Raw genomic sequence first — 56,416 nt, forward strand, 5'->3', positions numbered from 1 at the left:
ACGCGCCATAGGCGCGTCCAACTTCACGGCCGACCGTATGCGCATGGCCGAACAGGTAAGCCACATCAATAACTTTGCCCGTTACGAAACCTTGCAACCCGAGTATAACCTGTACGACCGTGAAGGCTACGAAAAAGAGCTGGAACTATTTTGCACAGAAAACCATGTAGGCGTAATAACCTATTACTCGCTGGCCAGCGGTTTCCTCACCGGCAAATACCGCAGCGAGGATGACCTGAAGAAAAGTGCACGCGGCGGCGGCGTTAAAAAATACCTGGACGACCGTGGCTATCGTATTTTAGCCGCGTTAGATGAAGTTGCCGCGCAATACAAAAGCACACCGGCTGCCGTTGCCGTAGCCTGGGTAATTGCCCGCCCCGGTATTACCGCACCTATAGCCAGTGCAACATCAGTTGAGCAGCTTAAACAAATAACACAGGCTGTTGATTTAAATTTGGATAAAGAAACGGTGGAGATGCTGAATAAGGCAAGTGAATATTAAAAATATAAACGTTAGTCATCCTTAACTACGCTTAGGATGACAGCTTATTTCCTCATAAAACAACAAAGCCACCCAAGCGGTGGCTTTATTGCATAATATATGATGGGGGAAATTGCGCTTATCTGCCGCGGCCGAATGAACCCGGGCCGTTGTTGCTGGCAAAACGGGTTTCGCCAACATTGCTTCTGCCACGGTCATCACCTCTGCCGCCTCTGTTATCATCCCGGCCTTTACGGTCATCGTTGCCGCGTCCGTTGCGGTCTTGCTGCCAGTTGCGGTCGTTGTCACGGCCGTTATATCCTCTGTCCATGTGTTCGCTGCCGCGTGGGTTGTAGCCGCGGTTATCGTTACGGTTATCATTGCGGCCGTAAGCACGGTTATCAAATCTAGGTTCAGGGCGTGAGCGGTCTACCCTAACATCATAACGGCGGGCCATTTGGTTACGTTCGTAGCGTCCCCAGTCAAAAGCGGCACCTCTGTATCTTTCGCGGTATACGCGGGCATTTAAGTATGGGCGGTAAGCATGTACTTCAACCCTACGCACATTGCGCCAGTTATAGTTGCGGTAAGCACCCGGTAAATACGGGGCAGCAACCCAGGTTATGCCATCATTGTAGTAATATTCCTCGTCGGCTCTGCTATAATAAGCGTCAACCTCGGGCAAATAATAATAGTCATCCGCATAACTTACTGCGGCAACCGGTGCAGCTACTGATGCCTGAACAACCGGCCTCATGCCGCCGCCAAACTGTACACCTATTTGAAATACCTGCGCTTTTGCACTATTGATAAATAAGCCACTTAACGCTATTGCTGATAATAAAGCTATCTTTTTCATATTCATAAATTTTATACACTTATGACTATCAAAAAACAGCAGGGTTTAATCAATCGCTACAAAAATACTTTGTATATACATGCAGATGTAAAATATAATTTTAATTAATATATAATAAACAGAATTATATTTCGTTAAAAACGTTTTAGCAGAGTGCGGAAATAGCTCCCGCACCCGTTTTATGCTAATAAATAATTGTACTTTGCAAGTTGCTGTTGCTTGGCTTTTACGCGTGCAATGTTCTCTTCAATATCATCAACCTCAATTTTGTTAGTGGCATCCAATAAAGCATGCTGATAGTTTACCAGGGCGTCATCCCAGCGCTTACGCTTCTCGGCAAACAAGCCAAGCAAATCATATATCGCTGCAGTATTAACACCCGGCGTAGCTAAAGCTTGCTGGGCAACATTGTTAACCAATTTGTGCATGTTTAAAAACACAATGAGTTTAAGATAATGCACATAAACATCCGGAAACGATGGTTCAATATCAATACACAATTTAAAGTGATAACCTGCGGTTTGATAATCTTCCATATTATAATAGTATACAAGGCCAAGCTGGTAATGCGCGCGGGCGTAACCATTATCGTTTGCTACAATTTCGTTCAGTAATCGTAACGCTTTAGGGGTCTCGCCATAGCTCAATTCATCAACTGCCTGTAAATACTTCTCTTCGACAGTGTAAAAAGTGTCCATAAAAAATTATAAAAATTAGCCTCAATAAACGAGGGCCTGTATTAAAAAAATAAAAATTAATGTGTAAGCGGTACTCGCTATACGAAGTGCGGGAGAGTTAGTGCCAGGGCACGACCATCCTGCTGCGGCGCAATAGGCCCCATTTGGTGTTTGCAGTATGATCTTTTAAATAGCATTGTTATATTTTTTTACAAAGATGCAAAAAAATATAACAATGTAAAAATGAGCGGGTATTAAGCCTGCGTTAAGCAGCTTTCCTGTCAATAGCTACAACGGCTATCATAAAGTTATTTTTCAGTTCTGTTTCAGATACGGCCACGCTAAAATCATCATAGCGTACACCGTTATCTGTAGGGTAAAGCGTATATGCGCGCTTAGTAGCATCATAATCGCCCAATTCAAATATCTCGTCTTGCTTTTTGCCCTTGATCTTTGCACCACTAACCAGTTGGTACGCATCAAATATATTTTGGAAATTGTTGTTCATCATAGTGCTTTGATGAATACAAGAATGGGGCCAAAATTTTGTTTAGATGGAATGAGTGATTGAGTAAAGGATATATTCTTTGCCGCTATAGCTATAGGGCTAATAAATTATTGATTGGCGTGATAGCCTGCCGTCGTTGTTGTTGTATTGCGTGTAGAAAAAAGAAGGGTGTCACCCTGAGCCCCGTCGAAGGGTGAGCGTAAAGGCCTTTGCACTCATGCTTGGCCCCGATAGTTGATTAGTTGTGTGTGCGTGTGTACTGTCGTTAATTGTTCGTTTATAAGAATGTAATAAATGTTACTACGAAGGTTTAACAGGTAATGATTGAATAGTAAAACAGGAAAGAAACTAACCTATAATCTCTAATCACTTTTATGGCGTTGCCTTCGGCCCGTGCTATCCAGGGCTCCGCTATCGCTTCGGCCCCTCCTTCGTCGGGGCTAAACCCTTCCTATCACTAACGCAAATCCACTCTCTCACTCACTTATTACCTATCACCCAAACCATTCAAACAGGTCATTCTGCTTTAGCGCTTCTTTTCCTTTTGCATCGTGGTCTTTAATAATAGTGCCTTCGACCATTTGAATTATTCGGGAACCATAAGTATGCGCATCTTTCAGGTTATGTGTTACCAGTATAGTGGTAAGCTTAAACTGTTCAGTAAGTTGATTAGCAGTACGCATTACCACATCAGCCGAGCGTGGGTCGAGGGCGGCGGTAGGTTCATCCAACAACAGTATTTTACAATCATCCATCACACTCATCAACAAGGTAAGCGCCTGCCTTTGTCCGCCCGAAAGCGTGCCCATAGGCTGTTCTATCTTATTTTCGAGACCCATGCCCAACGTAGCTATTTTATTGCGTACCTGCTGCTTAAAAGCCTCGTTAACGCCAATAGTTAAACCCTTGTCCTTGGTGCGTATAGCCGCCAGGCGAAAGTTATCCAGTATACTTAACTCCGACGCCGTACCACTCATGGGGTTTTGAAACACGCGGGCAATCCATTTACTGCGGTCATGATCGGCCAGTTTGCTTACATCCGTATTATAAATACTGATACTACCCGAGCTTGGCAACACACTGCCCGAAATCAGGTTCAGCAACGTTGTTTTTCCCGAACCGTTTGAACCTACAATTACCACAAACTCTCCCGCGTTGATACTGAGGTTTACACCATTTACAGCATTTACCTGGTTAGGTTTGCCGGCATTAAAGGTTTTGTGGATGTTGTTTATTTGTATAGCAGCACTCATATCACCAGCCAATATAAACAAAAATAGCGATGGGTTTAAAACCCATCACTACCTGTATAATGATATAACACTAAACCTTATGCAACATGTTTGCCCGCTTTTGATTTATCGTTGAATAACAAAATAAACAACACCATTACCGCAACGGCTATACCGGCAGGTATTAACCATATGGTATGCCAGTCATGGCCGGCAGGGCTGTTGTACGCGTCAGATATTAAACCGGCTATGTAAAAACCAATTAACATACCAACCCCATAAGTTGCCAGGGTTATCATACCCTGAGCTGCGCTTTTGTATTGTGGACCAGCTTTCGAGTCGGTATAGATCTGGCCGGCCACGAAGAAGAAATCATAGCAAACACCGTGCATAGCAATACCTAATATCAGCATAAAGCTTAACTCGCCGCCGTTACCGTAGGCAAACAATAAATAACGCAGGGCCCAGCCTAACATACCCACCAGGATAGTCCATTTAATACCAAACCGTTTAAAGAATAGTGGTAAAGCAAGTATAAATGCTGCTTCGGAGAACTGACCGATGGTCATTTTTAATAAAGGCTGTTCAACTTTCAGGTCTATCAGGTAGTTACTCGCGTTTGAGTAGTAGAACGCCAGTGGGATACAGATTAAAATAGACGAAATAAAGAACACGAAGAAGTTCCAGTCTTTCAACAATTTCAAAGCATCTAAACCCAATAACTGCGATATCGTAACTTTTTGGCCCTTTAATTTTGGTGGCGTAGTTGGCAAAGCAAAGCTGAATAAACCTAACAGCAATGACGAAGCACCGGCCATCAGGAAAGTATTTTTCAGTAGCCCCTGGTCAACTGATTCAGGAGAATCCCAACGCAGGATGAAGCTTATTAAAATGTTGGCTACTATCCAGCCTATGGTGCCCCATACCCTAACACTCGAAAACTGCTTCTCAGGATCAACCATCTGGTTAAACGATACCGAGTTTACCAGTGCCAGAGTTGGCATGTATAATATCATGTAAGCCAAAACATAAGGGTAAAATGCGTCGACACTTGTGGCATTATACATTTGGTACATTAATACGGCACCAACTACATGTAATATGGCCAGTATCTTTTCTGCATTAAAATATTTATCAGCAATTAAGCCAACAATGAACGGAGCGATGATAGCTCCCCATGATTGAGTAGAGAAAACAGCACCTATCTCGGCACCGGAAGCGCTAAGGTTTTTTGCTAAAAATGGACCTAGAGCCACAAACCACGCTCCCCACACAAAAAACTGCAGGAACATCATTAATGACAATTTAATTTTAGTAGTAGTATTCATTTATATTAGTTTAAAATTGGTTTAAAAACACAGGGGCTAAAAATAGCAATATCCCGTTAGGATTAGCCTCGTGTAACGAATATTTAACCCTTATGTGCATAAAAAAAGGCGATAAGTTTATCCTTATCGCCTTTTTTTATGTTTTTAAGCTAAAATACTACAGCTGCACGGCAGCTGCATCCTTTTTGGCTTTGCCTTTCATGTATATAACCAGGCCGGCAAAAGCCACGATCAATATACATGGAATGATCAGTGTCGCGTTCAAAACCTCACGCCCCGCGAAGGTATTGTCGCCATTGGCTTCCTTAACAATGCGGTCGTAAAAATCGCCCATAAATATGGTATAAACAGATACCGCGAACATGCCTGCGCCACCCATCAGGTTCATACCTAATGCACCGCTGGCCGGTATGTTGGTATTAACAAAGCCCAGCATAGTTGGCCAGAAAAAGCATACGCCCATACCAAATATCACGGCTGCCGCAAAAATAGTAGCACCCGAGGTATGGCTCAGCATATATAAACCCGTTGCGGCTAATATGGCCGATATCAACAACACTGTTTGTGGGGTGAACAATTTAAGCACCGGTTTGGCAAAGGCGCGACCCAATACCATAACACCTGTTTCCAGGGTTAATAATAACAACGCGTTCTCTGATACGTTTTTCAATAACACGTCTATCCACTGGCCGGTAAACAGCTCGGTAATAGCAGTACCAAACATGCAAATAAACATAAATATAAACAGCGGACTAGCCACAGCTTTATACATACCCGCAGTAGTTACCCCCGAGGCCACACGTTCGGTAACCGGGAAATCCAGTTTGGAGAACAGGTAACCGTAAATAACAGTCGGGATAAGCATCATGCCTACCTGTATCTGCCAGCTCAGGCCAAATTGGTTAAAGAACGTAACGATCAGCGTACCTATCACAATCCCCCCCGGGAACCACAGGTGAAAGTGGTTAAGCTTGGTGGTTTTCTCATCAGTATACAAACTGGCAACCAGTGGGTTACAGGCCGCTTCAACTGTACCGTTGGCCAAACCAACCAGCAAGGTAGATATGTACAACGTCCAGAAGCCCCCGGCAAATATGGTTAATAAAATGCCGGCCAGGTGGAATATAAAAGCCAGCACCAGCAAGCGTTTCATGCCAATAACATCAACAATAAAACCGCCTACAACAACGGCTATCGGGAAGCCATAAAATGCGGTAGCGGTGATAGATGCCAGTTGGGCCTTATCTAACTGAAAATCTTCGCCAAGCTTGCCCAAAATACCCGCACGGATACCAAAGGACAATGACGTAACTAACAGCGACAAGCAACTTGCCCTGAATAGTTGGGTACGATTAATTTGCATTGTGTTTTTTTAGTTTAGTTTATAAAATGGTTGGCTAAATATAAACTAATGCTTTAATAAGTTGAAAAACAAAGTGGTTATATTTTTAAACAATGCGCCTACAATGTTTAAAAATATAACCACCTGAATATCGGCCAATCAGCATTGACCGGCAGCGCAAAAAATTAATCTAAGCCTAATAATTTACGGTTAAACGCTTCGTCTGATCCTGCGGCAGCGAAATCATCAAACGCTTTCTCAGTCACGCGAATGATATGATCTTTGATGAAAACCGCGCCTTCTTTGGCGCCATCTTCCGGATGTTTAAGGGCACACTCCCACTCCATTACGGCCCAGCCACTAAAGTTATACTGCGCCATTTTACTGAATATGGATTTAAAATCAACCTGCCCATCACCTAATGAACGGAAACGGCCCGCACGGTCAACCCAATTCTGGTAACCGCCGTATACACCCTGCCTGCCGGTTGGGTTAAACTCCGCATCCTTAACGTGGAACATTTTGATACGCTCGTGATAGATATCGATGTACTCCAGATAATCCAGGCACTGCAACACAAAGTGCGACGGGTCATACAATAAGTTACAACGCTTGTGGTTGTTCACCTTCTCCAAAAACATCTCGAAAGTTATACCGTCATGCAGGTCCTCGCCGGCGTGTACTTCGTAGCAAAGGTCTATGCCGTGTTCTTCGTAAACGTCAAGGATAGGTAACCAACGTTTAGCCAGTTCGGTAAAACCTGTCTCTACCAAACCTGCAGGGCGTTGCGGCCACGGGTAAACGGTTGGCCATAGCAGGGCACCGCTAAAGGTAGCCGCAGCGTTCAATCCTAAATTTTGCGAAGCTTTAGCCGCATATTTTAATTGTTGCACTGCCCATTCCTGGCGTGCTTTGGGGTTTTTCTTTACTGCATCGGGTGCAAAGGCGTCAAACAGGTCATCATAAGCAGGGTTTACAGCTACCAGTTGGCCTTGCAGGTGGGTTGATAGTTCGGTGATCTCAAGGCCGTGGCTGTTTACCAGGCCTTTGATCTCGTCGGCGTAGGTTTTGCTTTCGGCGGCTTTTTGCAGGTCGAAGTAGCTGGTTGCCCAGCTTGGTATCTGCACGCCTTTAAAGCCTAAGCCGGCCGACCACTTGCAGATCTCTTCTAAAGTATTGAACGGCGCAGTATCGCCTAAAAATTGGGCTAAAAAAATTCCGGGGCCTTTTATTGTTTTCATAATTGGTTTTTATACGTTAAATGGTGTCCACTTTAAATCTGATTTACCTGAGGCAATTACATTTTCAATAAATGCCATACCGCGCACGCCTTCCCCAATGCCCGGATAATCCAAAGCTTCGGGTGTTGCTTCTTTGCCTTCAATTTGTGCCTGCACACTCAGCGCGAAATTGTGGTACAAGTTAGCAAATGCTTCCAAATATCCTTCGGGGTGCCCGGCAGGTGTACGGGTGTTATGCGTAGCAAATGAAGATACATATTTACCGCCGGTGCGATAGACCTCCCATGGCTTACTATCCATTTTAACCAGCAAGGTGTTCGCGTCCCATTGCTGCCACTCCAGGCTACCCGTTTCACCATACACGCGGATGCGCACATTGTTCTCTTCGCCGGTGGCTACCTGGGTTGCCGTTAGTACCGCGCTTGCGCCGTTATTTAGTTTAATGAGTACCGCGCCATCGTCGTCCAATTGGCGGCCTTCAACCACTACGTTAATATCGGCACAAAGCTGTGTAACCTGCAAACCGGTTACATATTCCATCAGGTTAAAGGCATGTGTACCAATGTCGCCCATGGCACCAGCAATACCGCTTTTACCCGGATCTGTACGCCATGTGGCTTGCTTATTATCTCCCCCTTCCACAAAATTGCTCAACCAGCCTTGCGGATATTCTACATACACCTTGCGCACTTTGCCAATTTTACCGGCTTTAACCAGCTGTTTGGCTTCTTTTATCATAGGGTAGCCCGTGTAGGTATGAGTTAAGCAAAATAATCTATCGCTGGTATTAACCACTTTCTCCAATTCTTTAGCCTCGGCTAGCGAAAACGTCATCGGCTTATCAAGCACCACGTGGAAGCCGTTTTGGAGCGCCATTTTGGTTGGCCCAAAGTGCACATGGTTTGGCGTTACTATGCTTATTACCTGTACCCGCTGGTCTTCGGGTAATTGTTTCTCTTTTTCTATAAGTTCTTCGTACGATGCGTAGGCCCTATCGGCAGCAACACCCAGCTCAATACCACTTGCTCTTGACTTTTCGGCATCGCTGCTAAACGCGCCGCATACCAGTTCATAATCTCCATCAATACGGGCCGCTATACGGTGTACGGCACCAATAAAAGCACCCTGGCCGCCGCCAATCATTCCTAATCTTAACTTCATAAGGTATTTTACCTACCTGCAAAATCCGGGAAGAACTAACAGGCAGTTTGTTATCGTTGTCTCTATGTACTAAATCGGTTGATCCTGTTCAGAATCCGGGGGCATTAAACCCCAATGCAGCTTTTTCAGTGCGCCCAAACTTAGTAAACTTATTCATAAAATTATCCATACATATAAATTAGTTACTAAGCATTTTTGAATACGACTTCCCGGGACTAAAACAAAACAGGCCCGACAATAGCCGGGCCTGTTTTCTTATTCAAAAAAAATCTTCTACATAGACTTCACCACAAGCAAAGCCTCTTCCAGATCGTGCACTTTTACAACCTCGGGTTTGGCAGCTTCAATGCCGCTTATGTGCGGATCATAATATTCCGCGTAAAACTGCGCTTTATTATCACGATAAGAGCTTACGGCGCCTATCATACTCATAAATTTAATGTAGTACCAGGCACCATCAACCTGCCAAGGCTTAAAGCCCGAACGGGCGCTGTTTGGATACAGGTGGTGGTTGTTATGCCATTCGCCGGCTACAATACCCGGCCAAACCTGGTTTATTGACATATCCTCGCGGTTAAAATCAATACCGTGGCGGCGTTTATCTTCGCCCTTGCCGTGGCCCTCGTAATTAAAGGTACGTACACCTACGCCCCAAAATCCGGCTGCGCCAAATACCGCGAACGCCAAACCAAAACCACCCAACAGGTAACATACCACAAACCAAAAACCCCAGTTTAAAGCAACGCCCATCAGCGTGTGGAAAGGATTAGCCAGCGTACCCCATTTTTGGTACTGGGTATATGTGTTCACTTTAACACCGGTGTGCTTCATTAGCTTCACGCAGCAGTTATAGTCCTTCTCGCTCAGGTTGCGGGCTATGGGCTGGTGGTTCACATCCGCCAGGAAACAATATAAAAAGCCGCCCGAAGCGTTATATGGGTCGCCCGGTTTGTCTGACAGCGCGTGGTGCACGTGGTGCGATACAGCGTAGATCTCTTCGGGGATCATTTTTAGCGTAAGGTTTTGTGTAAAGAAACGCCAGAAAGCATTTTTAAACTGGTAAGCACCATGCGTGCAATACCTATGGTGCCAAATTGTACCATGCGTACCCATAATGATCATGCTATACACAAAGGCAACTATCAATAATTTAATGGTGAAATATTTGAAGAAGAACAATAATAGCATGGGTGTTAGCACCACTATCATCATCCAGCTCATAAAGCTGAGCCAGTTTTTTTTATCCCGGAAGACATTCAGCCTCGAAAAAAACTCTTTGAAAATTTGTTTAGGGGTTGGTTTTGCCAGTTCACCGTTCTCGTCCGTCCATCCATAAGCAGGTGGTTCCAGCACATTGTTTAAAAATGCCATTCAGTATTTTTTGGGATTAAATCTTCGTTTAAATCAAGTTTGTAATTGGATTGTAATATATGAATAAAATACTTGTTACAGTTTTTTATTTTTTATAAAAAGCACAACCATTTGTGATTAAACGTTAATTATTGATTAAAATTACCCGTTCTCCAATTAATAAATTTTCGCATTCATCAAAGCCATCCGGTACGGTAATATTACCCACTTCCTGTTTATAAGTTTGCTTGATCTCTTTTCGGCGTTTGGCCTCCACAAAGCGGCGCACCTGATCGCGTGTTTCCAGTATCAGTCCCGGTATAAGCGCCGGTTTATTATCATCATCCTTGGCTACCATAGTAAAGTAGCTGGTATTGGTGTGTTTTACAGTATTGGTTTTGATGTTTTCGGATACAACGCGAATACCCACAACTAAGGAAGTTTTACCCACATAGTTTACCGACGCGATGAAGGATACCAGTTCGCCAACTTCTACCGGCTGCAAAAAATCAACCGTATCAATTGATGCCGTAACACAATAATTGCCTGCATGCTTGGCTGCGCAAACATAGGCCACTTTATCCATCAGCGACAGCAAAATACCGCCATGTATTTTACCACCAAAGTTGGAGTATGATGGGATCATCAATTCGGTTATGGTAGTTTCGGAAAAACGGACGGATTTAAAAGGTTGTTCGGTAGGTGTTGAGGCAGACATTGTTTTTGTGTTTTGGTGATGTACAAGTTTAAGCATCTAAGCGCTACAATTACAACGCGTATGTAATATTTTACAGCCAACACATTACAGCAACGCAAAAAGCCGTTATTAAAAATTGAAGATTACGGCTATATTGCCCATCAATACAAAATAAACCCGTGAATAAATTACTAATCCTATTATTTAGCCTGCTTTACGCCGGCAATACCCTGGCCCAAAAAGTTATTGAGCGTAAAAGTAACCTTACCGGCATGGTGCAGGAGCGCTATCAAACCATTATTGAAACCGACAAACAAATAAAACAAGGCCAGTATAGAGCTTTGTTTAACGGTAATGTAGCTGTGGCTACCGGCAATTTTAAAAATGATGCAAAAACCGGCGTATGGCGCTTCTTTGGCACAGATCAAAAGTTATTACAGGTATTTAATTACGATGATAATACACTGGTGTTTGAAGAGCGGGAAGGCGCGCGGTCAAACTTTAGTTATTTTGTTGACCGCGAACTGCGGGATAGCGACAGATCGACCAAACCGGTACGTATAGGCGGGCGCTATTATGGCTATTTGCCTTACCTGCGTTTGTTTAGGGTGCCCAAAGGTTTACAGATAGTTGATGCCGGCGAAGTTAGTGTAGTGATGGAAATACTGGTGAGCCCTTTAGGTCGCCTGGCCGATTTTAAGATACACATGCTGTTTGATGGCGAAGAAACCATACAAAACGTAGGCACCGAACCTTTTACCGAAGAGGACAAGAAATTTTTGCCCGCCACCCTTAACGGCGAACCCATAATGAGCCGCATCATGGTGCAATGTTATATTAATGCTAAGGGTGAAGCGGATATATAATAATCTAAAAGCGTCATTGCGAGCAATAGCGTGGCAATCCCCGACATGATAAGCATAAAGTATATCTGCTACTCGGGGATTGCCACGCTCGTTCCTCGCTCGCAATGACGCTTTCTGTTTATTTATAGAGTTTTAGTGCGCGTGATGACCATCAGCACCATGTGCGTGGCCATGCGACAATTCCTCGGCGTTAGCCGGGCGAACGTTCAATATTTCACCTTTAAAGTGTAACGACTGGCCAGCCATTGGGTGGTTAAGGTCAACAATTACCGAATCTTCGGTAACCGATACTACCTGGCCCTGGAAACGGTTGCCATTGTTATCCTGCAACGGCAAAATCTCGCCTACGGCCGGCATTTGTTCGGCACCCTGGAACATTTCTTTCGGCAGGTTAGCTACGGCTTCATCATCATATTCGCCATAACCTTCTTCGGCAGATAAAGTAAAATCATAATTATCGCCGGTTGATAGGGTGCTCAGGTGCTCTTCAAATTTTGGTAGCATCTGGCCTACGCCATATAAAAAAGTTAATGGCTGTTCTTGCGTAGCGCTTTCTACCAATTGCTCGGTACCATCCTGGTCAACATACAGGTCGTAAGTTAATGACACTACGTGCTGTGCTTCAATTTTCATTATTTATGTTTTTGTGTTTCGTAATTAGCGGCACTACAAAGTACCGTCGCTTTTATAAATACAAGGTTTTAGCCCTTAATTTGTTTTAATGCTGCCGCGATATTATCGGCAGGCAGGCTGCAGGTTTTATCCTTACAAACAAACACTTGCGTGTGGGCGGCAAACTTGTCGCGCAGCAAAGGTAAACTTCCTTGCGTACCGCCCAACATTATTTTATCCGGAATGTAAGTTTTTTCCAGTTCCTTGCGGAAAGCTTCGGCAGCCGGCCCTGTTATTGCTACTTCGTTCACCCCGAAAACCTCATCCAGTAACAGCATACCCCAGTTAGAATAAGCCGAGCCATACTTAGCCATATGCGGCAAAATATTGCGCAGTTGCTGGGCCGAAATATTGTGATATTCCTCGTTATCGTACAACAAACCCAGCTTTTTTAAATTGCGCGCCATTACCGAGTTTGATGATGGGATAACGTTATCCATAATTTCTGATTTACGGGCTATCAGTTGTTCCTGATCATCGGTATAATAAAATACGCCGCCTGCTTCGTTGTAATAGTGGTCGATAGCATGATCGGTTAACATTACGGCATGTTGCAGCCATTGCTCATTGAAGGTTACTTCGTACAGGGCGATGAAGGCTTCGATGATGTGGGCGTAGTCGTCTAAAAAAGCGACGCTTCCGCCGGCGACCCCACCCTGCCCTCCCCGAGGGGGAGGGTTACCTTGCGCACTATCCCCTTGCTGGCTACTTGAATTATACACTCTGGATATCTGACCGTTTTTAATGAGGCTGGTCATGATGAAGTCGGCGTTCTTCAGGGCCAGTTCCAGGTATTCCGGGTTATTGAATGCGCGATAGGCTTCGCAAAGGCCTTTTAACATGAGGCCGTTCCATGATGCCAGTATTTTATTATCCAGCCCGGGGCGTACGCGTTTGGCGCGGGCGTTGAATATTTTTTGGCGCGAGGCGGAAATGCTTTCCAATAGTTCCGTTACCGGGATGCCAATGGCTTCGGCCAGTGCCTCGTCTGTGCCGCGTTTAAACGGTATATTAGTTTGCTCTTCTTCCCAGTTGCCTTCGTCGGTTATGTGGTAATAGATGCAGAACAGCTCGGCTTCTATACCTAATATCTGCTGTATCTCTTCTTTGTCGAATGTATAGAATTTACCTTCTACGCCCTCGCTATCAGCATCTAAAGCCGAGTAAAATCCCCCTTCGGGTGATGATAGCTCACGTTTTACGAAGTCGATAGTTTCGGCTACTATTTGTTGATACAGCGGGTCTGGGTTCCAGGTCTGGGCCTCGGCATACAGGCTTATCAGCTGAGCGTTATCATACAGCATTTTTTCGAAGTGCGGCACATGCCACAAGCCATCTACCGAGTAGCGGGCAAAACCACCACCCACATGATCATAAATACCGCCGTAGGCCATTTTTTGCAGGGTGAGTTTCGTCAGCCCGGCTACCTCATCATTATGCATTAAATGGGCATAACGCATTAAAAACTGCCAGTTATTGGGCATCATAAACTTAGGCGCGGTGCCCAGGCCGCCCTCTACCCTGTCAAAATACTTTTTCCAGTTGTTTACAATGGTATCCAGGTCGGCTTTGGTGTATTCGGGTTGTTCGGCGATGAAGGGGATGGTTTCGTATTTTTGAATGCCGTCGGTTAAACGGGTGGCGTATTCCTGCGCGTCTTCGGGTTTTTGCTTGTAATAATCGGCCAGGTTAAACAGCAGGCTTGTCCAATCGTTTTTGCGGAAGTAGGTACCAGCGTAAATAGGCCGCTGATCGGGCAGGCAAATACAGTTCAAAGGCCAGCCACCACGACCGCTGATCAGCTGCACCGCGCTCATGTATATCTGGTCAACGTCGGGCCGCTCTTCCCTATCCACCTTAATACAAACAAAATACTCGTTCATAACAGCGGCCACGCTCTCATCCTCAAAACTTTCGTGCTCCATTACATGGCACCAATGGCAAGCTGAGTAACCTATGCTTACCAATATCAGCTTGTTTTCGTCCTGTGCCTTTTGTAAAGCTTCAGGCCCCCAGGGGTACCAGTCTACCGGGTTGTTGGCGTGTTGCAGGAGGTATGGGGAGGTGGAGTTTTGTAGCCTGTTCATGGGTAGCAAAAATGGCGTTTTAATTGCACTTTATTGTTAGAGCAAATTGAGGGAGGAAAAGTTTTTACAAAAGGCTTGCACTGCGGATAAGCAGACTTACGAAGTTTTAAAAACTTGGTAAGTCTCTCCTACGTTAGTCCGGATTTGTGATCCCGGACTTAAGAGCTGCGGATTTGTAATCCGCGATAAAGGTTACCATTTAAAATTTCGGGTATTAATTAAAAAGTTATGGAAGAGCGAAAAACAGCGGCTGTTGTGTTGGGTATACTTGCTTTGATAGTGATTGGGTATTTGGTTATTACACCAATTATTAAAAGAAACATCACACAGACTTTGGCATTTGGCAATTGTGTCGTAAAATTCAATTACAGCGATGACGAACAATTAAATTATGAAATAGAAGACGCTCAAAATAACAAACTTGCGCTATGCCTTTGCGAGAGTTACCAAAAACGTCCAGACAAGTTGGCTAGGAATAAAATATTTAAAATCTACGACCAACACGGCAATCATTATGGCGATTTGCCTTTAATCAATAATATAGACAGCCTTGTAAAGTATAGAGAATCTGTATTTGATACTTTGATCATCTGGGAGTGACTTCCGACAAAACAGCGCCACCAAAAAAATCAAGCATCTGGCAATGAGCGCTGTAGCGCGCTACACCAGGTGTAGCACTGTAGCGTGCTACGCATACGGCGCTACACCTGCGCCATCGCCCGCGGGCAAAAGTGGATATTTTCATGTTAGTCCGGATCTGTTATCCCGGACTTGAGAGTTGCGGATTTGCAATCCGCTGTGAAGGTTACCATTTAAAGCTTTTTGTATTAAATAAAAAGTTATGGAAGAGCGAAAAACAGCGGCTATTGTGTTGGGTATACTTGCTTTGATAGTGATTGGGTATTTTGTAATACGTTCTCATAAAGAGCAAGTGTTAACTGAAGGAAATTGCACGGTAAAGTTTAATAGTCGCGACCAAGAATTTGGCGATCAAATTGAGCGTGCTGCTAATAATAAATTAGCACTATGCCTTTGCAATACCTATAGAACGCGACCTAACAAAGAAATTGAGAATCGTATTGTTGAAATTTACCACCAATACGGCAGTTACAGCAAGCTGGACAGTTTACGGCAAAGCAAAAATCTGGACAGTATCATAAGGCATAAAGACGCGATATTCGATACGGTAATTATAGCAGAGTAATATTCAGTATGTTGTGAAATTTAACAATCTTCCGTTTAAATCCCTATTTTGCCATTGCAAAACATCACTATCATGACAAGACCAATCCTCAAAACCATATTCTTCGGCACAGCACTAATCTTGGCCTTTACCCTATCCGCCAAAGCGCAAACCAAAACCCAGGACCAAGTAAACGCCGATTTGGACGTTTATCGCAAACAAATAGACTCATTAGATAAACTACTGATACAGGTTTTGGGCAACCGCCAACGCGTAGTGAAAGAAGTAGGCATTTATAAAAAGAAAAACAACGTACCGCCCCTGCAACCCGCACGTTTTAAACAAGTATTGGAGCGCGCCGTTGAGGCTGGTAAAAAAGAATCGCTGTCCGCCCAATTCATTACCGAAATGATGAACGCCATACATGACGAAAGTTTGCGAATTGAGGGTGATAATACCCCGGTAAAACATTAAATAATGAGGACTGACAAAACAGCGCCACCAAAAAAATCAAACATCTGGCAATGAGCGCTGTAGCGCGCTACACCGGGTGTAGCACTGTAGCGTGCTACGCATACGCCGCTACACCTGCGCCATCGCCCGCGGGCAAAAGTGGATATTTTCCTTTTCGGGCTTTGGGCGCAAAATCTTAATTTCGCCGTTCACGTAACGAGGAACAGCATTGGACTATTTAGAGGGATTAAATCCGGAACAGAGGGCGGCCGTATTACAAATTAAAGGCCCGGTAATGATCATTGCCGGCGCAGGATCGGGCAAAACGAGGGTAATTACCATGCGGGTGGCACACCTGCTGCGCAGCGGGGTTGATTCGTTCAATATCCTGGTGCTTACCTTTACCAACAAAGCCGCCCGCGAAATGCGCGAACGTATAACCCACGTTGCCGGCCCCGAGGCCAAAAACATCTGGATGGGTACCTTCCACTCTGTTTTCGCCAAAATATTACGTGTAGAAGCCGATAAACTGGGTTACCCCAGCAATTTCACCATTTACGACACCGACGACAGCAAAAGCGTTCTGCGCGCCATCCTGAAAGAGATGAACCTGGATGATAAGTTGTATAGCGTGAACCTGGTGCTTAACCGGATCTCGGCTGCAAAGAATAACCTGGTATCATGGGGCGAGTATCAAAAAAATGAGCAGATCCAGGCGGATGATTTTTCAAGCGGCCGTGGCATGCTGGGTAAAATATATGAAACCTATGCCCAACGCTGTTACCGCGCCGGCGCCATGGATTTTGATGATTTGCTATTCAAAACCAATGAGCTGTTAAAAGCATACCCCGACACGCTGAACAAGTATCAGCATAAGTTTAAATATTTAATGGTGGATGAGTATCAGGACACCAACTTCTCGCAGTACCTGATCGTAAAAAAACTGGCTGCTGTAAACGAGAATATTTGTGTGGTGGGCGATGACGCGCAAAGTATCTATGCCTTCCGCGGTGCCAACATTCAAAACATATTAAACTTTGAAAAGGATTACCCTGACCTGAAAATATTCAAGTTGGAGCAAAATTACCGTTCAACCCAAAATATTGTAAACGTAGCCAACAGCATTATTTCCAATAACAAGGAGCAGCTTAAAAAAAATGTATTCTCCGAAAAAGAAAGCGGCGACAAGATCAAGGTGATGCGCGCTTTCAGCGATAACGAAGAAGGCAAACTGGTAGCCGAAGCTATCATGCACGAGCGCACCACCAAAGGCATGAAATGGAATGATTTTGCCATTCTGTATCGTACCAATGCACAGTCGCGCTCAATGGAGGAGGCCTTGCGAAAGCTAGGCACGCCTTATAAAATTTATGGCGGCTTATCTTTCTATCAACGTAAAGAGATCAAGGACCTTATAGCCTATTTCCGCCTAACATTTAATCCGAATGATGAGGAGGCGCTGAAACGTGTTATAAACTATCCAAAGCGCGGCATTGGTGATACCTCGGTAGATAATATTATTGTTGCTGCCGATCATTTTAAAGTTACGCCTTGGGAGATCATCGTAAACTCGGGCCAGTATCTGCAGCGTGCACCGTCGGCTTTGCCGGCCTTTGCCACCATGATCCAAAGCTTCCAGGTGTTGACTAAGACGCAGAGCGCTTATGAGGCTGCTTTGTACATAGCACAGCACTCAGGATTATTAAAGGATCTATACGAGGATAAATCTGTAGAAGGCTTAAACCGCTATGAGAATATCCAGGAGCTATTGAACGGTATAAAAGAGTTCAGCGAGCGCGAGGACCTGGAAGAAAAAGGCCTCGACGTATTCATGCAGGATGTGGCTTTACTTACCAACGACGATAAGGATAAAGACAAAGATGCTGACACGGTATCCCTCATGACTATCCACTCTTCTAAAGGCCTTGAATTTCCGCAGGTGTATGTGGTGGGTTTGGAGGAAAACCTTTTCCCATCACAAATGTCGCTTAACTCGCGAACTGATCTGGAGGAAGAGCGCCGGCTGTTTTATGTGGCCTGTACCCGTGCCGAAAGCAAATTAAGTATCAGCTACGCTACCTCACGCTTTAAATTTGGTACACTTATCAATTGCGAACCCAGCCGCTTTTTGGATGAGATAGATGCCCGTTACCTGGAGCTTGACTTTACCGCCCGCCCGGCTGCAAAAGAAACTTATGATGACGAGCGTACTGCATGGACCCGTAACGATAGCTTCTCAAAACCCAAGCCTAAACCCACTTCGGCGCCGCCTAAGACAACTTCTATGCTGGCTAAGGCGCACGTACCGTCGGCCAATTTCAAGGCTTCAGATACCAGTAATTTGCAGGTAGGTATGGAAGTGGAGCACGAACGCTTCGGCTTTGGTAAGGTAATAAGCCTGGAAGGCAATAAGCCGGACATTAAGGCCACCATCTTTTTTAAAGAGATTGGTCAGAAGCAGCTATTGTTAAAATTTGCTAAACTGAGTATTATCCAATAATTAACTAGTTTCCCACTTTTGAGGAACTAGTTCCACAATATTAATTTAAACTATACCCCATTCCCCACGTTTTGAACCTGTTTATGCTTTATAATTAACATGGCATACTAATTGGATTAAACCTCGCGACCCCTTTCTTCACAATTAATTTATACTATTGACATGAGCGAGAATTTAAAAAAGAAAACAAACAAAACTGTAGGGAAAAACATCCGTACTTTCCGCCACCAACATGGCTGGAGCCAGGAGGATGTTGCTAACCGTTTGGGCATTTCTATCCCGGCTTTTTCGAAGATAGAAACCGGCGTTACCGATATTAACTTATCACGCCTGGAGCAAATAGCCAACATTTACGAAATTGATGTAGTGCAAATCCTGTCAATGGATGCAGAGCAGGCTGAGCAGCAACCATCTAACTTAAGTATCGTACAAAAGAAACTAACGGATCGTGAGGCTGAGATCGTGAATTTACAACGTAAAGTTATTTTACTTTATGAAGAATTGCGCAACAGCAGGGTTAGCGTTTCCTAAATTCCGTTTAATAAACACTACAATTTTTATTTATTCCGCGCCCGGCGTTGCAAATTAACAGTGCGTTATTACTGCGTTTTAAACTTAATTACACAGCGGCAAACACGTGTTTTTAAGTTTTAAGCCAGAATATTACAGTTTGGATTAAAATTTGCAACGCTTTATGCTCTAAAGTGATATATCATGTTTAATTACCTTATATCAGTATCAAAAAATCAAAACTACACCACCAGCACCATACACGATGCCGGGAGCCGTTTAAAGGTTAAAGCTTTTGATTTAATAAACTCGGCCTTTATACCGAGCAAAGGCGAGGTAAGCTTTTTTGTAACTGCCGGCAAACAGAAGCTTGCGTTTGAGACACGCGGTTACAACAAGCACCATGAAGTACTTATTTTACAGATGATATCATGGTATTGTATTTATAACAAACTGCCCGAGCCACAGATACACACCAAGTGGCCGCACTTAAGCGAAGCTATTTAAGAGCCCGCTTTACCCGGGTCATGGAGCATATCGCTCATTTCGATGATCTTCTCATCAATTTCTGATACGCATTTATCCATCATGGTAATGCATTCCTGCTTATCAACCAATCCTTCTTTTTCTAAATTCATCAGGCCTTTTAAAGTGGCTATAGGTCCGCGTATCTGGTGCGAGAGGTAGGATGAGTATTCTGACAGCTTTTTATTCTTTATCTGCAAATCCTTGGTACGTTCATCAATGATCTCTTCCAGGTGATGATTGATCCTGTCCAGATTGTCCTTTTGCCGGGATACTTCGGCATTCAGTTCCTGCAGTTGCAGGTTGGTAGTAGCCTTGCGCCTTACATTGTTTATCAGTAAACCAACAACTATCAACAACAAACCCGCTACAACAGCCACTGCCCAAAATTTAATGCGTGAATACTCGGCAGTTAAACGAGCTTTTTCGTTTTGTATAACATGATCTTGCTCCTGCTGTACGAAATTAAGTTTTGTTGACACCCCTGTTTTATAACTAACGCTGTCTAGTTGGTAGATCTCGATCAGGTAATTTAGCGCTTTTTCGTAATTCTTACGTTTGCGTTCCAACTCATAGGCCGAGTGTTTAAACTCATAAATATCCTTCTCGTTACCTATGATCTCTGAATAATTTTTTCCTTCCTGTATATATTTTTCAGCCTCATTAAAATTGCTTTCCGCAATATAAATATCTGTTAGCGTCATATTAATGGCAGCGATAGCGGCATTCATATCCAGATCTTTGGCGCTTTTGTTGGCCTCAAGCAATAATTTCTTTGCTTCGGGATAATTACCTTGATGATAATGGATCACTCCCAAATCCGCCAAACATTGCACCAAGTTTTCCGGATCATTCAGTTCCTTAAACAATTGATAACTTTTGGTATAGTAATCAAAAGCATTTTTATACGTTTTTTTACGGTTGTAAACATTGCCAATGTTAAGGTATAAAGAGGCAATGAGTTTCTTGTCTTTATATTGCTCGGCTATCTTTCGGGCCTGGTTAAAATTCTCCAGCGCTTTGTCGTAATCAACCATTTGGTAAAGGTTACCAATGTTGTTATAAACTTTGGCCACACCACGGTAATCATTCAAAGCTCTATAGGTCTCTAAAGCAATAAAATAGCTGCTTAATGCACTATCGGGTCTGTTTGAATAGTATTCGCCTATACCTTTAATACGGTATGCTTCGGCCACGCCACGTGTATAGTTTAGTTTTTGAGCGAGTTCTAAAGCGCGTTGGGCATCTCTAACCGCTTCCCTGGGATTTGAGAAACGATTGTTATAACCGTTTATATTCAATTTAATTACTTCGCTGGTATCGCCGGCGGCAACATCGCTTGAAACATTTGCGTAAACAGTTAATGAAAAGAATATTAAAAACAGGACAGCGTAAATTTTCTTCATCAATACCTATTACGTTTTTATACCTATTACGTTTAATTGCGGTGAAAGTTATGAATATTACATTAATATCCTAGTTGCATATAAAAATAGTAAATATTTGTTGTTGATAATATTTTTTTAATTTTCTTTGTAATTAACGAAACCTATTTACTTTTGTACCGTTAAAAGATTGAAAATCAAATAACTATCAGAGTAGATTTTAGAACAGAATATTTAACTAAACAAAAAAATTATACGGAAAATTAAAAGGTGAACATATATAAAAACGAGGTTTAAATAGCGTCTAAAAACGTAAACTTTAAAGAGGCTAATCGTAAAAACATGTTCTTATTATTAACCTATAATTAATACATAAAACTATTAAAATATTATTATTACTATTAATATAAAAATATAACCATTATGAAAGCTTTAATCTTAGCAGCCATCATCGTAATTTTTTCAGGTGTATTAACTTCTTGCCATAAAATGAACCTTAAAAAATTAAAAACAGCAACAGCAGTTGTAACAAATTTTTCAAACGTAGCAAACAGCCTGGCAACTGCCGACTAAACTGAAACGTAACCAAACTATTAACTAATAATACAATACCCCGTACCCTTAAAATGACTCAGATCATGAAAAAAATATTTTTTGTAGCGGCTTTAGTGTTTACTACCAGCGTTTTAACCACCCTGATCAACAATGCAAACACTACACAGACAACTCCGACAACTAAAATTATTGATCTGATATCGGGCGAACGTAACCTATTGGCCACGGCCGACTAAAAGAAAAGTTTTCATAATAATAACGATACATATACCAATCAATTAATCACGTAATCAAACATTTATAATACCATATAATCATGAAAAAATTAATCATCGCAGCAGCTATCATATTATCAACCGGCATCACTTCTACTTCATTCGCTAACACTGGTCGCGACAAAAACAATTTAGGTACTGCTGACCGTGGTGACAAAAACAACCTGGGTACTGCTGACCGTGGCGACAAAAACAACTTAGGTACTGCTGATCGTGGTGATAAAAACAACTTAGGTACTGCTGACCGTGGTGACAAAAACAACTTAGGTACTGCTGATCGTGGTGACAAAAACAACTTAGGTACTGCTGATCGTGGTGACAAAAACAACTTAGGTACTGCCGACAGATTTTAATTATCAATCATACAACACACATAACAACACAATAGATAACCCCCATATACTCAACATAACATGAAAAAGCTAATCATCGCAATCGCAATCATATTTTCAACCGGTATCTCTTCATCATTTGCTGCTACTACTATAGACAAAAACAACTTGGGTACTGCTGATCGTGCTGACAAAAACAACTTAGGCACTGCTGACCGTGCTGACAAAAACAATTTAGGCACTGCCGATCGTGGTGATAAAAACAACTTAGGTACTGCTGACCGTGGTGACAAAAACAATTTAGGTACTGCCGATCGTGCTGACAAAAACAACTTAGGTACTGCTGACCGTGGCGATAAAAACAACTTAGGTACTGCCGACAGATTCTAATCATCAATCATATATAATCCATAACAACTACAATACTTACCCCCTGCTATACAAACAATACAATGAAAAAGTTAATCATCGCAATCGCAATCATATTTTCAACAGGTATCTCTTCATCATTTGCTGCTACTACAGGCGATAAAAACAACTTAGGTACTGCCGACAGAACTATCGATAAAAACAACTTAGGCACTGCTGACCGTGGCGATAAAAACAATTTGGGAACTGCCGACCGTGGCGATAAAAACAATTTAGGCACTGCCGATCGTGGTGATAAAAATAACCTGGGTACTGCTGACCGTGGCGACAAAAATAACCTAGGTACTGCTGATAGAGCTTAATTATATATACAAACCGAATACCCCATTAAATCAATCGACATATAACATGAAAAAGATAGTAATTGTAGCCGCATTAGTAAGCATAGCAGCCTTAGCAGCACTAACCGTAAATGGTAAAGAAAGCAAAGCAGTGAAAGCTGAAGTTAAAATAGCACATACCGAAAGCGTAACCCCATCTGCAGAAACAACTACCCTGGCCACTGCCGACTAATTGCCCCCTTACCGGGTAACTATCATTTTTTTGCTAAGTAGTTGCCCGCCCACCTGCATGCTGTAAATATATATTCCTGGGTCAACCCCATTTAAAGGCACCAAAATTTCCTGGTAGCCGGCGTTTTTATAAGCATCAAACAAATTACGAACAAACCTGCCTGCCATACTGTACAGGTTAATTTGCACCCTACCCGCCTGCGACAAACTGAAGCCGATCTTCGTACGGTCTATCACCGGGTTAGGATAATTCTGGCTCAAACCAATAACCAACAATTTCTCGTCAATAGCGTGGTTTATCGCATCAAACCAAACAAAGCTTATTAATTTATAACCCGCCGCGTTAGGGTGGACGGCATCCTGGTACAGGCTAAAATCGCGGCCCAACGCCCGGTTTATATCCGCCAGGTAAACACGATAATCTCGCGCCAGCCTGCGATAAAGGCCGTTTATCTGGCTTACATACAGGTTTGTTGTACGTAGATTTTGATTATTACGATCGTTAAAAAACTGTATAGTACCTATAATAGGTATTAGCTTATTTTTTAGCGCTGTTTCAATATAATAACGCATATTCTTCTCCACCACATCAATAGTCGTGGTTTTGGCCGTAAGGGCCAGGGCATCATTAGCGCCAATTAGTATCAATACAAAGCCTGTGCGCCCCGCGATTGCGGCCGGGAAACGGGATAAGCCTTGCGTTGTGGTTTCGCCGGGAATGGCGTTTTTGGTTACCGTGGTAATAACGCCTGTGTAGCATGATTCGATATTGTTAGTCAGATCTGTTTGAAAACCCACGCCACCCACACCGGCAACCGTACTGGCGCCAAAGGTGGTTACATTGATACTATCCTTACCATAAAAGCGTGCCGCCGCGCTGCAACTTGGCATTTGCGCCTGCACCGTGGTAAGCTTTAAAGCAAGAACCAGTAAAACAGAAATTATCTTACGATAACTCATTTAATCAACAATTAAAACTAACGTCAACAAATATATTACAACGCATCTAAATTTCAACAACCTGCCGCAGCTTTGTAAAAAAGTATAAACATCAGCTATATTTGTTCAAAATTGATGCCTATGCAAGCTATTAAGCAATATATTGACGAAAATAAACAGCGTTTATTGGATGAACTGTTTGAATTATTACGTTTTCCATCGGTAAGCGCCGACCCAAAGTATAAGGCCGATGTGTTAAACACTGCCGATTATGTGGCGAAAAAGCTACAGGATGCGGGAGCCGATAACGTAGAAATTTGCCAAACAGCAGGTTATCCTATCGTTTATGGCGAGAAACTGATCGACCCCAACAAACCTACCGTACTGGTTTACGGCCACTATGATGTACAACCTCCCGATCCGCTGGAACTTTGGCATACCCCTCCTTTTGAACCAACCGTGCGCGATGGCAAAATTTACGCCCGCGGCGCCTGCGATGATAAGGGACAGTTTTACATGCATGTAAAAGCATTTGAACTGATGATAGCCAACAACACCCTGCCTTGCAACATTAAATTTATGATTGAAGGCGAGGAAGAAGTAGGTTCATCAAACCTGGGCATATTTGTAAAAGCCAACAAGGAACGTTTAAAAGCCGATGTGGTGCTGATATCAGATACTTCGATGATCAGCATGGAGCATCCTTCGCTGGAAACCGGTTTGCGTGGCCTATCATATCTTGAAGTTGAAGTTACCGGCCCTAACCGCGATCTGCATTCGGGTGTTTATGGTGGCGCTGTGGCAAACCCGGCTACGATACTGGCTAAAATGATCGCTTCCCTGCATGACGAGAATAACCGTATTACCATCCCCGGTTTTTATGATGATGTAGTTGATTTGACCCAACAGGAACGCAAGGAGCTAAACGCTGCACCTTACGATGAAGCCGAATACAAACAAGACCTGGACATTGCCGAAGTTTGGGGCGAAAAAGGTTATACCACTTTTGAACGTACCGGTACCCGCCCTACTTTAGAAGTTAATGGTATTTGGGGCGGTTACATTGGCGAAGGTGCTAAAACCGTACTCCCATCAAAAGCTAACGCGAAAATTTCGATGCGATTGGTGCCTAACCAGGGTTCGGACAAGATAACGCAGCTGTTTACAGACCACTTTCTGAAAATAGCTCCCCCATCGGTAAAAGTAAAAGTAACGCCACACCATGGCGGCGAACCGGCAGTGACCCCGACAGATAGCATAGCCTATCGCGCAGCGCAAATGGCCATTACCGAAGCATTTGGCAAGGCCCCTATCCCAACCCGTGGTGGCGGCAGTATCCCTATCGTATCATTGTTTGAAGCTGAACTGGGTATTAAAACCGTGCTGATGGGTTTTGGATTGGACAGCGACGCACTACACTCGCCGAATGAGAAATACGATATATTTAACTATTACAAAGGGATAGAAACCATCCCATTGTTCCATAAATACTTCGCGCAACTAAGCGCCGAATAGTTAATATTTAACTTCGAACACATGCTGCCCTGAGCCTACATTAGGTATCAGGGCGCTTTGTTTTTGGGCTTTTATTTTAAGGGGCTTTCCATCCAGTAACAAGGTGTATTTTTTGCTGTTTTTTATAGGGAGATATACCTGCGCCTGTGTATTAGCCGGCACATTTATAGTGGCTGTAAACGAAGTTTCATTTTGTTGATAGGCCGCATAGATCACACCTTTTATAGTGGGCACATCTATATGAGCGGCCTTCAGGTTGGCTATTTGTGGTTTTACGCTAAAGCTTGTCCAGCCCGGCGTTAACGGTTCAATACCCATTAGCTTGCGCGATATGATGTTGCCCGCAGCGGCTCCCCAGGCGTGGTTCCAGTCCTGGTTTGGTTTGTATTTATTGTCCCAGGCTTCCAGTGTGATGGTGCTGCCTACGCGCAGCATGTTGTACCAGCTACGGTCGCTGCGCGAGGTAAGCAAGCTGAAGCCATAATCAGCGTCGCCGGCATCATAAACAGCATCCAGCAAAAATTGCGAACCATACACGCTACAGGCCATCCCGCGCGATTTGATAAAAGCTTGTACCTCGGCCTTGTATTGAGCGTCAACCAAGCCAAATGCCATGGCAAACATATTGGTATGCAACGAGGTATGATCCGTTTCCATGCCATCCCTATAAATATGACGTTTGCTATCAAAGAAGGCTTTTTGATACGCTTTCCTTAAGGCCGAGGCTTGAGCGGTGTATTGCTTTGCATCGGTGGCATTGCCAATATCTGCCGCCAGTTTAGCCAAAATGAGCAATGCTTTGTAATGAAAAGCGTTTACTACCGAATTGTATTTGGTAAACACAAAACCATCTGTTTCGGCACCGTGGGGCCAGTCTACAATATCTTTTAGCTGCCCGTTAAAGTGGATAGAGTTTAACACCTCTTTACTTACTTTACCGTTAAGGGTACTAATAAGCCCGGTTGAATCGGTTAGCGTTGATAGCGTTTTGGCTTTCAGATCGGCGTAGTGGTATTTTGCCGACGATATATCGCCGGTGTATAAATAATCATTCCAGCCGATAAGGACAGATTGTAGTATCCACTCAGTAGGCCAGGTTGGATGCGAGATCAGATATTCGTGCGAACGGCGGGCCAGTGTATATTCCTTATCCACTGCGTAATGACTGAGTTGATTAATGTAGGCATCGGCTTCGTAAGGAATGCGCTCACGGTCACCATCCACATAAGTACCCAAAAATGAGGTGGCTTTCATGGAATATTTGCAGAGTTCCCAAATAGCGTTTAAGGTTGAATCAGAACTACTGAAGCTCAACTCATTATCATTAAAATGGTAGTTAACTGCTCGCTGTATAACATTGGGAGTTTCTAAAATATATCGGTAACCCTCTACTTCGCAATATCTGAATGGTGTTACTTCACCAATATAGTCGGGCATTTTCATGGCTGCTGGGCGGGTGTTTATCGCGTTTTTATCAAGTGTTATGATATAGTTATGAAAACCTTTATGCAATGGCAATTTGTACTGCGCGTAGCGGATATTACCCGGCGGCTTACGATCGATCAAACTATCTTTAAGTATTTCGCCAAGGCGAACTGTAACGGTGTCGTTATCGCCATTGGCATTCAACCGTAATTGCAATTGGCCAAAGGCCACTTTGCCAAAGTCAAAACGATGGATATGGTTGACATATTTGTGTGATACCGGTATTAATTCGGATACCTGCAGCGGGTAATCAGGCGTTTTATGCTGAATCAAAGCCGTATCGGTATAAAACACTTGCACTGCCGAGTAAATGCTGGGATCATGCAACTGCGTCCACACCCGCACCTTCCAATAATAGGCTGATGATGGCTTTAACTTCGCGCCATTAAAAACCACACCTGCGGATAGTGCAGAGGGTACCTTCCCCGAATCCCAAACATTCCCTTTATCCGCATAAATAGCCTCTTTACTATCAGCCACTAAAATTTGATATGCGGTTTGCATGGTGTTGAAGCCTGTGCTCCTCACCTCCCAGCTAAAAGCCGGGTTGGCGCTACCAATTAAAACCGACTGCACATTTTTCTTCAACAGGTTCTCGGGCGATGACTGTATTATGTAGCCGTTGATGGATTGATAGCCCCCGGCAGCCACCAGGTCGCACATTAAACCGGTGGGGGCAGGCAAACTTTGGCTTTGGGCGAATAAACGGCAGCTTAGGATTAATACCGCCGCAACAGTATAAATAAGGTTTTTGAACATCGGGTAATTGGCTTACAGCTATAAAAGTAAACTATACACCAAAATATTCACACTTTTCCAAAAAATTATCGTCAGCATCGGCGCCTATGCCTGGGGCATCATCAATATCAAGATGGTAGCCATTATAGGTAACGCCGCCAACGCAAGGGTCTTCCAAATGGCCAAGCATACAGGTATCCATATCGTAAAAATGAATATTGCTGCAGCTGTATACAAAATGCAGCTTGGCGCTTAAGGCTATGCGGCTTTCCAGCATGCCGCCCATCATGCAAGGTATGCCATGGCCCGCGGCTGTGTTATGTATCTTCCGGGCCTCCAGCAATCCGCCTGATTTTGACATTTTGATATTGATATAATGGCATGATCCGCTCATGATCTGCTTACGGGCATCGTGGTGGTTGTACACGCTTTCATCAGCCATTATTTTTACGGGGGACAGTTGCATTAGCTTTGGCAGCTCATCATCATGCCAGGTGCGCATGGGTTGTTCGCAAAACTCAATGTTATATTTGCCTAAGGCCTGCAAGGCAAACACCGCGTCGTCAAAACTCCAGCCCTGGTTGGCGTCTATCCTTATTTTCATACCATCGCCTACGGCTTCGCGAATTTGTTTGATTCGCTCTACATCTTCTACAGCATTCTTACCCAGTTTTACCTTTAATATGGTAGCGCCTGAATTTTTAAATTCTGTAGCCCGCGCAGCCATATATTCGGGGGTGTTTATGCCAATGGTGATATCCGTTTCCACTTCGCGCTTCGCACCGCCTAAAAACTTGTATAATGGTAAGCCGGCGTTTTTGGCGGCTATATCATGCAAGGCAATATCAAAGGCGCTTTTTATGGTGGTGTTGCCGGCACTAAAGTCATGCAGTTGCTGCATACGGGCGGGAATATCCAGCGGATCCTCACCTTTCCACAGTAGTGCAAACTCTTTAGCCATAGCCAGGCAGGTGTCCTGCGTTTCGCCTACGATCATCGGGAAGGCCGAGCACTCGCCCACCCCATAAAACCCGGCGCTGGTGTGTACGCGGATGAACACATTTTGCGCATGCGTCATGGTGCCGGTAGCTATGGTAAAGGGCTCCATTTTTATACTGAACCGGTAGATATCTATTTTAGTAATTGTTAGGTGTGGTGCCATGTAAGCGAAAATACAGAAATCAAACGGGTATCATGTCCATTTAAAATAATTTGGATACTATCACATTTAAGCTATATTTGCGTTAGTACTGTTCCGGTACTTTCAATTTTAGCCTCGTTTGCCCTATCACGCAGGGAATTTGTCTGGCTAACTTAAAAATTCATAAAAACGTATTAATTAATTGCCTTAAATAAACATGGCCGAGAATTTTGACTATAATTCTACCAGGAACAAGTTGATCCTGTCTGAATATGGCCGCAACGTACAAAACATGGTTAAGTACATTGTTGCGCTGCCAACCAAAGAAGAACGTAACCGTTATGCCCAGGTGGTGATAGACCTGATGGGCTTTTTAAACCCGCATCTGCGTGATGTGGCCGATTTTAAACATAAGCTTTGGGATCACCTGCATATTATATCAGGTTTCCAGATAGATGTTGATTCGCCGTACCCAAAACCGGCCGAAGACGCTATACTATTTAAACCCGAACCTTTGCGTTACCCAAATCAGCGTATACGCTATAAGCACTATGGCAAAACTATTGAGCTGATGATAGAGAAAGCCAAAAGCATTGAGGAGCCCGAGCGCCGCAAACACATGGTGCAAGCTATTGCCAACTTTATGAAAATGGCTTATGTGCAGTGGAACAAAGATTCGGTAGCTGATGAAACCATCCTGGCCGACCTGGTTGCCTTATCAAAAGGCGAACTTAAGATTGATGAGGGCATGAACCTTAATCGGGTGGAGTACCGCGCACCGGTAAATACGCAAAGCAACAACAACAACCGCGGCGGCCGTAGCAACAACAACCAAAATAACCGTGGCGGTAGCGGCGGCGGTGGTGGCCGAAGCAACAATAACCAAAACAATGGTCGTAATAACAATAACCAAAACAACCGTAACCGTAACAACGGTGGCGGCGGTAAAAAGTATTAAGCCAAAGGCTTGCAGGTTGTATTAAATGTTGATAAATATGACTTGCGAGTTTAGACTGATGGTCGGGCAAATCAAAAATATATTTATAATCTTTGCATGGTTATTGAACAGCTGTATTAAGCTTGTTTAATTAAACCATTAACTGTAAACTATGAATAACGCATTCGAAATAATAGGTGGTAAACCATTAAAAGGCGAGATCACTCCGCAGGGAGCAAAAAACGAAGCATTACAGATACTTTCGGCGGTATTACTAACCGAAGAGAAAGTAACCATAAGCAACATACCTGATATTAAGGACGTAAATAAACTTATTGAGCTTTTGGGCGATATGGGTGTTATCGTAAACCGCCTTAATGAGGATACTTACACCTTTGAAGCTAAAAACATTGACCAGGATTTCTTCCAATCAGAAGCCTTTAAATCAAAAGGTGGTGGCCTGCGTGGCTCTATCATGATCGTGGGACCACTGTTGGCACGCTTCGGCAAAGCATCTATCCCAAAACCGGGTGGCGATAAAATTGGCCGTCGTCGTTTAGATACCCACTTCCTGGGCTTTGAAAAACTGGGTGCGCAATTTAATTACAACCCTGAGGATGGTTTCTTTAATGTAGATGCATCCAACCTTAAAGGTACTTACATCCTGTTAGACGAAGCATCGGTAACCGGTACGGCCAACATTGTAATGGCGGCTGTATTGGCTAAAGGCACTACCACCATTTATAACGCGGCTTGCGAGCCTTACCTGCAGCAGCTTTGTAAAATGCTTAACCGCATGGGCGCCAAAATTAGCGGCATAGGTTCAAACTTGTTAACTATTGAAGGCGTTGAACGCTTAGGTGGCACCGAGCACCGCATGCTGCCGGATATGATCGAGATCGGCTCGTTCATCGGTTTAGCGGCCATGACCGGTTCTGAGATCACCATTAAAAATGTACAATACAAAGAACTGGGCATCATCCCCGAGATATTTAAACGTTTAGGTATTAAACTGGAACTGCGTGGCGATGATATCTTCATCCCTGCACAGGAGCATTACGAGATCGAAACCTTCATTGATGGCTCTATCATGACCATTGCCGATGCGCCATGGCCGGGCTTTACCCCCGACCTGTTGAGCATCGTGTTGGTAGTGGCTATACAAGCCAAAGGTTCGGTACTGATCCACCAAAAGATGTTTGAAAGCCGTTTGTTCTTTGTAGATAAACTATTGGATATGGGCGCCCAGATCATCCTGTGTGATCCGCACCGCGCTACTGTTATAGGGTTAGATAAACAAGTACAGCTACGTGGTATATCGATGACCTCGCCAGACATCCGTGCGGGTGTGTCATTACTGATAGCGGCTTTATCCGCCCAAGGTAAATCAACCATTTACAACATTGAGCAAATTGAGCGTGGTTATCAAAACATTGATAAACGCCTACAAGCTTTAGGCGCTGATATTAAACGAGTGTAATTTTTAGATATGCACATCTGCATATGAAATTGAAAAAAGGGGATCATAACTGATCCCCTTTTTTTGTGGAGGGTGCGCCACTTTTAAAGTGGCGCAGGTGGCGCACCTTATTTTTATAAGATTTTGATTTATAGATATTTATGCAAAAAAAGCGGCGCAAAGCGGCGCACCCTGTTTATTTTATAATTATTTGATAGTCAATAATTTATAAAACCACCGCCTTTACACTTTAAAAAAGTGGCGCACCCTGTGGCGCATTAAAATGTTTGGCTAAAGCCATCTTTGCTTGCAATTTATCCGTTGGCTAAAGCCAACAGTAACGAGGAATTGCGGATATGACTGTGGGCTCCGGCAGTTTACTATTGATAAAGACTAATCGGCCATTGACTAATGACCAACATCGCCCCGCTCATCACTATCATCAAACCATCTTCAATAATAGTTACCGTACTCATGGGCAGGTTAAACACTGCGCCAAGGCATGCGCATTGAATGCTGCGTTTATTAAGCACCGTTTGCAATACGCCGATAATACTTATGCCCATCACTACAAATGTTATCGCGTTAGCCAAAACAGGCAATATATTAAGTGCGAAGGCCAGGCCTAAACCCAGCTCAATAAAAGCGTATATATAGGCCCAGGCTTTAAATCTGCGAGCTATTACGTCGTACATCATATAACTTTCGGCAAAGCCTTGCAGGTTAAACATTTTGAAGAACGAGAACACTAAAAAGAACCCGGCCATAAATACACGCATGGCGGTATTTAAATGAAAGCTTCCCGCATGGAAAGACGCGATAGCTGTAACCGCTGTTATGTAAGCAAATATGAGTAAGATAGGCTTATAGGTTTCCAGCCAGCCGCGTTGTCGTTCCACATCGTCTGCAATTACCGGCATAGCATGGTGCAAAGGGGGCTTCTCCTCTATCTGGTATTTGGGATATGGCAATAAGGCGTTTTTGAAAACGTATACATCCACGTGTTCATCCATGGTAATAGTGGCTTCACCGTTTTGCAGGTCGATAGCTACGTTGGTTACATTGGGGATGCCTGATAGCAGGCTTATTACTTTGGCCTGGCAGCCGGTACAGGTCATGCCTGATATTTGATAAGTATGTTTCATAGCTTTAATTATTTGCTACAAAATTACCTCGCCGGTAAGCCATAGGCTTTACAACATTTTGTGTTTATGTTATGAGATTTACAGGTCGTCTATAGCCGTACGCTTGCCCGCCCTGATAGTTTTAAAATAGCCCGGCGTAAGCCCGGTTTGCTTTTTAAATTGGGTGGATAGGTAGGCCGCGCTGCTGTAACCTAGTTGATAAGCTATCTGGCTCAAGCTTATCTCATCATAAATAAGCAACTCTTTTACCTTTTCAATTTTCTGGCTGATAAAGAATTTTTCGATGGTATTACCTTCCACTTCCGAGAAAAGATTGCTTAGGTAATTATACTCGTAATTCATCTCGCGCGCCAGGTGGTCAGAGATGTTTACGTTAAGGGGTTCGGTATTATGGTGGACAAGATTAACGATAAGGTTTTTGATTTTTTCGATAACGCGGCTCTTACGGTCGTCGATAATTTCGAAGCCTAATGTTTCCAGTTGCTGGTTGATATGCTGTAATTCGGCCGTCGCGGGGCTATCCACCAGTACAACTTCGCCCAGGCTAATTTGCTGTACCTTTTGCCCCGCGTCTTCAAACACTTTCTGTACAGCCGTTACGCAACGGCGGCAAACCATATTTTTAATATACAACTTCATCTGCCCAAAACTAAGCAGAATAATTGTGATGATGCTATGCCGACTTTTTTGATGTGGCAACGATGACAATGCCACCAACCAATAGTATCCCGCCAATGTACGGTGGCCAGTTAACGGTTTTCTCTCTATCGGCTGATATTTCTATCGGGCCTGCATCAACCACTTTTTCTTTTTTGGTGTAAGTAAAACCTGTCCATACCAGCATAATAACGCCTAGTATTATAACTGCAATCCCTATTAATCTGCTCATAAGTTCTGTGTTTTGCTATTACAATGTTGGGCAAGGTTAAATTGTTTTAAATTATAAAAACGTTAGGCTAACAGGTGCCCCGTAGGAGCAAAAGCTCGTTAGAAAAATCATACCTCATTATTATTCGCGCCGTAGGTGCGAAACCTTGTTCGATAGGTTATGTACCTATGGCACATAATAACGATGGGTAACGGATGCAGCTACCGAGCTTTAACCCCTACGGGGTTACCCGATTGGTTATCATCATAAAAAAAGGACCGGCGCCCTTGGGCCGGTCCTTCAACATACTTTGGCTATACTACTATTACCGGTTGCTTAACACGGTTTTTATAGCGTCCAACTCAACCATAGTATATGTCTTTGTTCTGCCTGCTGACGCGTCGCGAACTTTTTGTACATCCTCCGGCAATACCACCCGGGCTTTGTTGCCAAAATCGCTGCGTACATAACTTAATACCGATGCTATGTAATTATTATCGTTACCGCCCAGCGCCGGCATGGCGTCGGGATAAGCGGTGCCGCGGATAGGGCCGCTCAGACCATGTAGCAATACGCGTATCAATTTCTCAGGATTGGCATTGTTTACATCAACATTACCTGCCAGTGGCGGCGCCACCATACTGCTGCCTGCCGATGCTATGCCTTTTGCATCGGCACCATGGCAGGTTATACAAAGCTGCTTGTAGATTATAGCACCTTGTGCCACCAGCTTAGCACCTTGCTCGCTCATGGCGCGTTGCCTGGCTAACTGCTCGGCTTTGGCGCGTAGCCTGCCCTCGTAGTTACGTTGTGATGGGCCAAGCATAGGGTCGTTTGGATATTTTTGTACCAGATCGGCTATGATGGCCTTTGACTGGGCCGAGTTTACAAAACGCATGGTTAACAGCAGTTGATAGCGTACATCGGCGCTTGGATCGTTAACCAGTGTGGCTAGTTTGGTGATGGCTTGATTATCTTTCTTCATGTAATCCTCGCCCAGCCAAACAGCGGTTTTGCGTACGGCAGCGTCTTTATCCTTTAATGCCGATGCAAATATTTCGGCATCCATGGCGTCTAAACCGTTCAAGGTCCACAAAGCGTGTATCCGCGCCAGCTGACCGCCACCTAAAGCGAGTGTACGCAAGGCAGGCACCACCGATTTATCGCCACGCAAAACCAATAGCTTTTGCGCATTATCGCGCCACCAGCCATTAGCGTTATTAAGGTGATTAACCAATTGCGCGCTGCTTTCATCCAGCAACTGCGGTTTGGTTTTTAAAGGCTTATAATCATCATGCACCAGACGGAATATACGGCCGCGACCAATGTTTTTATCTAATCCTTTTTGTTGAATTTTGGGGCGAAGGTAGCTATCGGCCTTAGTCCACTCGCTTTCCTGTATAATGCCGTGGTACATATCCACAATGTACAGGCAGCCATCGGGCCCTGTAGCTGTATTTACGGGGCGAAAGTTTAGGTCATTCGAAGCAATAAACTCCGATTTATCATAAGCATTACGCAGCGATACTTTGCCGTTGGTATTAGTGACCTTAGCGCGGCGGATCAGGCGGCCCACAGGCTCGCAAATCAGCAGGTCGCCTTTCATATCGGCGGGCAGCATATCGCCCCTGAAAATGGATTGACCGCAGCCGGCTGTAAAATGGTTAAGTGTACTGTCTGTTAAACGCAGGCGCCCCAATCCGCCTTGCACATCGGGTGTGGTAACAATAGGCCATACGGGGATAAAATCCTGGTCATAACGATCGCGCACATCAAACTGCCCGTAGTGCAGGTTTTGCTGGTACATGTAGGCGGGGTCTTCGCCTCCGGCAGATGAGAAGAATAAACGGCCATAATCGTCATTAGCCAAACCCCATTGGCCGGCGGTGCCGTCGATCAACGTATCCGGAATCACTTTATCGTTTTTAATGGTATACCTAACCGGGTCGTATGTTAAATACATACGGTTATCCAGGTTCCATAGCAGGCCGCTTTTTTGGTGCTCCAGGTTATTGGTGTTACGGCTATTGTTTTCGTAAACGGTGGTTCGCTTATCCGATTTCCCGTCGCCGTTAACATCCTGGAAACAATAAACACTTGCCGACCAGGTTAAGCTCACCAGCAACTTGCCTTTCTCCAACGGTTGCAGCGTGCGTGGCATCAACAGGCTGTCGGCAAATATGGTAACCTTATCCATAGCGCCATCGCCATTGGTATCTTCCAGCAGTTTTATTTTACATGATGGCGCACGCTGGCCGCTGCCGTTAACATCCAACATATAGGTATTTAATTCGGCTACATACATACGGGCGTTTCCGTCCCAGGCAATGGCTACAGGTTGGCTCACCATAGGTTCGGCAGCTACCAGTTGTAAATGATAACCTGGCGGGAGGTAAATATGTTTCATCTCCTCCTCGGGCGATTTGGGTGTTGGATCAGGGTGCATATCAACCACTATCCGCCCCGCGGCATCACGCTGCACGGCATAGGGTGTAACAAACTTTTGCGCGGTTTTACAGGCAAATATTAACGCCGCAAATGCACATACCAGGCCCAATGGCCATTTGTAATTGTTTATCATGCTCAATGTATAAATAACAAATACCCAACCTCAGCAAAAGCGCCAAATACCGCTATGCAATCGATGCCAAAAATTGGTAATAAAAAAACCTGATCAACAGGCAATAATTGGTTAAACAAAAAACCGGTATAGTAATACATACTATACCGGCCTGTATGCCTTATAAAATTACAAATTTATCGGCATGTGTAATTCTTTTTTTGCTTTTTATTTAAGCGACAAAATGTAGACTACCATTTTACGCACATCGGCAGCTGCCAATTGTGGGTGTTCAGGCATAGCCATCTCGCCCCAAACTCCGCCTCCGCCTTTGATAATCTTTTTGGTAAGCAAAGTATAATTTGTGGCTGTTGCAGGATATTTTTTTGCCACATCAAGATAAGCGGGACCTATTACTTTACTATCAACCTTGTGGCATCCTAAACAATCTGATTTCGAAAGCAATTGCTTCCCGGCCACTATATCAGCCGCGCTTGGTTTTGCAGCTGTTGTAGTAATAGTTGTAGTCTTTTTAACTGTAGCAGTTTTTTTGGTTTGCGCAAACGAGTAGTGTGCTATCAGCATAGCACATATGAAGCCGCTTAATAGTGTTTTGTTCATTGTAATTAAAGGTGGTTGTAAGGCAAAATTGTTTTAGTGAAATAGATAGGTAATGATATAAAAAAAGCCGGTATAATACTATACCAGCTTTTATATAATTAATACTTGCTCTTTATTTAAGCGATAAAATGTAAACTACCATTTTACGCACATCGGCAGCTGCCAATTGTGGGTGTGGCGACATCGGGATCTCGCCCCAGTTACCGCTACCACCATCAATAATTTTTTTAGTAAGCAAAGCGTAATTGGTTGCTGATGCAGGATATTTTTTTGCAACATCAAGATAAGCCGGGCCAACTAATTTGCTATCAACTTTATGACAGCTTAAGCAATCTGATTTTGAAAGCAATTGTTTACCCGCAACAATATCAGCTGCGCTTGGTTTTGCACCTGTTGTAGTAACAGTAGTTGTTTTTTTAACTGTAGTAGTTTTTTTGGTTTGGCCAAATGAGTGGCTAGCTACAAGCATTGCACAAATAAAGCCGGTTAACATGATCTTCTTCATCGTAGTTTATTGCGTATTTATAATTTCAGTTTATACCCTTAGTGTTTTTTTGACACCCGATTAACAAAGTTAATTATTAGGCGTTCAAAAGCAACACGTGCTGCTAGTTAAGAATCGTTCTTAACAACATACCAGTTTGACTGATAATGAGCAAAATAGTTTAATGCTTAGCTATCGCGACAGCAAAAAACCACCCATTTAGCTGAGTATGAGCCCTAAAATTTATTGAATGTGTACTACAATTGTTACCGTTAATGCTCAAAAGCCTGGCGTTTAACCAAGCCACCCCTAACCTCGGATACCGAATTGGTGATGATAAACGCGTTAGGGTCTATCTGCTTTACACGGGCTACCAAACGCTGCACATCAAGGCGCGTGATTACGGTGAAGAGAATGTCAATATCCTTATTCTCGAACACGGTTTTACCAAAGCCGCGTTCGCCTTTGTAAACGGTAACGCCTCTGTGCAGGTGGCGCATAATAACGTTCTTGATCAGGTCGCTTTGCGGCGATATAATGGTGACGGCCGTATACTCGTCAAAACCTTGAATAATATAATTAATGGTTTGCGATGCCGCGAGATAAGTTAATATGGAATACAGTGCAGACTCCAGTCCCAGGAAAAAAGCCGCTATACCAAATATCACGATATTAATGCACAACACAATTTGGCCTATAGAAAGAAAAGAGCGCGGGTTAATATACACCGCCAAAAGCTCGGTACCATCAATAACACCGCCACCACGCATGGCCAAACCTATCCCGGTTCCTAAAAAGAACCCGCCGAACACCGCGGTAAGCAATTTATCCTTTGTAAAAACGTCGAAATGAATAAAATGTACCGAAACTGCCAACGTTAAAATAGCCACCAGCGATTTTATAGCAAAGGTTTTATCAACCCGCTTATACCCCAACCAGATAAAAGGAATATTAATAATAAAAATCAGCGGGCCCAGCGACCAATCCGTCAATGAACTTATCAATAGGGAAATACCGGTTACGCCGCCATCAATAAAATCATTGGGTATTAAAAAACCTTTTAAACCTAAGGTGGCGCTTAGTATACCGGCCAGTATCATAATTACTTGCTGGGCTTGTTTTCGCGGGCTAAGTCGTCTTTTATTCATATCACTAGCTTAGTTGATGCCCTGAAATATAGCAAAAAGTGCTTAAACGGCCCAATTTAAGGCATAAAAGTAAAAGCTAATGACAGTTAACCAATTGCCGACGGCATTTAAACACAACTGTTACTAACACCATAACTACTGATGTTTAGGTGGTTACAGACCAACCCGTCAATGTGGATAAAAAATTATCGTTTAAATAAAATTTAAATGGCCGCCCAATTGCATTATTACTTCATTTAGCTATATTAGCCTAAGTAATTAATGAATGTTTAAACGCATTAATTAAAGCACCTATCCCCTGTTTACAATTATATGAAGGAGCTGTTTTTGCGCATACCCCTGATTAAAATATTTTTTAGCTGGCTGCTACTGGCACTGGCTATTCCATGTTTTGCGCAAACCCCTCAAATTGATGAGCTGAAAAAACAACTCGCGCAGCCCAATCTGCATGATACTACACGCATTAGCTTGCTAAAAAAAATATCGGCCTGGTATACTGCGTCCGATCCACAAATGCGGATGCGGTATGCTAACGAATATCGCCTGATTGCCGAGAAGATACACGATTACCGTTCGGTGGTTGACGCGTATAGCGCCATAGGCGTATCGTACGGCATGCAGAGTAAGTTTGACAGCGCCATATATTACTTCAACAAAACCCTTGTACAGGCCGAAAAGCTTAAGTATGATGTAGGTATCGGAAAAAGTTTGGCCAACATTGGTTTTGTGTACGACCGGCTGGATAATAAGGCCGAAGCGGTTAAATACTTTTTCAGGAGCCTTGAAGTTTTTAAGCGTGCAAACTACCTGCGCGGTATTAACCAATGCTACACTAATATAGGTTCGATATACTTTGACCTGGGGCAGCATAAACTGGCCCTAAGTTATTTTAGCGAATGTTTGCGCAGCTACACCGCTGCCAAAGATACTACCGGTATGGGCTATGCGCTATTCACCGTAGGCAACTGTTACCAGGCCATGGGCGAAGATGCTAAAGCATTAGACACCTACAATAAAAGCCTGGCTATACGCACCAAAGTTGGTGATTTGAACGGCGTTGGGCTGGTACACCGTGGCCTGGGTTTAGTTTACTATCACCTTAAGCAGTATGACACCTCGATGGTGCATTTTGAGAAGGGCCTGGCTATTATGAGGCAGATAGGCGAAAAGTACCAGCAAGCGGCTATTTTGATGCCTGCCGTTGATGTTTTACTAGCCATGGGCAACACCGAAAAAGCCGAACGCTATGCTAAAGAGGGTCTCCAGCTGTCGCGCGAAGCGAAAACCAAAACGGGAGTAAGCGAACTGCTGGCTAAGATGGTTATGGTATACAAAGCCAAAAATGATATCCCGAAAGCGTTCAAGTACCAGTCAGAATACGTTGAAATGCAGGATAGCGTATTGGCCGACAAATTGTTGAAGGATGTTAACTTAACCGAACTTAAACGTGCCCGAACAGAAAACGCTGATTTAATTAAGGATAATACCCTCAAGTCATCAGAAAACAGTAGTTACCTGGCCAAGATCGATCAATATAGTAACATACTCATTGCGGCGGCTTGTGCGCTGGCGTTTTTCACGCTGGTGATGATCATCCTGTACAAACGCAACCAGGAGAAACTGGCCACTAATAAACAGTTACTTAAGCAAAAAGAAGAGATAGCACAGATCAATAAAGAGCTTGAATTATTGAACGAGGAGGTGAACGCACAGATGGAGCTTACACATTCACAAAATATTGAACTGGAAAGGCTCAATAGTCTGAAAAATAAGTTCTTCTCCATCGTTTCGCACGATCTGCGGTCGCCTATCAATACCCTGCAAACGCTTTTCAGCATTTATCGCGAAGGAAGCATTAAAGAAAAAGAATTACGCATGCTGCTTATTAAACTGGAAGACACTATTTTAACTACCGGTGCCTTTTTGGATAACCTGTTAGAGTGGTCGAAAAGCCAGTTGGAGGGCATTAAAATAAATCCTTCAGACTTTAATGTGAGCGAATGTATTGCAGATAACCTGCACCTGTTTGAAAGTAAGATAAGCCTAAAAAACCTTAAGGTTAGCCATTTAACCAATCACCCGGTTATGGTGCATGCAGATAGAAACATGATAAACCTGGTGGTGCGTAACCTGCTGTCAAACAGCATTAAATTTTGTGATGACGGGGATGAGATAAGCCTTGCATCAGAAGTAAGGGATGACGCTGTAATCATCACCGTTAAAGATACCGGCCCTGGCATAAGCAAGCAGGATCAGGAAAAACTATTCAGCCTGGAGCATACTTTAAGCACCAGTACGCAAGGCGAAAAGGGTAATCACCTCGGCCTTATACTTTGCCGCGATATGGTATTGCAAAACCATGGGCAAATAAGCTTTGAGTCTGAATTGGGCAAGGGCACCACGTTCACCATCAGTCTGCCCGCTGGCCTTACCGAAAGCTTTTTGAAAGCCAATCTTTAAACTTTCAGTTTTTGTTTACGTTCAAGCATTTCCAGGCATCTGGTTATGCGGTCTACAATCGCTTCTTCGGTTTTTGCGGCGGCTACCCAGTTGGTAAAAGCTTCCTGATCAGCTTGGGCGTAGCTTAGAAAAACCCGGTACGCTTCCGGGTTATCTTTAAGGCATAATATTAGCTCATCGCTTATTTCGGTATCGTCAAACACATAATCAGCAAACAATTTTACCCGCACCCATGCACCGGCTTCTTTAGCAATAGCTTTACGGATAGCGGCTTTTATGGGCATAAAACACTTACCATTAGCCATGGGCATTACGGTGCATGAATGCTCATAATTATCAAGATAGCCCTTTACTTTCATGCCGCCAAAAGGCGCTTTTTTGTTGCGGATGGATTCGGGTAGAATAATGAAGGTCCAGCCGCCCTTGCCGGGCATGCGCTCTAACTTATAATCATCATCAATGAGTAATTTACCGTCCACCGTTTTGTAATAGCTAAAACTTTTCCCGAAGCTAATTAATTATACTATTAAATTGCACCTGATATGCCAAAACAAAGCGCCGGAATTTTATTGTATCGAAAAACGAATAGTGAAATACAGGTTTTCCTGGTACACCCGGGCGGGCCTTTTTTTAAAAATAAAGATGCCGGCGTGTGGTCAATCCCGAAGGGAGAATTTGAGGACGACGAGGACAAACTAATGGCCGCCAAACGCGAGTTCCATGAAGAAACCGGGCAAGCGATAGACGGCAATTTTATCTCGTTAGCGCCCATAAAACTCAAAAGCGGTAAAACAGTGTATGCCTTTGCTGTTCAAAGCGATATTGACCACACTACCATTGTTAGCAACCTTTTTGAAATGGAATGGCCGCCACGATCAGGCAAAAAGGCTTCATTTGTTGAGGTTGACCGGGCCGGGTGGTTTGGGGTAGATGAAGCGAAAGTTAAAGTCAATGCAGCGCAAGTGGGATTCATAGATGAGCTAGAACGGATAGTTACGCGTTAAAGTGCAAACTTCGCCCCCTCACCCACGCGTCATTGCGAGGAACGAAGCAATCTCTACGTAGGACAATCCGTTATGAAGAATAATAGCGGTAGGCGTACTGTATGAAAACGCCGGACATTGATTGGCATGTGAAGAGATTGCTTCGTTCCTCGCAATGACGGGTTTATGATTTTTACATCGCTCTCCTATTCTTCACCCAATTACTCTCCCCTCCTGTAACAATTTCAAGTGCGCTTTTTTCGGCACTTAACAGTTGCTGCATAATAAGGGCTGCTATGCGGGCCTCGTGTTCGATATCACTTTGCAACACATCAGGCGTAAAATATTTCTTAACAAAATGCGTATCAAACCTACCTGATCTAAACGCCTCGTGCTGCATTACAAATTTACCGAAGCCCAACGTAGTGGTAATACCTGTTATCTGGTATTCATCAATGGCACGGGTCAGGCGTTCAATAGCCTCGGCCCTGTTACTGCCATAAGCGATGAGTTTGGCTATCATGGGGTCGTAGTATATAGGTATCTCCATACCTTGCTCAAAGCCGTCATCAACGCGTATACCGGGACCTTTGGGGGTTACATAGGTTTGCAGCGTGCCAATATCCGGCAGGAAGTTGTTGGCCGGGTCCTCGGCATACACCCGTAGCTCCACAGCGTGGCCTATAATATTCAGGTCCTCCTGCTTAAAACTAATCGCCTCGCCACGGGCAATGCGTATTTGTTCTTTCACCAGGTCAATACCGGTTATCAGTTCGGTTACGGGATGCTCAACCTGCAGGCGGGTGTTCATCTCCAGGAAATAAAAATTAAGCGCGTCATCCATAATAAACTCCACCGTGCCCGCGCCTGTATAATTAACAGAACGGGCCACATCAACGGCACATTTACCCATAGCGGCCCTAATTTCAGGCGTTAGCGTGGCTGATGGTGCCTCTTCTATCACTTTTTGATGGCGGCGTTGCACCGAACAATCGCGCTCGAACAAATGCACAATATTACCATGCGTATCCCCCAACACCTGTATCTCAATATGCTTAGGCGATGATACATAGCGCTCTATAAAAACAGAACCATCACCGAAAGCCGAAGTAGCTTCGGAAACCGCCAGCTGCATCTGCTCCTCAAAATCATTAACAGCTTCAACAATACGCATACCCTTACCACCGCCACCCGCGGCAGCTTTGATCAGGATGGGAAAGCCCACCTCTACAGCACGTTGTTTTGCTAAGGCCACGTCGGTTATCGCCTCCTCGGTACCCGGCACCATGGGTATGTTATACTGCATAGCAGCAGCTTTGGCCGATAGCTTATTACCCATAACCTCCATAGCTTCGGGCGATGGACCTATTAAGATCAGCCCCGCTTCACGCACCTGCCGGGCAAAAGCGGCATTCTCGCTCAAAAAACCATAACCGGGATGTATGCCCTGCGCGCCGGTTTTGCGGCAGGCATCAATTATCTTTTCGCCAATAAGGTATGATTGGTTTGATGGCGCGGGGCCTATATGTACAGCCTCATCGGCATAACGAACATGTAAAGCATCCCTATCCGCGTCTGAATATACGGCTACTGTTTTAATACCCATTTCGCGGGCCGAACGCATTACCCGTAATGCTATTTCGCCCCTGTTTGCTATTAGTATTTTTTGCATGCTAAACAAATGTAACAGAATTGTTGAAAAGGTTTTGATCCATTAGTTTGTATATTAATTTTTTATTTCGCCAATAAAACAAACGTCCTCTTAGTGACGTTTAAAACCTGATAAACCTGAATATCTGAGCTATGAAACATCACCAGCTTAAACCCGTAATGTGGTTTAACCAAAAATTTAGCACCAAGGATAGCTTGCAAACCCTGGTTGTTTTGGCGTTTATTGCCCTGCTGGCAATTACCAAGTGTTACATGCTTTTGACGTAACATCTAAAATATAAAACTAAAAAGCCCGATAGACTTTCTATCGGGCTTTTGTTTTATTTGCCTGGGCCTTGCGCCGGCGGTGTACCACCTTGTGCTGGCCTTTGACCACCTTGGCCTGGAGCACCCTGACCCGGAGGAGGGCCACCCGGACCACCACCACGTTTTGGTATGCTTACCTCGATGTGGGCAACACCATGGTGGCAAGTATTACAGTTTACACTGGTAAACTTGGCCACACCTAACGAGTCCTTTTCGTTGGCTTTAAAATATTTTTTGTTAAGCGCTACCGTCATTTTATACATATGGCGGGCCATTTCTTTTTCTGGTTTGGCATCGCTTGCGTAGTCCATTTTATTGGTTGTTGTATTGCGCACATGGCAAAAATTACAGCGCACACCCAACGAAGCAGTCCAATCATCCATAATATGATCAACCTGTCTGAAAGTTAGTTTTTTAGGCAATACCTTTAAATTGGTCACCGGCGGATCAGGCGGACGTTGTTGAAAACCCATGAAAGCCAGCATAGTTACACCTGTTAGTAACACTGCAGCAGCTTTAAATTTTTTGTCGAGGCGCATAATTGTCATGTTTAAGTCATTAAAAGTAGATATATGTTTTGAATGTTGCAACAAATGTTAGCTATGAAATAAAAATAATACAAAAATAAATTTGCATAACTACGAACAATTCGTAGTTTTACGGAATAATCGTATATCAATGGAGAAATTATCATTACAAGAAGAAGAAGCCATGCAGGCGGTATGGAGCAACGGCGAAGGTTTTATTAAAGATTTTCTGGATCATATGAACGAGCCTAAGCCCCCTTACACCACCCTGGCATCGACCATAAAAAACCTGGAGCGCAAAAACTTTGTAAAAAGCGAAAAACTGGGTAACTCTTTCCGTTACAAGGCGTCTATAAAAGAGGAAGAGTACAAAAAACGCTTTATGAGCGGTTTTGTAAGCGACTATTTTGAAAACTCGTACAAAGAACTGGTTACCTTTTTTGCCAAGGACAAAAAGATAAGCGCCAACGAGTTGAAAGAGATCATTAAACTAATTGAGAACCCTAATTCATAAAAGCCATGCCTGAGCTGTTTGTTTTTTTATTAAAAGTAAATGTGGCGCTTATTGCGTTTTGCGCAGGATATTTTTTAGTGCTTAGACGCCTTACGTTTTATACGCTTAACAGGATGTACTTAATTGTTGCCATCCTGTTCTCATCGGTATACCCCTTAATTGATATTAATGCTTTTGCCCTGCGCCACGAGCAGATAGCCCCGGTACAGAACGTAATTGTAAGCTGGAAAGCCCCTGCCGAAAACCTGGTTAAACCATTGATTGACTACTGGTATTGGGCCGAAGCTATTTTTTGGCTCGGCGCGGTGGTGTTTGCTGTAAGATTGATCATACAGCTGGCATCGTTGTTTAAATTGTATAAAGCGTCGACTCCGGGTGTTATACAGGATCATGAGGTGCGTATTGTTAATGCGGATATAAGTCCGTTCTCCTTCTGGCAAAGCATCTTTATCAACCCGGAAAACCTTAAACCGGGCGACCTTAAAAGTGTATTACAGCATGAACAGGTACACGTTAAAGAATGGCACACACTGGATGTGTTGTTAACCGAAATAAGCGTAATATTTTACTGGTTTAATCCGGGTGTTTGGCTGATGAAAAAAGCCGTGCGCGAGAACATCGAGTTTATTACCGACCGCCGCATACTTCAACAAGGCGCCAACAGTAAAGAATACCAATATAGCCTGCTTAACGTAAGCGTAGCCGCCACTACTTCAACCGGCATTATTAATCACTTCAATTTTTCGACATTAAAAAAACGCATAAAAATGATGAACGCTAAAAGATCTTCGAACGCCAACTTAACGCGATATGCGTTTTTGGTACCAACCGTGGTGCTACTGCTTTTTGTAGTAAGCCTGTCAAAAGCTGAGTTGGTTAAACAAACTAAAGTTGCTTATAAATCGATACAGGCATCGGTGCAAAAGCTGGATATGAGTGCCCCGGCCAAAACCGAAGTAGTTGTTGCTAAGCCAAAAAAAATCGCAAAAGCGTCAAAAATAGATACCACAAAAAAAGAAGTTAAAGTATCGCGCATTATCATCGATGGCAAAAAACTGGATGACAACTTTGTTTATAAACTTGATACAGATGGCAAAGATACCGGCAAACGTGTGATAACCCTGGTTGCCCGAGCCGTTAAAAATGGCAAAGATTCTGTAGAAACCTACGTTATCAACGGTAAAAACGTAACTAAAGAAGAATTTAAGAAACTGGTGCCCGACTTTAATTCGAACGTGAGGATTTTAGTAGACGAACCCAACCACAATAATTTATCTAAAGTGCGTATAAATGGTAAAAGTTTTAACTTTTCAACTCATAGCGATAACATACGCATTGATACCGGTAACAGACGTATAACCGTTGTTCGTGGCAACAATAGTAATAGCAATAGCAGCTCTAACTCTGATATTTTAATTACAACAGACCTGGCAGCCAAAAATGCTGTAAGGCTTAATGATACTTATTTTACCTATAATACCAGCGATGAAAACATTGATAACTTTACCGATAAGTTGATCATCATAGATGGTAAAGAAGCCGACGAGAAAGCCATGAAAAAACTTCCGATATCTGACATTAACAACGTGAGCATAAAACGCGGCAATGCAATGGTTGAGAAGTATGGCGATAAAGCAAAAAAAGGCGTGTTGTTTATCACCACAAAAAAAGCTAAAAAATAAAAAGATCAGTTAATTTACTTAGCATAAGGCCACGCCGCTTGGGTGTGGCTTTTTTGTTTTAACTGGCTTCGGCAAGCTTTTCATGTTCGAGTATTTGCAGCAGGGCTTTTTCGGCAACGTTTAGCTCGGATGCTTTGATGTCTTTATCCTCGTCGAGCGCTTTTATGTAGTTGAACAATGTGCCTTCCTCGTAGCTTTTTATTACTGTTGGATGCACATAGTACTTTTTACAAACGGTGCGGGTATTGCCCAGGTTAATGGCTACCTCATCCAACACGCTTACTATCTTTTTACGGCATTCGGTTATGTTTTCATATTCGCCGGCTTCTTTAAAGGCATAAAGCGCGCTTATGCTGCCTGCCCAGGTACGGAAATCCTTGGCGGTAAAATCTTGCCCGGTGATTTCTTTCAGGTAAGTATTTACATCGCCCGAACCTATCGAGCAACGCTTACCTTCCTCATCATAAAACTGGAATAGTTCTTTCCCCGGGATATCGCGGCATTGCTTTACCAGGCTTGCCAGTTTACGACTTTGGAGGGCCACTTTATGAAACACCCCTTTCTTACCCTTAAACTCAAATTTAAGGCTCGCTCCTTCTATTTTAACATGCCTATCCTGCAAAGTAGTAAGACCAAATGAACCATATAATTTTTTATACGACTCATTCCCTACCCTGATGCTGGTTAACTCCATCAGGCGCACTACTAGTGCCACTACTTTTTCATAGCCGAGGTTTCGTCGGGCAAGGTCTTTATCAACCTGCTCACGTATGGCTGGTAAATAAGAAGCAAAAGTTTGCAGGCGATAATATTTTGATTGATTGCGGATCTTATTCCAATCGGCATGATAGCGGTATTGCTTGCGGCCCGCGGCATCGGTACCCGTAAATTGCAGGTGGCCGTTTTCATAGGGCGATATCCAAACGTTGGTATAAGCCGGCGGAATAACCAGTTTGGTAAAGCGGGTTATTAGTTCTTTATCTTTCACCAACTTACCATCGGCATCATAAAAACTCCAGCCCTTGCCGGCCTTTTTGCGGGTGTAGCCGGGTGTTGAGTCGGACACGTAGCGCAGGCCCACGGCTTTGGCGGTTACTTTCGGGTCGCGCCCAATTTTCTCTAGTTTTTTTACCAGTCTGTTCATCAAACATTACAACACTAAGTTTTGCCATAAGTTTGACCATAGGCTGACCAATTTATTTAAACACAATTCCCAATTTAGAGGTTAGTCTCACAACACAAACCAACAACTATGAAATACAATCTTTTAGGAAACACCGGGCTTTTCGTGTCCGAAATTTGCTTTGGCACCATGACCTTCGGCGGCAGCGAAGAAGGCATTTGGGGCAATATTGGTCGCCTGCAACAGGATGATGTGAACGACATGATCAAAACCGTTGTTGATGCGGGAATTAATTTTATTGATACTGCCAACGTGTATTCATACGGCAAATCAGAAGAATTGCTGGGCCGCTCCATTACCGACCTTGGTCTTAACCGCAACAGCCTTGTAATTGCCACTAAGGTGCGCGGCCGCATGAGCAAGGATGTGAACGATGTAGGCCTGAGCCGTTTTAATATATTCCAATCGGTTGACGCAAGCCTGAAGCGTTTGCAACTAAATCATATCGACTTATTATATGTACACGGTGTGGATCTGCTAACTCCTATTGAAGAAACCGTACGTGCACTAAACGATATTATCCTAAGCGGCAAAGTACGCTACATAGCCATTTGCAACTGGCCGGCCTGGATGGTAATGAAAGCCCAGGGCATTGCCGAAAAACAGGGCTGGAACAAATTTGTAGGTCTGCAATACTATTACTCCATAGCCGGCCGGGATATTGAGCGCGAAATTGTACCCGTGGCGGCTGATCAAAACCTGGCCATAATGCCCTGGAGCCCATTAGCAGGTGGTTTCCTGTCGGGAAAATATACGCGTATTAACGAAACGAGTGGCGACTCGCGCCGGGATAAATTTGATTTCCCACCGGTGAACAAAGAAAAGGCTTACGATATTATTGACGTAATGGGTGATATTGCCAAACAGCACAATGCTTCGGTAGCACAAGTTGCACTGGCATGGGTACGCCTGCAAAAAGGTATCATCAGCACTATTATTGGCGCAAAAACCATTGATCAATTGAAGGACAACCTAAAATCGACTACGATAGAACTTTCAACCGAGGACCTTAAACGCCTTGATGAAATAAGTGCTTTACCTAAAGAATATCCGGGATGGATGGTTGAGCGGCAAATGGGTGACAGGATTATCAAATAACCGTAGAGACGCAATATTTGGGGTCTCTCGCTTTTTATGAGGATGTATAGGAGACGCAAAATATTGCGTCTCTACATTACATTGATTCAATAACCTTCACTACGTACTCAACTTGTTCGGGATGCACGTCCAGGTGCAGTACAAAACGGATGCGGTGGGTATCAGTACTCATACATTTAATGCCTTTAGCTTCCAGTTTTTCAACTATAGCAGCGGCAGGTTGCAGGGTATCGAAAAGGATAATGTTGGTTTCTGCAGGTAATACATCGCTTACCCAGTTGGCTTTGCTTAAGGCTTCGGCCAGTATTTGCGCGTGGGCGTGATCTGTTTTTAAACGCTCCACATGATGATCCAAGGCATAGCTTGCTGCTGCAGCCAAAAAGCCAGCCTGACGCATGCCACCACCTAATACTTTGCGTATACGGCGGGCATATTTAATAGCAGCCTTATCCGCCAGTAAAACAGAGCCTACCGGGGCACCTAAACCTTTGGATAGGCAAACTGAAATACCGTCGAAATACTGACCATAATCTGCCGCCTTATCGCCTGTGTGTGCAAGGGCGTTAAATATGCGGGCACCATCAAGATGCAGTTTCAGGCCTTCATTTTTGCAAAGGCCGGCTATAGGCTTTATCTGATCAAGCGTATAGCAGGCACCACCGCCTTTATTTACCGTGTTTTCTAAAACAACCAGGCTGGTATGCGGATAATGAATGTTATCTGCGTTAATTTCCGGCGCTATCATTTCGGGCGTTAATATGCCACGGTAGCCGTTCAGCAAGCGGGTTGATACTGCCGAGTTGAAGGCAATGCCTCCACCCTCGTAACGGTAAACGTGCGCGGTTTGGTCGGCAATGAGTTCATCCAGGGGTTGGGTAAAACATTTTATGGCTATTTGGTTGGTCATGGTGCCCGATGGGCAAAACAGCCCGGCTTCCATACCAAACATTGCGGCAGCTTTTTCTTCTAATGCTGTAACCGATTCGTCTTCGCCAAATACATCATCGCCTACTTTGGCGCTCCACATGGCCTCCAGCATACCCGGCGTTGGGCGGGTAACGGTATCACTTCTTAAATCAACTATCATATATTAAATGTGCCTAAAATTACGTTATTTGTATTTAATTATGAGGCCAATCATCCTAATTTTAAGCTGTACGCTGCTGTCAGTATCCGCATCGGCACAAAAGTGGTTCCCGGGACATTTTTATGATGCAAAAGGTGTAAAAAACGTTGGCTTTATAGCACCTGCCCCATCGGGCAAGGGCCCTATAAAAGATGAGGCCTTTATCGAATTTAAAGAAACCGAAAAAGACAAGAAACCCATTAAACTAAGCGCCAGCGATATTCGCTCGTTTGTTATTGGCATAGACAGTTTTATTGTTGCCTACCCTCCGTCAGACGGCTGGGCAGCAACTAACCTGGGCTTTTTACGCATTGCGTTTGACGGGCCTTTAAAATTATACTCTTCGCGCGGTGGTTTTGGCGGCAAAAAGAAAGTGGCCGTATCGCCGGGTATGTCGGCAGGTATCGGTTCTGGCGGATACGGAAGTGGCGCTGGCGGTAGCCTGGCGGTTTCTATAGGCGATGGCGGGGCCAAAGACAGGCTTAACTATTTATGGGGCGAAAACGCGGCCAAATTACAGCTGCTTACCAACGAAAACTTTATTGATGTAATGAGCGAAGTTATGGGCGATGAACCCGCTGTTGTTGAAAAAATACGCGAAAAGAAATTCGGGCTGGGCAACGTTGAATCGTTGATAGATTACTTTTATAAAGTAAGGGCCTCAAGGCGCAGGCCTACCTTATAAAAAAAATACCTGCATACGAGTTACATGTGCAGGTAATAGTGTTTTGCCTAATAGGGGTAACAGTAACAAAACTGTTACAAATATACAACCTGAAGCGATATTTCCAAATAATTGGCAATAAGTTTTTGGTAATTAGTTAAATAGCCTGTGCTATTACAAAACCGCCCGCCCAGGCCCATTGAAAATTGTAGCCACCCAACCATCCGGTAACATCTACACATTCGCCGCCAAAATACAGGCCAGGCACTTTTTTAGCTTCCAAAGTGCGCGATGAAAGCTCGTCGGTTGATACGCCACCACGCATTACTTCGGCTTTATCATACCCTTTATCGCCGGCAGGCTTAACTTTAAACTGGTGGATAAGCTTATCAATATTTTCCAGATCAGCTTTGCTTAACGAGGCCAGGTTCTTCTCCAAAGGCAAATAACCGTTCAACGCCTCGGCAAACTTGCGGGTATACAATCCCGACAGGAAATTAAGCAACGTTCTTTTACCGCCGGCCATACGCTCAGTTTGTATCAACTCACCAATATTTTGGTTAGGTAACAGGTCTATATAGATAAATTCACCCGGTTTCCAATAAGATGATATTTGCAAAATGGCGGGCCCGCTTAATCCCCAATGGGTAAACAAAATATTCTCTTCAAAGCTGGCCCTATCATTCCACACGCGGCAAAAAATACTGTTCCCCGATAGCTGCCCATACCATTGCTGATCTTTGCCCGTAATAGTTAGCGGTACCAGCGCAGGTGCGGTATCCACTATTCTCAAACCAAACTTTCGCGCAACGCGCAAGCCAAAATCGGTAGCGCCCATTTTTTGTATAGGTAGGCCACCGGCGGCTATAACCACTTTGGGGGTGTGCAAAATCACCTCTCGCCCATTACTTTCATAAGTAACAGTAAAGCCACTCTCAATTTGCTCGATGGCCTTTACATCGGCACCACAGCATATCTCCTGCTCCAGGTCATGACACAGATTTGTAAAAACCTCAACTACATCCTTAGCCTTATTACTCTCCGGGAAAAGTTGCCCCAGGGTTTTCTCCTTGCCTTCAATACCATAGGTTTCAAAAAAACGAATGGTATCATCCACCGTCCACTGCGCGAAGGCCGATTTTACAAAGTGCTCATTTTGACCTATAAATTGCTGATGCGAGGCGTATAGGTTGGTGTAATTACACCTTCCGCCGCCGCTTATTAATATCTTGGCGCCCACTTTATCGTTCTTCTCCAGTATTAACGTACGCTTACCTAAAAAGCCGGCTTGCACCGCGCACATCAGTCCGCAGGCACCGCCGCCAATAATTATAGCATCAAAATGGGTTTGTTTTATTAAATTTGCTGGCATGGCTGACATTTCGCAAATATCAGAATTTGGCAAGATATTGATCTTTATTATTACAGGTTCGATACTGGTATGTGTCATTTTTTTTCTGAACCGTGTTATCGCTCCCAATAATCCGAACCCTGAAAAGCTAACATCATACGAATGCGGCGAGGAACCAACCGGCAATGCCTGGCTTCCATTCAACTCGCGTTTTTACGTTATCGCGCTTATATTTTTGTTGTTTGATGTGGAGATGGTTTTCATTTTCCCATGGTCGACAGTATTTGGCAGCAAGGAAATTATGACAGCGGCCCCCGCCTGGGGATGGTTCTCGCTGGTAGAAATGTTTATATTTTTAAGCATATTAATACTGGGCCTGGCCTACGTTTGGCGCAAAGGCGACCTGGATTGGATACGACCAAAACCAGCCATTCCTACTACAAATGTTACCATCCCATCGTCATTGTACGATCAGTTAAATAACGAACAAAGTGTTTACACCGTAAGGAAATTTGGTGTTGCAGAAGAGCCTGTAGCAGTAGTTGCTACACCCATTACCGAAGCTGCACCGGCCAGCGACACAGCACCCATACGCAAACCTATGTTTAAACCTGCCTTTAAAAAACCTGCCGATGAGTAATGATATAAGCAACGAAGGTGGCGGCGTAATCGTCACCAAATTAAACGACCTGTTAAACTGGTCGCGTTTGTCGTCATTATGGCCCATGGGTTTTGGTATTGCCTGCTGCGCGATAGAAATGATGGGCGCTTATGCTTCTACTTATGACTTGGATCGTATTGGCGTCTTCCCGCGCCCTTCAGCCCGCCAGGCGGATGTGATCATTATAGCAGGTACCGTTACTTTTAAAATGGCCGAGCGCATAAAACGCCTGTACGAGCAAATGCCCGAGCCTAGGTACGTTATCTCGATGGGTTCGTGCTCCAACTGCGGCGGCCCTTACTGGCAGCATGGTTACCATGTGGTAAAAGGTGTTGACAGGGTTATACCTGTTGATGTTTACGTTCAAGGCTGCCCCCCACGCCCCGAAGCGCTGATAGGCGCTATTATAGAACTGCAAAAGAAAATTGAAGGCGAGCAACTGATCAAAGTTTAGCATGGCGACGAATATTACCTATCAACAAAAGGCACTTAAAAATATAATCTGGATAGCCCTCGTAACCGGTACACTGGACGCCATTGCAGCGCTGTTGATCAATTATAAAGTTAAAGCCGAGGTCATTTTTAGGTTTATAGCCTTTGGCGCCTTTGGCAAAGCTGCGTCTACTGGAGGTGTCGAGATGGTTATTGCCGGGGTGGTATTTCACTTTCTTATCGCCTATGCTTTTACGGCGGCGTTTTACCTGCTGTATCCATTTTTTAAATCCACATTCAAAAACAAGTATGTCATCGGCCTGCTGTATGGTTTGATCACCTGGCTTATTATGAATCTGGGTGTAATACCGGCCAGCAAGATAGGTTTCCATCCTATGAAAATTGAGAACATTATTACCGGCATGGCCGCTTTAATTATTTGTGTGGGTTTGCCGGTGGCGATTATAGCGGATGCGCATTTGAGGAAATATTCGAAATAAATAAGCCAGGCCGCACTAATCTTCGCTAAATGGCATTTCGCTATGCTTTTTGAAAGATTTAGGCTAAACTTGCAGTACGAAATGAAAGCATTTTACGGAGACCTTAAACTCGGAATTTTGGGCGGCGGCCAACTAGGCCGTATGCTGATACAACAGGCTATAAACTACAACGTTACGGTTAAAATACTTGACCCGGATCGCGAGGCCCCTTGCCGCAAATTATGTGATGAATTTGTGGTAGGATCATTAGCCGATTACGATACGGTTTACAAATTCGGTAAGAAAGTTGACCTGCTAACTATCGAAATAGAAAAGGTAAACGTTGACGCGCTGGAACAGTTAGAAAAAGAAGGCGTGCTGGTTTATCCGCAACCGCGTGTTATCCGCTTGATACAGGATAAAGGCTTGCAAAAGCAATTCTTTAAGGAAAACAACATCCCAACCGCCGAGTTCCAGATCATATCATCGCCCGCCGAACTGGAGCAAACGAGCATTCCATTCCCTTACATACAGAAATTAAGGCGCGACGGTTATGATGGTCGCGGAGTTTATAAAGTAGTTGATAAAACCTATCTGCCCAATGCCTTTACCGAACCAAGTTTGGTAGAGCGCCTGATAGATTTTGAAAAAGAGATAGGCGTGATCGTAGCCCGCAACGAAAGCGGCGAGGTAAGCACCTTCCCGCTGGTAGAAATGGAATTTAACCCGGAAGTTAACCTGGTTGAGTTCCTGATATCACCATCAACCCTGCCATTTGAAGTACACGAAGAAGCATCGCGCATAGCAAAAAAAATAGCCGAGGATCTGAAAATTGTAGGCCTGCTTGCGGTAGAAATGTTTTTAACCAAAGATGGTAAGATATTAGTTAACGAGCTTGCCCCACGCCCACACAACAGCGGCCACCAAAGTATTGAGGGTAACGTAGTATCGCAGTTTGAACAACATTTGCGCGCTATATTTAACCAACCCATGGGCGATACCGCCTGCCTGAACAATGCGATTATGGTGAATGTGCTTGGCGAACCGGGGCACGAAGGCCCGGCAGTATATCAAGGCATAGAGAAAATATTAAAATGCCCTGGCGTATATGTACATTTATATGGTAAGGCGCTAACTAAACCTTTCCGTAAAATGGGGCATGTTACTATTGTAGATGCGGATAGGGAAAAAGCGATTGAGAAAGCAAGGTTTGTGCAGAAGACGTTGAAAGTTATTAGTTAGATTAGTCAATAGTCCATAGACGATCGTCCATGGATCATTTATACATTACACTATGGACTATTGTCCATGGTCTATCGATAATAAACAATGAGCCAACCTAAAATAGGAATCATCATGGGCAGCAAATCGGATCTTCCGGTTATGCAGGATGCCGCCGACGTATTGAAAGAACTGGGTGTTGACTACGAAATAACCGTTGTATCGGCACATCGTACACCCGATCGCATGTTTACTTATGCTCGCGAAGCTGCTGGCCGGGGTATTAAGGTGATCATCGCCGGTGCCGGTGGTGCAGCGCACTTGCCGGGCATGGTGGCTTCGTTAACCCACTTGCCGGTTATTGGTGTGCCTGTTAAATCAAGCAATTCTATTGATGGCTGGGATTCTATCCTGTCTATCCTGCAAATGCCTAATGGTATCCCGGTAGCTACCGTAGCTTTAAATGCGGCCAAAAACGCCGGTATTTTAGCCGCGCAGATCATATCGACCGCCGATGAAAAAGTTGTTCAAAACCTTATTGCTTTTAAAGATGATTTGAAGAAAAAGGTGGAGGAATCGGCTGCTTCGATGGAGAGTGGTAAATAAGCCCAGCGATTGTTATTCAGCTTCTTTTACGTAAATTTGAGATAGATCAAATATCATCAATATGGATACCTTGAAAAAACAGTTTGACGAGGCTGAATTGAAACTGCTCAAAGAGGCGTTAAAGCGCACTTACAAGGAGCGCTTTGAATTTACTACTCGCCTGTACAAGGTGCAGCAAACAATGAACAAGGCCACATTTACCCATAAACCCTTTATACGGAAATAATTTGTGGATGTTTTTGACGAAGAAATACTAAACTTCTGGAGAACACTCCAAACTTATAATGTTCAGTATATTATGGTTGGCGGATATGCCACCAACCTACACGGGTATCAGCGTTTTACAGGCGATATGGATATTTGGCTAAATGACACATTGCCAAACCGGCAAAATTTACGCAAAGCATTTATTGACTGTGAAATGGGCGACTACCCCATGATCGAATACATGCAGTTTGTACCCGGCTACACCGAATTTTCATTAAACAACGGCCTTACTTTGGACATATTGACAGAAATGAAAGGCCTTGAGAATTACAGTTTCGACGAATGCCTGCAGTTAGCATCAATAGCTGATATAGAAAATATAAGCATTCCCTTTCTTCATATCAACCAGTTAATAATAAATAAAAAAACTGTTAACAGGCCTAAAGATCAAATAGACGTTACAGCGCTTGAACAAATTTTAAAGCTGCGTCAAAATCCTTAATCGAACGTAATCACCTGCGGGCCCGATATCCTATCCACATGGCAATTACAACCGCCTGATATTTTAAAGGTAGCTATTTTGGTTTGCCCGGTTGTGGCATAAGTGGCCGATACAATTACCTCATCACCTTCTGTAGATAACTTACTGCGCTTGCTGTCATCTGTGATGTAATAGTAACCTGTTTGGCCAGGCACCTGCTGTTGGGTAGATAATATACTTTCCTTAGTACGCTGATTGATAGCCGTGAAATTTTGAACCGTTACGGCAGCGCCGTTTTTATCTTTAAACTGCACACCTATCATGGCAAAGTTAAGTGTGCAAACCTGGTTGGCGGGGCAACCAACACCGTCTTGCTGCTTTTTGTCGCAACCTAAGCAAGAAATAATAAGGGCTAATAGCGTTAATTTTTTAAGCATGATAATTGGTTTTATAATTCCGTTTACAACAAACCAATCTTCGCTGCCCAATTAATTCAATTGTGGGTTCTCCGGAAAATTGGCAATGTGGGCAAAGCGGCTGCCTAAGCTTATCACCACTTCCTTC

62 protein-coding genes (2 of these 62 only partly in view) are annotated in these 56,416 nt (G+C 43.9%); 31 read left to right on the forward strand and 31 right to left on the reverse strand.

Features of this window, described 5'->3' with window-relative positions; translation table 11 throughout:
- Positions 1–502, forward strand: partial view of an aldo/keto reductase gene (locus AC59JT_RS10295; protein ID WP_497398427.1) — the 3' portion only. Its footprint begins 449 nt before the window's first position; the window shows 502 of its 951 coding nt (coding positions 450–951); its start codon lies beyond the left edge, outside the window; it ends in the stop codon at positions 500–502.
- Positions 503–620: 118 nt separating this feature from the next.
- Here AC59JT_RS10295 and AC59JT_RS10300 read toward each other — a convergent pair whose 3' ends face one another.
- From AC59JT_RS10300 to AC59JT_RS10345, 10 genes are all read right to left on the reverse strand, one after another.
- Positions 621–1,340 (reverse strand): hypothetical protein, encoded by a 720-nt coding sequence (locus tag AC59JT_RS10300; protein ID WP_497398429.1) that lies wholly within the window; start codon positions 1,338–1,340, stop codon positions 621–623.
- 179 nt (positions 1,341–1,519) lie between these two features.
- Positions 1,520–2,038, reverse strand: coding sequence for a tetratricopeptide repeat protein (locus AC59JT_RS10305; protein WP_497398431.1), 519 nt, complete (start codon positions 2,036–2,038; stop codon positions 1,520–1,522).
- A gap of 244 nt (positions 2,039–2,282) precedes the next feature.
- Positions 2,283–2,528, reverse strand: coding sequence for a hypothetical protein (locus tag AC59JT_RS10310; protein ID WP_497398433.1), 246 nt, complete (start codon positions 2,526–2,528; stop codon positions 2,283–2,285).
- Positions 2,529–3,019: 491 nt separating this feature from the next.
- Complete coding sequence (locus AC59JT_RS10315) at positions 3,020–3,778, reverse strand: ABC transporter ATP-binding protein (protein ID WP_497398434.1); 759 nt, start codon at positions 3,776–3,778, stop codon at positions 3,020–3,022.
- 77 nt (positions 3,779–3,855) lie between these two features.
- Positions 3,856–5,085: an MFS transporter gene (locus AC59JT_RS10320; RefSeq protein WP_497398436.1), complete on the reverse strand. Its 1,230-nt coding sequence runs from the start codon at positions 5,083–5,085 to the stop codon at positions 3,856–3,858.
- A 157-nt stretch (positions 5,086–5,242) separates the two neighbouring features.
- Entirely contained in the window at positions 5,243–6,448 is a 1,206-nt protein-coding gene (locus AC59JT_RS10325; protein WP_497398438.1) for an MFS transporter, read from the reverse strand.
- A 164-nt stretch (positions 6,449–6,612) separates the two neighbouring features.
- Positions 6,613–7,668: a sugar phosphate isomerase/epimerase family protein gene (locus AC59JT_RS10330; RefSeq protein ID WP_497398440.1), complete on the reverse strand. Its 1,056-nt coding sequence runs from the start codon at positions 7,666–7,668 to the stop codon at positions 6,613–6,615.
- A gap of 9 nt (positions 7,669–7,677) precedes the next feature.
- Positions 7,678–8,829: a Gfo/Idh/MocA family protein gene (locus tag AC59JT_RS10335; protein ID WP_497398442.1), complete on the reverse strand. Its 1,152-nt coding sequence runs from the start codon at positions 8,827–8,829 to the stop codon at positions 7,678–7,680.
- A 273-nt stretch (positions 8,830–9,102) separates the two neighbouring features.
- Positions 9,103–10,200: a fatty acid desaturase gene (locus AC59JT_RS10340; RefSeq protein WP_497398444.1), complete on the reverse strand. Its 1,098-nt coding sequence runs from the start codon at positions 10,198–10,200 to the stop codon at positions 9,103–9,105.
- 124 nt (positions 10,201–10,324) lie between these two features.
- On the reverse strand, positions 10,325–10,897 hold the full coding sequence (locus tag AC59JT_RS10345; protein WP_497398446.1) for an acyl-CoA thioesterase: 573 nt from the start codon (positions 10,895–10,897) through the stop codon (positions 10,325–10,327).
- Positions 10,898–11,055: 158 nt separating this feature from the next.
- Here AC59JT_RS10345 and AC59JT_RS10350 point away from each other — a divergent pair, with 158 nt between their 5' ends.
- Positions 11,056–11,742: a hypothetical protein gene (locus AC59JT_RS10350; protein WP_497398448.1), complete on the forward strand. Its 687-nt coding sequence runs from the start codon at positions 11,056–11,058 to the stop codon at positions 11,740–11,742.
- Positions 11,743–11,874: 132 nt separating this feature from the next.
- Here AC59JT_RS10350 and AC59JT_RS10355 read toward each other — a convergent pair whose 3' ends face one another.
- Both AC59JT_RS10355 and AC59JT_RS10360 read right to left on the reverse strand, forming a co-directional pair.
- Positions 11,875–12,375, reverse strand: coding sequence for an FKBP-type peptidyl-prolyl cis-trans isomerase (locus tag AC59JT_RS10355; RefSeq protein WP_497398450.1), 501 nt, complete (start codon positions 12,373–12,375; stop codon positions 11,875–11,877).
- A 68-nt stretch (positions 12,376–12,443) separates the two neighbouring features.
- On the reverse strand, positions 12,444–14,501 hold the full coding sequence (locus AC59JT_RS10360) for a thioredoxin domain-containing protein (protein ID WP_497398452.1): 2,058 nt from the start codon (positions 14,499–14,501) through the stop codon (positions 12,444–12,446).
- 228 nt (positions 14,502–14,729) lie between these two features.
- Here AC59JT_RS10360 and AC59JT_RS10365 point away from each other — a divergent pair, with 228 nt between their 5' ends.
- From AC59JT_RS10365 to AC59JT_RS10390, 6 genes are all read left to right on the forward strand, one after another.
- Entirely contained in the window at positions 14,730–15,101 is a 372-nt protein-coding gene (locus AC59JT_RS10365; protein ID WP_497398454.1) for a hypothetical protein, read from the forward strand.
- A 241-nt stretch (positions 15,102–15,342) separates the two neighbouring features.
- Entirely contained in the window at positions 15,343–15,705 is a 363-nt protein-coding gene (locus AC59JT_RS10370) for a hypothetical protein (protein WP_497398456.1), read from the forward strand.
- Positions 15,706–15,777: 72 nt separating this feature from the next.
- Positions 15,778–16,158, forward strand: coding sequence for a chorismate mutase (locus AC59JT_RS10375; RefSeq protein WP_497398458.1), 381 nt, complete (start codon positions 15,778–15,780; stop codon positions 16,156–16,158).
- A 208-nt stretch (positions 16,159–16,366) separates the two neighbouring features.
- Positions 16,367–18,637 (forward strand): ATP-dependent helicase, encoded by a 2,271-nt coding sequence (locus AC59JT_RS10380; protein WP_497398460.1) that lies wholly within the window; start codon positions 16,367–16,369, stop codon positions 18,635–18,637.
- Between the two features lie 162 nt (positions 18,638–18,799).
- A complete protein-coding gene (locus tag AC59JT_RS10385; RefSeq protein WP_497398462.1) occupies positions 18,800–19,168 on the forward strand; it encodes a helix-turn-helix domain-containing protein in 369 nt (122 codons plus the stop codon).
- A 183-nt stretch (positions 19,169–19,351) separates the two neighbouring features.
- On the forward strand, positions 19,352–19,654 hold the full coding sequence (locus AC59JT_RS10390; RefSeq protein ID WP_497398464.1) for a hypothetical protein: 303 nt from the start codon (positions 19,352–19,354) through the stop codon (positions 19,652–19,654).
- Here AC59JT_RS10390 and AC59JT_RS10395 read toward each other — a convergent pair.
- Complete coding sequence (locus tag AC59JT_RS10395; protein ID WP_497398466.1) at positions 19,651–21,078, reverse strand: tetratricopeptide repeat protein; 1,428 nt, start codon at positions 21,076–21,078, stop codon at positions 19,651–19,653. The two genes, AC59JT_RS10390 and AC59JT_RS10395, sit on opposite strands and share 4 nt — an antisense overlap.
- Positions 21,079–21,480: 402 nt before the next feature.
- Here AC59JT_RS10395 and AC59JT_RS10400 point away from each other — a divergent pair, with 402 nt between their 5' ends.
- The 6 genes from AC59JT_RS10400 to AC59JT_RS10425 all read left to right on the forward strand — a co-directional run bounded on the left by AC59JT_RS10400 (position 21,481) and on the right by AC59JT_RS10425 (position 23,161).
- Entirely contained in the window at positions 21,481–21,630 is a 150-nt protein-coding gene (locus AC59JT_RS10400; protein ID WP_497398468.1) for a hypothetical protein, read from the forward strand.
- A gap of 65 nt (positions 21,631–21,695) precedes the next feature.
- Entirely contained in the window at positions 21,696–21,848 is a 153-nt protein-coding gene (locus AC59JT_RS10405) for a hypothetical protein (RefSeq protein WP_497398470.1), read from the forward strand.
- 80 nt (positions 21,849–21,928) lie between these two features.
- Positions 21,929–22,240 carry a hypothetical protein gene (locus AC59JT_RS10410; protein WP_497398472.1) on the forward strand — a complete coding sequence of 104 codons (312 nt, stop codon included), beginning with the start codon at positions 21,929–21,931 and terminating at the stop codon, positions 22,238–22,240.
- 60 nt (positions 22,241–22,300) lie between these two features.
- Entirely contained in the window at positions 22,301–22,609 is a 309-nt protein-coding gene (locus tag AC59JT_RS10415; RefSeq protein ID WP_497398474.1) for a hypothetical protein, read from the forward strand.
- A gap of 62 nt (positions 22,610–22,671) precedes the next feature.
- Positions 22,672–22,950 (forward strand): hypothetical protein, encoded by a 279-nt coding sequence (locus AC59JT_RS10420; protein ID WP_497398476.1) that lies wholly within the window; start codon positions 22,672–22,674, stop codon positions 22,948–22,950.
- 46 nt (positions 22,951–22,996) lie between these two features.
- Complete coding sequence (locus AC59JT_RS10425; protein ID WP_497398478.1) at positions 22,997–23,161, forward strand: hypothetical protein; 165 nt, start codon at positions 22,997–22,999, stop codon at positions 23,159–23,161.
- A gap of 8 nt (positions 23,162–23,169) precedes the next feature.
- Here AC59JT_RS10425 and AC59JT_RS10430 read toward each other — a convergent pair whose 3' ends face one another.
- A complete protein-coding gene (locus tag AC59JT_RS10430) occupies positions 23,170–24,120 on the reverse strand; it encodes an SGNH/GDSL hydrolase family protein (RefSeq protein ID WP_497398480.1) in 951 nt (316 codons plus the stop codon).
- A gap of 120 nt (positions 24,121–24,240) precedes the next feature.
- Between AC59JT_RS10430 and AC59JT_RS10435 the strand changes: the two genes are divergently transcribed.
- Positions 24,241–25,614, forward strand: a complete 1,374-nt coding sequence (locus tag AC59JT_RS10435) for a dipeptidase (protein WP_497398482.1) — start codon at positions 24,241–24,243, stop codon at positions 25,612–25,614.
- Here the strand turns inward: AC59JT_RS10435 and AC59JT_RS10440 are convergent, their stop codons facing one another.
- Positions 25,615–27,858: an alpha-L-rhamnosidase-related protein gene (locus tag AC59JT_RS10440; RefSeq protein WP_497398484.1), complete on the reverse strand. Its 2,244-nt coding sequence runs from the start codon at positions 27,856–27,858 to the stop codon at positions 25,615–25,617.
- Between the two features lie 31 nt (positions 27,859–27,889).
- A complete protein-coding gene (locus AC59JT_RS10445) occupies positions 27,890–28,945 on the reverse strand; it encodes a mandelate racemase/muconate lactonizing enzyme family protein (protein ID WP_497398486.1) in 1,056 nt (351 codons plus the stop codon).
- A gap of 250 nt (positions 28,946–29,195) precedes the next feature.
- Between AC59JT_RS10445 and AC59JT_RS10450 the strand changes: the two genes are divergently transcribed.
- Complete coding sequence (locus tag AC59JT_RS10450) at positions 29,196–29,936, forward strand: DUF4290 domain-containing protein (protein WP_497398488.1); 741 nt, start codon at positions 29,196–29,198, stop codon at positions 29,934–29,936.
- 151 nt (positions 29,937–30,087) lie between these two features.
- Positions 30,088–31,395 (forward strand): UDP-N-acetylglucosamine 1-carboxyvinyltransferase, encoded by a 1,308-nt coding sequence (gene murA / locus AC59JT_RS10455; RefSeq protein ID WP_497398490.1) that lies wholly within the window; start codon positions 30,088–30,090, stop codon positions 31,393–31,395.
- A 359-nt stretch (positions 31,396–31,754) separates the two neighbouring features.
- Here the strand turns inward: murA and AC59JT_RS10460 are convergent, their stop codons facing one another.
- The 7 genes from AC59JT_RS10460 to AC59JT_RS10490 all read right to left on the reverse strand — a co-directional run bounded on the left by AC59JT_RS10460 (position 31,755) and on the right by AC59JT_RS10490 (position 38,200).
- Positions 31,755–32,519: a MauE/DoxX family redox-associated membrane protein gene (locus AC59JT_RS10460; protein WP_497398492.1), complete on the reverse strand. Its 765-nt coding sequence runs from the start codon at positions 32,517–32,519 to the stop codon at positions 31,755–31,757.
- 78 nt (positions 32,520–32,597) lie between these two features.
- A complete protein-coding gene (locus tag AC59JT_RS10465) occupies positions 32,598–33,158 on the reverse strand; it encodes a helix-turn-helix domain-containing protein (RefSeq protein ID WP_497398494.1) in 561 nt (186 codons plus the stop codon).
- Between the two features lie 34 nt (positions 33,159–33,192).
- Positions 33,193–33,408 (reverse strand): YidH family protein, encoded by a 216-nt coding sequence (locus AC59JT_RS10470; protein ID WP_497398496.1) that lies wholly within the window; start codon positions 33,406–33,408, stop codon positions 33,193–33,195.
- Between the two features lie 304 nt (positions 33,409–33,712).
- Positions 33,713–35,968 carry a DUF7133 domain-containing protein gene (locus tag AC59JT_RS10475; protein ID WP_497398498.1) on the reverse strand — a complete coding sequence of 752 codons (2,256 nt, stop codon included), beginning with the start codon at positions 35,966–35,968 and terminating at the stop codon, positions 33,713–33,715.
- Positions 35,969–36,175: 207 nt separating this feature from the next.
- Complete coding sequence (locus tag AC59JT_RS10480; protein WP_497398500.1) at positions 36,176–36,568, reverse strand: c-type cytochrome; 393 nt, start codon at positions 36,566–36,568, stop codon at positions 36,176–36,178.
- 112 nt (positions 36,569–36,680) lie between these two features.
- Entirely contained in the window at positions 36,681–37,073 is a 393-nt protein-coding gene (locus AC59JT_RS10485; RefSeq protein ID WP_497398502.1) for a c-type cytochrome, read from the reverse strand.
- Between the two features lie 251 nt (positions 37,074–37,324).
- Complete coding sequence (locus AC59JT_RS10490) at positions 37,325–38,200, reverse strand: YitT family protein (RefSeq protein WP_497398504.1); 876 nt, start codon at positions 38,198–38,200, stop codon at positions 37,325–37,327.
- Positions 38,201–38,512: 312 nt separating this feature from the next.
- On the opposite strand from AC59JT_RS10490, the gene AC59JT_RS10495 reads away from it, so the two are divergent.
- Positions 38,513–40,660 carry a tetratricopeptide repeat-containing sensor histidine kinase gene (locus tag AC59JT_RS10495; protein WP_497398506.1) on the forward strand — a complete coding sequence of 716 codons (2,148 nt, stop codon included), beginning with the start codon at positions 38,513–38,515 and terminating at the stop codon, positions 40,658–40,660.
- On the opposite strand, the gene AC59JT_RS10500 is transcribed toward AC59JT_RS10495, so the two are convergent.
- The gene (locus tag AC59JT_RS10500; RefSeq protein ID WP_497398508.1) at positions 40,657–41,139 is read right to left on the reverse strand and encodes a DUF1905 domain-containing protein; all 483 of its coding nucleotides are present in this window, start codon (positions 41,137–41,139) and stop codon (positions 40,657–40,659) included. The genes AC59JT_RS10495 and AC59JT_RS10500 overlap by 4 nt on opposite strands.
- A 63-nt stretch (positions 41,140–41,202) precedes the next feature.
- Between AC59JT_RS10500 and AC59JT_RS10505 the strand changes: the two genes are divergently transcribed.
- On the forward strand, positions 41,203–41,664 hold the full coding sequence (locus AC59JT_RS10505; protein WP_497398510.1) for an NUDIX hydrolase: 462 nt from the start codon (positions 41,203–41,205) through the stop codon (positions 41,662–41,664).
- 172 nt (positions 41,665–41,836) lie between these two features.
- Here the strand turns inward: AC59JT_RS10505 and accC are convergent, their stop codons facing one another.
- Positions 41,837–43,315 (reverse strand): acetyl-CoA carboxylase biotin carboxylase subunit, encoded by a 1,479-nt coding sequence (accC, locus tag AC59JT_RS10510; RefSeq protein WP_497398512.1) that lies wholly within the window; start codon positions 43,313–43,315, stop codon positions 41,837–41,839.
- 131 nt (positions 43,316–43,446) lie between these two features.
- Here accC and AC59JT_RS10515 point away from each other — a divergent pair, with 131 nt between their 5' ends.
- Entirely contained in the window at positions 43,447–43,581 is a 135-nt protein-coding gene (locus AC59JT_RS10515) for a hypothetical protein (RefSeq protein ID WP_497398514.1), read from the forward strand.
- A 53-nt stretch (positions 43,582–43,634) separates the two neighbouring features.
- On the opposite strand, the gene AC59JT_RS10520 is transcribed toward AC59JT_RS10515, so the two are convergent.
- Positions 43,635–44,159 carry a c-type cytochrome gene (locus tag AC59JT_RS10520; protein WP_497398516.1) on the reverse strand — a complete coding sequence of 175 codons (525 nt, stop codon included), beginning with the start codon at positions 44,157–44,159 and terminating at the stop codon, positions 43,635–43,637.
- A 139-nt stretch (positions 44,160–44,298) separates the two neighbouring features.
- Here AC59JT_RS10520 and AC59JT_RS10525 point away from each other — a divergent pair, with 139 nt between their 5' ends.
- Both AC59JT_RS10525 and AC59JT_RS10530 read left to right on the forward strand, forming a co-directional pair.
- Positions 44,299–44,661, forward strand: coding sequence for a BlaI/MecI/CopY family transcriptional regulator (locus tag AC59JT_RS10525; protein ID WP_497398518.1), 363 nt, complete (start codon positions 44,299–44,301; stop codon positions 44,659–44,661).
- Between the two features lie 113 nt (positions 44,662–44,774).
- On the forward strand, positions 44,775–46,343 hold the full coding sequence (locus AC59JT_RS10530) for a M56 family metallopeptidase (RefSeq protein ID WP_497398520.1): 1,569 nt from the start codon (positions 44,775–44,777) through the stop codon (positions 46,341–46,343).
- A gap of 58 nt (positions 46,344–46,401) precedes the next feature.
- On the opposite strand, the gene AC59JT_RS10535 is transcribed toward AC59JT_RS10530, so the two are convergent.
- Positions 46,402–47,487 carry a DNA topoisomerase IB gene (locus tag AC59JT_RS10535; RefSeq protein WP_497398522.1) on the reverse strand — a complete coding sequence of 362 codons (1,086 nt, stop codon included), beginning with the start codon at positions 47,485–47,487 and terminating at the stop codon, positions 46,402–46,404.
- Positions 47,488–47,595: 108 nt separating this feature from the next.
- Between AC59JT_RS10535 and AC59JT_RS10540 the strand changes: the two genes are divergently transcribed.
- Positions 47,596–48,624: an aldo/keto reductase gene (locus AC59JT_RS10540; protein ID WP_497398524.1), complete on the forward strand. Its 1,029-nt coding sequence runs from the start codon at positions 47,596–47,598 to the stop codon at positions 48,622–48,624.
- A gap of 76 nt (positions 48,625–48,700) precedes the next feature.
- On the opposite strand, the gene AC59JT_RS10545 is transcribed toward AC59JT_RS10540, so the two are convergent.
- Positions 48,701–49,711, reverse strand: a complete 1,011-nt coding sequence (locus AC59JT_RS10545; RefSeq protein ID WP_497398526.1) for a threonine aldolase family protein — start codon at positions 49,709–49,711, stop codon at positions 48,701–48,703.
- A 40-nt stretch (positions 49,712–49,751) separates the two neighbouring features.
- Between AC59JT_RS10545 and AC59JT_RS10550 the strand changes: the two genes are divergently transcribed.
- Positions 49,752–50,435 carry a hypothetical protein gene (locus AC59JT_RS10550; RefSeq protein WP_497398528.1) on the forward strand — a complete coding sequence of 228 codons (684 nt, stop codon included), beginning with the start codon at positions 49,752–49,754 and terminating at the stop codon, positions 50,433–50,435.
- 136 nt (positions 50,436–50,571) lie between these two features.
- On the opposite strand, the gene AC59JT_RS10555 is transcribed toward AC59JT_RS10550, so the two are convergent.
- Entirely contained in the window at positions 50,572–51,786 is a 1,215-nt protein-coding gene (locus AC59JT_RS10555) for a BaiN/RdsA family NAD(P)/FAD-dependent oxidoreductase (RefSeq protein WP_497398530.1), read from the reverse strand.
- Between AC59JT_RS10555 and AC59JT_RS10560 the strand changes: the two genes are divergently transcribed.
- From AC59JT_RS10560 to AC59JT_RS10590, 7 genes are all read left to right on the forward strand, one after another.
- On the forward strand, positions 51,785–52,405 hold the full coding sequence (locus AC59JT_RS10560; RefSeq protein ID WP_497398532.1) for an NADH-quinone oxidoreductase subunit A: 621 nt from the start codon (positions 51,785–51,787) through the stop codon (positions 52,403–52,405). The genes AC59JT_RS10555 and AC59JT_RS10560 overlap by 2 nt on opposite strands.
- Entirely contained in the window at positions 52,398–52,880 is a 483-nt protein-coding gene (locus tag AC59JT_RS10565) for an NADH-quinone oxidoreductase subunit B (RefSeq protein WP_497398534.1), read from the forward strand. The genes AC59JT_RS10560 and AC59JT_RS10565 overlap by 8 nt, the downstream gene beginning before the upstream one ends.
- A 1-nt stretch (position 52,881) precedes the next feature.
- Complete coding sequence (locus AC59JT_RS10570) at positions 52,882–53,358, forward strand: hypothetical protein (protein WP_497398536.1); 477 nt, start codon at positions 52,882–52,884, stop codon at positions 53,356–53,358.
- 81 nt (positions 53,359–53,439) lie between these two features.
- The gene (locus AC59JT_RS10575; RefSeq protein WP_497398538.1) at positions 53,440–54,579 is read left to right on the forward strand and encodes a 5-(carboxyamino)imidazole ribonucleotide synthase; all 1,140 of its coding nucleotides are present in this window, start codon (positions 53,440–53,442) and stop codon (positions 54,577–54,579) included.
- Positions 54,580–54,666: 87 nt separating this feature from the next.
- A complete protein-coding gene (gene purE / locus AC59JT_RS10580) occupies positions 54,667–55,164 on the forward strand; it encodes a 5-(carboxyamino)imidazole ribonucleotide mutase (protein ID WP_497398540.1) in 498 nt (165 codons plus the stop codon).
- 61 nt (positions 55,165–55,225) lie between these two features.
- The gene (locus AC59JT_RS10585; protein ID WP_497398542.1) at positions 55,226–55,390 is read left to right on the forward strand and encodes a hypothetical protein; all 165 of its coding nucleotides are present in this window, start codon (positions 55,226–55,228) and stop codon (positions 55,388–55,390) included.
- A gap of 3 nt (positions 55,391–55,393) precedes the next feature.
- Complete coding sequence (locus tag AC59JT_RS10590) at positions 55,394–55,873, forward strand: hypothetical protein (protein ID WP_497398544.1); 480 nt, start codon at positions 55,394–55,396, stop codon at positions 55,871–55,873.
- Here AC59JT_RS10590 and AC59JT_RS10595 read toward each other — a convergent pair.
- Together AC59JT_RS10595 and AC59JT_RS10600 are read right to left on the reverse strand one after the other, a co-directional pair.
- Positions 55,870–56,289, reverse strand: coding sequence for a hypothetical protein (locus AC59JT_RS10595; RefSeq protein WP_497398546.1), 420 nt, complete (start codon positions 56,287–56,289; stop codon positions 55,870–55,872). The genes AC59JT_RS10590 and AC59JT_RS10595 overlap by 4 nt on opposite strands.
- A gap of 51 nt (positions 56,290–56,340) precedes the next feature.
- A protein-coding gene (locus tag AC59JT_RS10600; protein WP_497398548.1) for a YqgE/AlgH family protein crosses the window boundary here: on the reverse strand, positions 56,341–56,416 show its final stretch. The gene runs 488 nt beyond the window's last position; only the last 76 of its 564 coding nucleotides appear in the window; its start codon lies off the right edge, out of view; it ends in the stop codon at positions 56,341–56,343.

The organism is Mucilaginibacter sp. A3364, assembly GCF_059690715.1.

What these genes read in the sequence shown, in the direction of transcription:
- AC59JT_RS10300 (WP_497398429.1), bottom strand. Translation starts at nt 1,340, where the DNA reads ATGAAAAAGATAGCTTTATTATCAGCAATAGCGTTAAGTGGCTTATTT.
- AC59JT_RS10305 (WP_497398431.1), bottom strand. Translation starts at nt 2,038, where the DNA reads ATGGACACTTTTTACACTGTCGAAGAGAAGTATTTACAGGCAGTTGAT.
- AC59JT_RS10310 (WP_497398433.1), bottom strand. Translation starts at nt 2,528, where the DNA reads ATGATGAACAACAATTTCCAAAATATATTTGATGCGTACCAACTGGTT.
- AC59JT_RS10315 (WP_497398434.1), bottom strand. Translation starts at nt 3,778, where the DNA reads ATGAGTGCTGCTATACAAATAAACAACATCCACAAAACCTTTAATGCC.
- AC59JT_RS10320 (WP_497398436.1), bottom strand. Translation starts at nt 5,085, where the DNA reads ATGAATACTACTACTAAAATTAAATTGTCATTAATGATGTTCCTGCAG.
- AC59JT_RS10325 (WP_497398438.1), bottom strand. Translation starts at nt 6,448, where the DNA reads ATGCAAATTAATCGTACCCAACTATTCAGGGCAAGTTGCTTGTCGCTG.
- AC59JT_RS10330 (WP_497398440.1), bottom strand. Translation starts at nt 7,668, where the DNA reads ATGAAAACAATAAAAGGCCCCGGAATTTTTTTAGCCCAATTTTTAGGC.
- AC59JT_RS10335 (WP_497398442.1), bottom strand. Translation starts at nt 8,829, where the DNA reads ATGAAGTTAAGATTAGGAATGATTGGCGGCGGCCAGGGTGCTTTTATT.
- AC59JT_RS10340 (WP_497398444.1), bottom strand. Translation starts at nt 10,200, where the DNA reads ATGGCATTTTTAAACAATGTGCTGGAACCACCTGCTTATGGATGGACG.
- AC59JT_RS10345 (WP_497398446.1), bottom strand. Translation starts at nt 10,897, where the DNA reads ATGTCTGCCTCAACACCTACCGAACAACCTTTTAAATCCGTCCGTTTT.
- AC59JT_RS10355 (WP_497398450.1), bottom strand. Translation starts at nt 12,375, where the DNA reads ATGAAAATTGAAGCACAGCACGTAGTGTCATTAACTTACGACCTGTAT.
- AC59JT_RS10360 (WP_497398452.1), bottom strand. Translation starts at nt 14,501, where the DNA reads ATGAACAGGCTACAAAACTCCACCTCCCCATACCTCCTGCAACACGCC.
- AC59JT_RS10365 (WP_497398454.1), top strand. Translation starts at nt 14,730, where the DNA reads ATGGAAGAGCGAAAAACAGCGGCTGTTGTGTTGGGTATACTTGCTTTG.
- AC59JT_RS10370 (WP_497398456.1), top strand. Translation starts at nt 15,343, where the DNA reads ATGGAAGAGCGAAAAACAGCGGCTATTGTGTTGGGTATACTTGCTTTG.
- AC59JT_RS10375 (WP_497398458.1), top strand. Translation starts at nt 15,778, where the DNA reads ATGACAAGACCAATCCTCAAAACCATATTCTTCGGCACAGCACTAATC.
- AC59JT_RS10385 (WP_497398462.1), top strand. Translation starts at nt 18,800, where the DNA reads ATGAGCGAGAATTTAAAAAAGAAAACAAACAAAACTGTAGGGAAAAAC.
- AC59JT_RS10390 (WP_497398464.1), top strand. Translation starts at nt 19,352, where the DNA reads ATGTTTAATTACCTTATATCAGTATCAAAAAATCAAAACTACACCACC.
- AC59JT_RS10395 (WP_497398466.1), bottom strand. Translation starts at nt 21,078, where the DNA reads ATGAAGAAAATTTACGCTGTCCTGTTTTTAATATTCTTTTCATTAACT.
- AC59JT_RS10400 (WP_497398468.1), top strand. Translation starts at nt 21,481, where the DNA reads ATGAAAGCTTTAATCTTAGCAGCCATCATCGTAATTTTTTCAGGTGTA.
- AC59JT_RS10405 (WP_497398470.1), top strand. Translation starts at nt 21,696, where the DNA reads ATGAAAAAAATATTTTTTGTAGCGGCTTTAGTGTTTACTACCAGCGTT.
- AC59JT_RS10410 (WP_497398472.1), top strand. Translation starts at nt 21,929, where the DNA reads ATGAAAAAATTAATCATCGCAGCAGCTATCATATTATCAACCGGCATC.
- AC59JT_RS10415 (WP_497398474.1), top strand. Translation starts at nt 22,301, where the DNA reads ATGAAAAAGCTAATCATCGCAATCGCAATCATATTTTCAACCGGTATC.
- AC59JT_RS10420 (WP_497398476.1), top strand. Translation starts at nt 22,672, where the DNA reads ATGAAAAAGTTAATCATCGCAATCGCAATCATATTTTCAACAGGTATC.
- AC59JT_RS10425 (WP_497398478.1), top strand. Translation starts at nt 22,997, where the DNA reads ATGAAAAAGATAGTAATTGTAGCCGCATTAGTAAGCATAGCAGCCTTA.
- AC59JT_RS10430 (WP_497398480.1), bottom strand. Translation starts at nt 24,120, where the DNA reads ATGAGTTATCGTAAGATAATTTCTGTTTTACTGGTTCTTGCTTTAAAG.
- AC59JT_RS10435 (WP_497398482.1), top strand. Translation starts at nt 24,241, where the DNA reads ATGCAAGCTATTAAGCAATATATTGACGAAAATAAACAGCGTTTATTG.
- AC59JT_RS10440 (WP_497398484.1), bottom strand. Translation starts at nt 27,858, where the DNA reads ATGTTCAAAAACCTTATTTATACTGTTGCGGCGGTATTAATCCTAAGC.
- AC59JT_RS10445 (WP_497398486.1), bottom strand. Translation starts at nt 28,945, where the DNA reads ATGGAGCCCTTTACCATAGCTACCGGCACCATGACGCATGCGCAAAAT.
- AC59JT_RS10450 (WP_497398488.1), top strand. Translation starts at nt 29,196, where the DNA reads ATGGCCGAGAATTTTGACTATAATTCTACCAGGAACAAGTTGATCCTG.
- murA (WP_497398490.1), top strand. Translation starts at nt 30,088, where the DNA reads ATGAATAACGCATTCGAAATAATAGGTGGTAAACCATTAAAAGGCGAG.
- AC59JT_RS10460 (WP_497398492.1), bottom strand. Translation starts at nt 32,519, where the DNA reads ATGAAACATACTTATCAAATATCAGGCATGACCTGTACCGGCTGCCAG.
- AC59JT_RS10465 (WP_497398494.1), bottom strand. Translation starts at nt 33,158, where the DNA reads ATGAAGTTGTATATTAAAAATATGGTTTGCCGCCGTTGCGTAACGGCT.
- AC59JT_RS10470 (WP_497398496.1), bottom strand. Translation starts at nt 33,408, where the DNA reads ATGAGCAGATTAATAGGGATTGCAGTTATAATACTAGGCGTTATTATG.
- AC59JT_RS10475 (WP_497398498.1), bottom strand. Translation starts at nt 35,968, where the DNA reads ATGATAAACAATTACAAATGGCCATTGGGCCTGGTATGTGCATTTGCG.
- AC59JT_RS10480 (WP_497398500.1), bottom strand. Translation starts at nt 36,568, where the DNA reads ATGAACAAAACACTATTAAGCGGCTTCATATGTGCTATGCTGATAGCA.
- AC59JT_RS10485 (WP_497398502.1), bottom strand. Translation starts at nt 37,073, where the DNA reads ATGAAGAAGATCATGTTAACCGGCTTTATTTGTGCAATGCTTGTAGCT.
- AC59JT_RS10490 (WP_497398504.1), bottom strand. Translation starts at nt 38,200, where the DNA reads ATGAATAAAAGACGACTTAGCCCGCGAAAACAAGCCCAGCAAGTAATT.
- AC59JT_RS10495 (WP_497398506.1), top strand. Translation starts at nt 38,513, where the DNA reads ATGAAGGAGCTGTTTTTGCGCATACCCCTGATTAAAATATTTTTTAGC.
- AC59JT_RS10505 (WP_497398510.1), top strand. Translation starts at nt 41,203, where the DNA reads ATGCCAAAACAAAGCGCCGGAATTTTATTGTATCGAAAAACGAATAGT.
- accC (WP_497398512.1), bottom strand. Translation starts at nt 43,315, where the DNA reads ATGCAAAAAATACTAATAGCAAACAGGGGCGAAATAGCATTACGGGTA.
- AC59JT_RS10515 (WP_497398514.1), top strand. Translation starts at nt 43,447, where the DNA reads ATGAAACATCACCAGCTTAAACCCGTAATGTGGTTTAACCAAAAATTT.
- AC59JT_RS10520 (WP_497398516.1), bottom strand. Translation starts at nt 44,159, where the DNA reads ATGCGCCTCGACAAAAAATTTAAAGCTGCTGCAGTGTTACTAACAGGT.
- AC59JT_RS10525 (WP_497398518.1), top strand. Translation starts at nt 44,299, where the DNA reads ATGGAGAAATTATCATTACAAGAAGAAGAAGCCATGCAGGCGGTATGG.
- AC59JT_RS10530 (WP_497398520.1), top strand. Translation starts at nt 44,775, where the DNA reads ATGTACTTAATTGTTGCCATCCTGTTCTCATCGGTATACCCCTTAATT.
- AC59JT_RS10535 (WP_497398522.1), bottom strand. Translation starts at nt 47,487, where the DNA reads ATGAACAGACTGGTAAAAAAACTAGAGAAAATTGGGCGCGACCCGAAA.
- AC59JT_RS10540 (WP_497398524.1), top strand. Translation starts at nt 47,596, where the DNA reads ATGAAATACAATCTTTTAGGAAACACCGGGCTTTTCGTGTCCGAAATT.
- AC59JT_RS10545 (WP_497398526.1), bottom strand. Translation starts at nt 49,711, where the DNA reads ATGATAGTTGATTTAAGAAGTGATACCGTTACCCGCCCAACGCCGGGT.
- AC59JT_RS10550 (WP_497398528.1), top strand. Translation starts at nt 49,752, where the DNA reads ATGAGGCCAATCATCCTAATTTTAAGCTGTACGCTGCTGTCAGTATCC.
- AC59JT_RS10560 (WP_497398532.1), top strand. Translation starts at nt 51,785, where the DNA reads ATGGCTGACATTTCGCAAATATCAGAATTTGGCAAGATATTGATCTTT.
- AC59JT_RS10555 (WP_497398530.1), bottom strand. Translation starts at nt 51,786, where the DNA reads ATGCCAGCAAATTTAATAAAACAAACCCATTTTGATGCTATAATTATT.
- AC59JT_RS10565 (WP_497398534.1), top strand. Translation starts at nt 52,398, where the DNA reads ATGAGTAATGATATAAGCAACGAAGGTGGCGGCGTAATCGTCACCAAA.
- AC59JT_RS10570 (WP_497398536.1), top strand. Translation starts at nt 52,882, where the DNA reads ATGGCGACGAATATTACCTATCAACAAAAGGCACTTAAAAATATAATC.
- AC59JT_RS10575 (WP_497398538.1), top strand. Translation starts at nt 53,440, where the DNA reads ATGAAAGCATTTTACGGAGACCTTAAACTCGGAATTTTGGGCGGCGGC.
- purE (WP_497398540.1), top strand. Translation starts at nt 54,667, where the DNA reads ATGAGCCAACCTAAAATAGGAATCATCATGGGCAGCAAATCGGATCTT.
- AC59JT_RS10585 (WP_497398542.1), top strand. Translation starts at nt 55,226, where the DNA reads ATGGATACCTTGAAAAAACAGTTTGACGAGGCTGAATTGAAACTGCTC.
- AC59JT_RS10595 (WP_497398546.1), bottom strand. Translation starts at nt 56,289, where the DNA reads ATGCTTAAAAAATTAACGCTATTAGCCCTTATTATTTCTTGCTTAGGT.